This window comes from Methylobacterium sp. UNC378MF (genome assembly GCF_900103195.1).
GTDB lineage: Bacteria > Pseudomonadota > Alphaproteobacteria > Rhizobiales > Beijerinckiaceae > Methylobacterium.
Map to the genome: position 1 here is coordinate 1 of NZ_FMWU01000040.1, position 46,934 is coordinate 46,934.

General features: G+C 71.6%; 48 protein-coding genes and 2 pseudogenes. 19 read left to right on the forward strand and 31 right to left on the reverse strand.

Features of this window, described 5'->3' with window-relative positions; genetic code table 11:
• Positions 1–328: transposase (locus BLT59_RS27730; protein WP_175544025.1), on the forward strand; the 328-nt coding region annotated here is incomplete at its 5' end.
• A 467-nt stretch (positions 329–795) separates the two neighbouring features.
• On the opposite strand, the gene BLT59_RS27735 is transcribed toward BLT59_RS27730, so the two are convergent.
• The gene (locus tag BLT59_RS27735) at positions 796–2,907 is read right to left on the reverse strand and encodes a putative bifunctional diguanylate cyclase/phosphodiesterase (RefSeq protein ID WP_091788690.1); all 2,112 of its coding nucleotides are present in this window, start codon (positions 2,905–2,907) and stop codon (positions 796–798) included.
• Positions 2,908–3,242: 335 nt separating this feature from the next.
• Between BLT59_RS27735 and BLT59_RS31640 the strand changes: the two are divergent.
• A pseudogene (locus tag BLT59_RS31640) lies at positions 3,243–3,341 on the forward strand (glyoxalase); the annotation flags it as partial.
• 20 nt (positions 3,342–3,361) lie between these two features.
• Here the strand turns inward: BLT59_RS31640 and BLT59_RS27745 are convergent.
• A complete protein-coding gene (locus BLT59_RS27745) occupies positions 3,362–3,658 on the reverse strand; it encodes a hypothetical protein (RefSeq protein WP_244514181.1) in 297 nt (98 codons plus the stop codon).
• A gap of 94 nt (positions 3,659–3,752) precedes the next feature.
• Between BLT59_RS27745 and BLT59_RS27750 the strand changes: the two genes are divergently transcribed.
• Complete coding sequence (locus tag BLT59_RS27750) at positions 3,753–4,118, forward strand: hypothetical protein (protein WP_091788694.1); 366 nt, start codon at positions 3,753–3,755, stop codon at positions 4,116–4,118.
• Positions 4,119–4,144: 26 nt separating this feature from the next.
• On the opposite strand, the gene BLT59_RS27755 is transcribed toward BLT59_RS27750, so the two are convergent.
• The 14 genes from BLT59_RS27755 to BLT59_RS27820 form a co-directional block, all read right to left on the reverse strand.
• Entirely contained in the window at positions 4,145–4,837 is a 693-nt protein-coding gene (locus tag BLT59_RS27755; RefSeq protein ID WP_091788697.1) for a response regulator transcription factor, read from the reverse strand.
• The gene (locus BLT59_RS27760; RefSeq protein WP_091788700.1) at positions 4,834–5,358 is read right to left on the reverse strand and encodes an MxaH protein; all 525 of its coding nucleotides are present in this window, start codon (positions 5,356–5,358) and stop codon (positions 4,834–4,836) included. Before BLT59_RS27760 ends, BLT59_RS27755 begins: the two co-directional genes overlap by 4 nt.
• Complete coding sequence (locus BLT59_RS27765) at positions 5,355–6,308, reverse strand: YncE family protein (protein ID WP_091788704.1); 954 nt, start codon at positions 6,306–6,308, stop codon at positions 5,355–5,357. The genes BLT59_RS27760 and BLT59_RS27765 overlap by 4 nt, the downstream gene beginning before the upstream one ends.
• An 8-nt stretch (positions 6,309–6,316) precedes the next feature.
• Positions 6,317–6,883, reverse strand: coding sequence for an SRPBCC family protein (locus tag BLT59_RS27770; RefSeq protein ID WP_091788707.1), 567 nt, complete (start codon positions 6,881–6,883; stop codon positions 6,317–6,319).
• Positions 6,884–6,885: 2 nt separating this feature from the next.
• Positions 6,886–7,941 carry a vWA domain-containing protein gene (locus BLT59_RS27775; protein WP_091788710.1) on the reverse strand — a complete coding sequence of 352 codons (1,056 nt, stop codon included), beginning with the start codon at positions 7,939–7,941 and terminating at the stop codon, positions 6,886–6,888.
• Positions 7,938–8,570, reverse strand: coding sequence for an MxaK protein (locus tag BLT59_RS27780; RefSeq protein WP_091788713.1), 633 nt, complete (start codon positions 8,568–8,570; stop codon positions 7,938–7,940). Before BLT59_RS27780 ends, BLT59_RS27775 begins: the two co-directional genes overlap by 4 nt.
• Complete coding sequence (locus tag BLT59_RS27785) at positions 8,567–9,613, reverse strand: vWA domain-containing protein (protein ID WP_091788716.1); 1,047 nt, start codon at positions 9,611–9,613, stop codon at positions 8,567–8,569. The genes BLT59_RS27780 and BLT59_RS27785 overlap by 4 nt, the downstream gene beginning before the upstream one ends.
• A gap of 4 nt (positions 9,614–9,617) precedes the next feature.
• Positions 9,618–10,583 (reverse strand): nonribosomal peptide synthetase MxaA, encoded by a 966-nt coding sequence (locus BLT59_RS27790; protein ID WP_175544161.1) that lies wholly within the window; start codon positions 10,581–10,583, stop codon positions 9,618–9,620.
• Positions 10,584–10,585: 2 nt separating this feature from the next.
• Positions 10,586–11,440, reverse strand: coding sequence for a DUF58 domain-containing protein (locus tag BLT59_RS27795; protein WP_091788801.1), 855 nt, complete (start codon positions 11,438–11,440; stop codon positions 10,586–10,588).
• A complete protein-coding gene (locus BLT59_RS27800) occupies positions 11,437–12,468 on the reverse strand; it encodes an AAA family ATPase (RefSeq protein ID WP_091788719.1) in 1,032 nt (343 codons plus the stop codon). The genes BLT59_RS27795 and BLT59_RS27800 overlap by 4 nt, the downstream gene beginning before the upstream one ends.
• Before the next feature lie 119 nt (positions 12,469–12,587).
• On the reverse strand, positions 12,588–12,878 hold the full coding sequence (locus tag BLT59_RS27805) for a methanol dehydrogenase [cytochrome c] subunit (protein ID WP_091788722.1): 291 nt from the start codon (positions 12,876–12,878) through the stop codon (positions 12,588–12,590).
• Positions 12,879–12,964: 86 nt separating this feature from the next.
• Complete coding sequence (moxG, locus tag BLT59_RS27810; protein ID WP_091788724.1) at positions 12,965–13,552, reverse strand: cytochrome c(L), periplasmic; 588 nt, start codon at positions 13,550–13,552, stop codon at positions 12,965–12,967.
• Positions 13,553–13,655: 103 nt separating this feature from the next.
• The gene (gene moxJ, locus BLT59_RS27815; RefSeq protein ID WP_091788727.1) at positions 13,656–14,564 is read right to left on the reverse strand and encodes a methanol oxidation system protein MoxJ; all 909 of its coding nucleotides are present in this window, start codon (positions 14,562–14,564) and stop codon (positions 13,656–13,658) included.
• Between the two features lie 177 nt (positions 14,565–14,741).
• On the reverse strand, positions 14,742–16,625 hold the full coding sequence (locus BLT59_RS27820) for a methanol/ethanol family PQQ-dependent dehydrogenase (protein ID WP_076730124.1): 1,884 nt from the start codon (positions 16,623–16,625) through the stop codon (positions 14,742–14,744).
• A gap of 368 nt (positions 16,626–16,993) precedes the next feature.
• Between BLT59_RS27820 and BLT59_RS27825 the strand changes: the two genes are divergently transcribed.
• The 6 genes from BLT59_RS27825 (at position 16,994) to BLT59_RS27850 (ending at position 24,466) form a co-directional block, all read left to right on the forward strand.
• On the forward strand, positions 16,994–17,845 hold the full coding sequence (locus BLT59_RS27825; protein ID WP_091788730.1) for a trypsin-like serine peptidase: 852 nt from the start codon (positions 16,994–16,996) through the stop codon (positions 17,843–17,845).
• A gap of 120 nt (positions 17,846–17,965) precedes the next feature.
• Positions 17,966–19,363, forward strand: coding sequence for a cytochrome P450 (locus BLT59_RS27830; RefSeq protein WP_091788733.1), 1,398 nt, complete (start codon positions 17,966–17,968; stop codon positions 19,361–19,363).
• A complete protein-coding gene (locus BLT59_RS27835) occupies positions 19,353–21,761 on the forward strand; it encodes a putative bifunctional diguanylate cyclase/phosphodiesterase (RefSeq protein WP_244514182.1) in 2,409 nt (802 codons plus the stop codon). Before BLT59_RS27830 ends, BLT59_RS27835 begins: the two co-directional genes overlap by 11 nt.
• A gap of 116 nt (positions 21,762–21,877) precedes the next feature.
• Positions 21,878–22,819, forward strand: a complete 942-nt coding sequence (locus BLT59_RS27840; protein ID WP_091788736.1) for an NAD(P)-dependent oxidoreductase — start codon at positions 21,878–21,880, stop codon at positions 22,817–22,819.
• A gap of 97 nt (positions 22,820–22,916) precedes the next feature.
• A complete protein-coding gene (locus tag BLT59_RS27845; protein ID WP_091788739.1) occupies positions 22,917–24,125 on the forward strand; it encodes a SorA family sulfite dehydrogenase catalytic subunit in 1,209 nt (402 codons plus the stop codon).
• Between the two features lie 23 nt (positions 24,126–24,148).
• Positions 24,149–24,466, forward strand: a complete 318-nt coding sequence (locus BLT59_RS27850) for a SorB family sulfite dehydrogenase c-type cytochrome subunit (RefSeq protein ID WP_091788742.1) — start codon at positions 24,149–24,151, stop codon at positions 24,464–24,466.
• A gap of 37 nt (positions 24,467–24,503) precedes the next feature.
• Here the strand turns inward: BLT59_RS27850 and BLT59_RS27855 are convergent, their stop codons facing one another.
• The 5 genes from BLT59_RS27855 to BLT59_RS27875 all read right to left on the reverse strand — a co-directional run bounded on the left by BLT59_RS27855 (position 24,504) and on the right by BLT59_RS27875 (position 29,134).
• On the reverse strand, positions 24,504–24,743 hold the full coding sequence (locus tag BLT59_RS27855) for a hypothetical protein (protein WP_091788804.1): 240 nt from the start codon (positions 24,741–24,743) through the stop codon (positions 24,504–24,506).
• A gap of 378 nt (positions 24,744–25,121) precedes the next feature.
• On the reverse strand, positions 25,122–26,057 hold the full coding sequence (locus BLT59_RS27860) for a DMT family transporter (RefSeq protein WP_091788745.1): 936 nt from the start codon (positions 26,055–26,057) through the stop codon (positions 25,122–25,124).
• Positions 26,058–26,087: 30 nt separating this feature from the next.
• Positions 26,088–27,356: an arsenic transporter gene (locus BLT59_RS27865; protein ID WP_091788748.1), complete on the reverse strand. Its 1,269-nt coding sequence runs from the start codon at positions 27,354–27,356 to the stop codon at positions 26,088–26,090.
• 66 nt (positions 27,357–27,422) lie between these two features.
• Positions 27,423–28,646 carry a metallophosphoesterase family protein gene (locus tag BLT59_RS27870; protein ID WP_091788750.1) on the reverse strand — a complete coding sequence of 408 codons (1,224 nt, stop codon included), beginning with the start codon at positions 28,644–28,646 and terminating at the stop codon, positions 27,423–27,425.
• 296 nt (positions 28,647–28,942) lie between these two features.
• Positions 28,943–29,134, reverse strand: a complete 192-nt coding sequence (locus tag BLT59_RS27875) for a hypothetical protein (RefSeq protein WP_091788807.1) — start codon at positions 29,132–29,134, stop codon at positions 28,943–28,945.
• A gap of 561 nt (positions 29,135–29,695) precedes the next feature.
• Here BLT59_RS27875 and BLT59_RS27880 point away from each other — a divergent pair.
• The 6 genes from BLT59_RS27880 to BLT59_RS27905 all read left to right on the forward strand — a co-directional run bounded on the left by BLT59_RS27880 (position 29,696) and on the right by BLT59_RS27905 (position 36,353).
• Complete coding sequence (locus BLT59_RS27880; protein ID WP_091788753.1) at positions 29,696–30,496, forward strand: MetQ/NlpA family ABC transporter substrate-binding protein; 801 nt, start codon at positions 29,696–29,698, stop codon at positions 30,494–30,496.
• Positions 30,496–31,659 carry a methionine ABC transporter ATP-binding protein gene (locus tag BLT59_RS27885; RefSeq protein WP_091788756.1) on the forward strand — a complete coding sequence of 388 codons (1,164 nt, stop codon included), beginning with the start codon at positions 30,496–30,498 and terminating at the stop codon, positions 31,657–31,659. The genes BLT59_RS27880 and BLT59_RS27885 overlap by 1 nt, the downstream gene beginning before the upstream one ends.
• Before the next feature lie 78 nt (positions 31,660–31,737).
• Positions 31,738–32,391: a methionine ABC transporter permease gene (locus tag BLT59_RS27890; RefSeq protein WP_091788758.1), complete on the forward strand. Its 654-nt coding sequence runs from the start codon at positions 31,738–31,740 to the stop codon at positions 32,389–32,391.
• Positions 32,392–32,480: 89 nt separating this feature from the next.
• On the forward strand, positions 32,481–33,725 hold the full coding sequence (locus tag BLT59_RS27895) for an SfnB family sulfur acquisition oxidoreductase (protein WP_175544162.1): 1,245 nt from the start codon (positions 32,481–32,483) through the stop codon (positions 33,723–33,725).
• A gap of 10 nt (positions 33,726–33,735) precedes the next feature.
• On the forward strand, positions 33,736–34,974 hold the full coding sequence (locus BLT59_RS27900) for an SfnB family sulfur acquisition oxidoreductase (RefSeq protein WP_091788761.1): 1,239 nt from the start codon (positions 33,736–33,738) through the stop codon (positions 34,972–34,974).
• Entirely contained in the window at positions 34,974–36,353 is a 1,380-nt protein-coding gene (locus BLT59_RS27905; protein ID WP_091788764.1) for an LLM class flavin-dependent oxidoreductase, read from the forward strand. The genes BLT59_RS27900 and BLT59_RS27905 overlap by 1 nt, the downstream gene beginning before the upstream one ends.
• On the opposite strand, the gene BLT59_RS27910 is transcribed toward BLT59_RS27905, so the two are convergent.
• Positions 36,341–37,519 (reverse strand): transporter substrate-binding domain-containing protein, encoded by a 1,179-nt coding sequence (locus tag BLT59_RS27910; RefSeq protein WP_244514184.1) that lies wholly within the window; start codon positions 37,517–37,519, stop codon positions 36,341–36,343. The genes BLT59_RS27905 and BLT59_RS27910 overlap by 13 nt on opposite strands.
• Position 37,520: 1 nt before the next feature.
• Entirely contained in the window at positions 37,521–38,576 is a 1,056-nt protein-coding gene (locus BLT59_RS27915) for a helix-turn-helix domain-containing protein (protein WP_091788767.1), read from the reverse strand.
• Between the two features lie 538 nt (positions 38,577–39,114).
• Between BLT59_RS27915 and BLT59_RS27920 the strand changes: the two genes are divergently transcribed.
• Complete coding sequence (locus BLT59_RS27920; RefSeq protein WP_091788770.1) at positions 39,115–39,312, forward strand: hypothetical protein; 198 nt, start codon at positions 39,115–39,117, stop codon at positions 39,310–39,312.
• A gap of 206 nt (positions 39,313–39,518) precedes the next feature.
• Here BLT59_RS27920 and BLT59_RS27925 read toward each other — a convergent pair whose 3' ends face one another.
• Both BLT59_RS27925 and BLT59_RS27930 read right to left on the reverse strand, forming a co-directional pair.
• On the reverse strand, positions 39,519–39,884 hold the full coding sequence (locus tag BLT59_RS27925; RefSeq protein ID WP_091788773.1) for a response regulator: 366 nt from the start codon (positions 39,882–39,884) through the stop codon (positions 39,519–39,521).
• A complete protein-coding gene (locus tag BLT59_RS27930; RefSeq protein WP_091788775.1) occupies positions 39,881–41,371 on the reverse strand; it encodes a sensor histidine kinase in 1,491 nt (496 codons plus the stop codon). Before BLT59_RS27930 ends, BLT59_RS27925 begins: the two co-directional genes overlap by 4 nt.
• Before the next feature lie 380 nt (positions 41,372–41,751).
• On the opposite strand from BLT59_RS27930, the gene BLT59_RS27935 reads away from it, so the two are divergent.
• Positions 41,752–42,024: a hypothetical protein gene (locus BLT59_RS27935; RefSeq protein ID WP_091788778.1), complete on the forward strand. Its 273-nt coding sequence runs from the start codon at positions 41,752–41,754 to the stop codon at positions 42,022–42,024.
• Between the two features lie 84 nt (positions 42,025–42,108).
• Here the strand turns inward: BLT59_RS27935 and BLT59_RS27940 are convergent, their stop codons facing one another.
• Positions 42,109–42,657, reverse strand: coding sequence for a DUF3016 domain-containing protein (locus BLT59_RS27940; RefSeq protein ID WP_091788781.1), 549 nt, complete (start codon positions 42,655–42,657; stop codon positions 42,109–42,111).
• Positions 42,658–42,850: 193 nt separating this feature from the next.
• Here BLT59_RS27940 and BLT59_RS32215 point away from each other — a divergent pair, with 193 nt between their 5' ends.
• Positions 42,851–42,979 (forward strand): hypothetical protein, encoded by a 129-nt coding sequence (locus BLT59_RS32215; protein WP_280141091.1) that lies wholly within the window; start codon positions 42,851–42,853, stop codon positions 42,977–42,979.
• 9 nt (positions 42,980–42,988) lie between these two features.
• Here the strand turns inward: BLT59_RS32215 and BLT59_RS27945 are convergent, their stop codons facing one another.
• The 5 genes from BLT59_RS27945 to BLT59_RS27970 all read right to left on the reverse strand — a co-directional run bounded on the left by BLT59_RS27945 (position 42,989) and on the right by BLT59_RS27970 (position 46,090).
• Entirely contained in the window at positions 42,989–43,267 is a 279-nt protein-coding gene (locus BLT59_RS27945; RefSeq protein ID WP_091788813.1) for an adenylosuccinate synthase, read from the reverse strand.
• A 29-nt stretch (positions 43,268–43,296) separates the two neighbouring features.
• On the reverse strand, positions 43,297–43,563 hold the full coding sequence (locus BLT59_RS27950; protein ID WP_244514185.1) for a DUF6894 family protein: 267 nt from the start codon (positions 43,561–43,563) through the stop codon (positions 43,297–43,299).
• Positions 43,564–43,942: 379 nt separating this feature from the next.
• On the reverse strand, positions 43,943–44,401 hold the full coding sequence (locus BLT59_RS27955) for a Ros/MucR family transcriptional regulator (protein WP_091788784.1): 459 nt from the start codon (positions 44,399–44,401) through the stop codon (positions 43,943–43,945).
• 921 nt (positions 44,402–45,322) lie between these two features.
• On the reverse strand, positions 45,323–45,472 hold the full coding sequence (locus BLT59_RS31565) for a hypothetical protein (protein ID WP_175544163.1): 150 nt from the start codon (positions 45,470–45,472) through the stop codon (positions 45,323–45,325).
• 123 nt (positions 45,473–45,595) lie between these two features.
• On the reverse strand, positions 45,596–46,090 hold the full coding sequence (locus tag BLT59_RS27970) for a GAF domain-containing protein (RefSeq protein WP_091788792.1): 495 nt from the start codon (positions 46,088–46,090) through the stop codon (positions 45,596–45,598).
• Positions 46,091–46,513: 423 nt separating this feature from the next.
• Between BLT59_RS27970 and BLT59_RS27975 the strand changes: the two are divergent.
• Positions 46,514–46,934 (forward strand): annotated as a pseudogene (locus BLT59_RS27975) (porin family protein); the annotation flags it as partial.

The window sequence follows — 46,934 nt, forward strand, 5'->3', positions numbered from 1 at the left end:
CCCGCCCGGCAAGGCGATCCACGCGATCCTCGACAACGTCGCCACCCACAAACATCCGAAGGTGCGCGCCTGGCTCGCCCGGCACCCGCGCTGGACGTTCCACTTCACTCCGACCTCGGCCTCGTGGCTCAACGCGGTCGAGGGCTTCTTCTCAGCGCTGACCCGTCGTCGGCTGCGGCGAGGCTCCTTCACCGGCGTCGTCGACCTGCAGGCAGCCATCAAACGCTACATCGCCGAGCACAACCGGAGCGCCAAACCCTTCGTCTGGACCAAACCCGCCACCGACATCCTCGCCGCCGTCAGCCGATCCCCTGAACCATCCGTCTGAGTCAGTGCACTAGAGAGCGGCGTCGTCCGAAGGCTTCAAGCAGACCCTGTATCGCGCCGCCCGCCACACCGGCGGCGCAAGAGGTCGCGAGCCCGCGACCGCCGGCACGCAGCCGATGGCTCCGCCGATCCGGGCCTGAGAATCAGCCGATCGCCCAGAAGAGCGGCAGGGCGCCCGCCAGGAACAGCGCGGAGGAGATGAGCACGGCGACGCGCTCGCGATGACGGAGAATGAGGGCGTGGGGCTGGGCGAACATGGGATGGGACGCTGGGAGAGCCGGATCGGAGGGGCGCGTTCACGCTGGCGCCCGAACCGTGACGGATCGGGGGCAGGCCGCGTCATCCACAGGCGGTCGCCGTCGGGTGTCGCGGCCGCGCCACAGGGGCCCGATCCGGCGCCCCACCGACTGTGTCGGTTTCTGAATTCCTGGGTCTCGTCGTTGGGCCGCCGGAGCGTCGCTGCGGACCTCAGGCGACCGCCGCGTCCGGGCTGCCGGGTGCCACGAAGCCTTCCGGCGCGCCGATCTGCTCGGCGAAGCGCTCGATCGGCTGCGGCTTGCTGATCAGGTAGCCCTGGGCCTCGTCGCAGGCTTCCGTCGCCAGGAAGCGCATCTGCGCATCCGTCTCGACGCCCTCCGCCACGACGCTCATCCCCAGGCTGCGGCCGAGCCCCAGGACCGCCCGCACGATGACCGCCGCCTGCGGGCTGACCTCGACATGGCCCACGAACGACCGGTCGATCTTGATCTTGTCGAAGGGGAACGCCTGCAATGTCGCGAGCGACGAATAGCCTGTCCCGAAATCGTCCATCGCGATGGAGACGCCGAAGGCCTTCAGCCGGCGCAGGATGTTGAGCGCCCGCGCCATGTCGTTGATGATCAGCGTCTCGGTGATCTCGAGTTCGAGCCGCGTCGGCGCCAAGCCCGTCTCGGTGAGGATGGCCAGGATGCGCTCGGGCAGGTCCGCCTGCTGGAACTGGCGCGGCGACAGATTGACCGCCACCTTCAGCGGGCGCGTCCAGCGCGCCGCCTCGCGGCAGGCAGCCCGCAAGACCCACTCGCCCAGCGGCAGGATCAGCCCGCTCTCCTCCGCCAGCGGGATGAAGGCATTGGGCGGCACCAGGCCGCGGGTCGGATGCTCCCAGCGCACCAGCGCCTCGAACCCCAGGAGCCGGCCGGTGCGGGTGCTCACCTGCGGCTGATAGTGCAGAATGAGTTCATCGCCCTCGATCGCCTGGCGCAGGTCACGCTCCAGGTCGCGCCGGGCCGCCTCGGCCTGGTCCATCGCGGGCTCGAACACCCGGTGGGTGTTCCGGCCCTCCGACTTTGCCCGGTAGAGAGCGAGATCGGCGTGGCGGAACAGCGTCTCGCTGTCGAAACCGTGGCTGGGCGCCTGCGCGATGCCGACGCTCAGGCCCACCTTCAGCCGATGTTTGCCGAAGGGAATCGGCGCCTGGATCGCGGCGATCAGGCGCGCCGCCAGCGTCTCCGCGTGGCTGGGATCGCCAGCATCGGCCACCAGTACGGCGAACTCGTCGCCGCCGAGGCGCGCCACCGTGTCCTCCGCCCGCAGCACCGCGCGGATGCGATGGGCCACCGCCCGGAGGAGAAAATCGCCGGCCGCGTGGCCGAGGCTGTCGTTGACGGCCTTGAAGCGGTCGAGGCCGAGGCACAGCACCGCGCAGGCACCGCCGTGGAGATGCAGGTCGGCGAGCCGGATCTCGAGCCGCTCGTGGAACAGAGCGCGGTTGGGCAGGTCGGTGAGGCCGTCGTGGCGCGCCATATGGGCGACCTGCCCCTCGGCCGCCTTGCGCGCGCTGATGTCGATCTGGGTGCCGATGAAGCGCAGCGCGCGTCCGTCCGCGGCGCGGGCCACGACCTTGCCGCGCGTCATCATCCAGGCCCAGGAGCCATCCTTGCGCCGCATGCGATGCTCGCACGCGAAGGTCGGCGCCCGCCCGCTCAGATGCTCGATCAGCGCCCGCTCCGCCGCGCCCGCATCCTCCGGGTGGAGCAGGGCCCGCCACGTATGGGCGTGGCTCGCCAGCTCGCCGGGCTCGTAGCCCAGCACTCCCCACCAGCGGTCGGAGGACCACGCCTCCCCGGTCGTGAGATCGCAATCCCAGAGGCCGTCGCTGCCGGCGTCCTGCGCCAGGGCGAGGCGGGTCTCGCTGACCTGCAGCGTCTCCTCGGCCCGCTTGCGCGCCGTGATGTCCGTGAAGGTCCGCACCGCGCCACCGTCGGGCAGCGGCACGGTGCGGATCTCCAGAACGGTGCCGTTCGGGCGCTCGCGCTCGTAGGTGTGGGCGCGGCACTCCAGGCCAGTGTCGGCCACCCAGCGCTTCAGCGCGTCGCTCGCCGTTGCGAATTCACCTTGCGCGATCTGATATTGCCGGACGGCCTCGAAAGCCGGGCGGGACCGCATCAAGGCCGGGGGCAGGTCGAGCAACGCGAGGGCGCGGGCGTTACAGACCTGAACGACGCCAGCGGCGTCGATCATCATGAGCCCTTGATCCATCGTGTCGAGGACGGTGTCCAGAAGCTTCGCCTTCCCGCGCAGCGCGACCGTCCCACTGTTCATGCTCGGGGATCCCAATCGTACGCCTGCGCAAACAGTCGACTAAACGGTGCAAGCTCCTACCGAGGGGGACGTTAACATCGGGAGCTTTCCGGTTCCTTTCCGAAGGACATGATTTCAATCGCTGCGTGCAATCGGGAATGGCGGGCAGGGACGTCTCCGAGGGATCGGCCTTCCGGCGCGCCGCCTCAGGCCGCGCGGATCAGCCTGCAGAGCCTTCCGATGCGCGGCGCCCGGGGAAGCGCGGCAGGGCCGTGAAGCGGATCGTGATCGACATCTCGGCCGGGGCCGACGCTTCAGCGAATGGCCCCGGGCGCGTAACACCGGCCCGCTCGCTCATCGTGTACGGGCCGCCCCGGGAGCCCTGGAGCGTGAAGCGGTTCTACAACCGCGACCCGTTCGACCGGCTGGTCAACAGCCTCGCCCCTGTCGCGTGAAGCTGGCGCCGAACCGGCGCTCACTCACCCTCGTCACGGCTGAGGGAGATGCAGGTCCGGACCATCTCCTCGAGCCGAAGATCCTTCGTGTCGCCGATATTGGCGGTCTCTTCCAGACAGCGCATGAAATACGCTGCGTCCAGCTTGGGCGAGAGCGTGTGGAACGCCCGGCCCATCCGGCTCGAGAAATCGATCTTGTCAGTCGTGCTCGCCCGGGGCCATAGCGAGGCCCTGTCGTCCACGGTCAGCCGTGCGGCCTCCGCCGGCAGGATCGCGCATGTCAAAGCCATTAAGACGATTATAAGCTTGGCCTGCATTGAAAATCTCCGGTCCTGCGGCGTAAACTTGCTTGAATGTGCGCCGCCGTGACGGTCGACGGACGCGCTGCTCTTCGGACAGGATAGAAAAGCCATGCGCGTAGCCCGTCTTTCCGGTCTGGTCGCGGCCGGTCTTCTTCTGGGCATGGCGGCAGCCCAGGCCCAGTCGCCGGACCCGGCGGCCGGCGACCCAAGGCGCAACCAGGCGGCGAAGCTCGCGGGGCTCGCCGGCTTCGTGAACCTTGAATGTCCGGCGCTTCGGAGCGATCCCGTGCGCCTCAAGCAGACCGTCGAGGCCCTGGGCGTCGATGCCGCCAGCCTCGAGACCGGTGACCTGCATCTGACCGCGACCCGCTACATCGCGGCCTACCAGAAGGACGTGGCGGCGAATTGCCGGAAGGCCGAGGCGACGTTCGGGCCGCAAGGCTCCATCATTCCCGGCCTGATCGTGCCACGGTAGCGCCGGCCCGCTTTCGGCGGTCCGCCTCACACCGGCCGCCCGTCCCGCGACAGGGCGATGTGCAGGAGGTCGGCGAGGCTGCCGGCGCCGAGCTTCTGCTTCATGCCCGAGACGACCGCCGACACGCTCCGCTGGCTCATCGACAGGCTGTCGGCGATCGCCGCGTTGGACTTGCCCGCGCCCATCAGCGACAGGACCTGAACCTCCCGCGCGGTCAGGCGCGTGAGGGGCGATTCCAGCAGGCCGGCATTCAGCATCGCGATCTTGGTCGCGACCTCGTGCGGCAGGTAGCTGTGCCCGGCTGCGACGGCCGCCAGCGCCTCGTGGAAGCGCGTCACCGCCGTGTCCTTCAGGACGAAGCCGTGCGCCCCGCCCTCGATGGCGCGGGCGACGATCACCGGGTCGTCATGCATGCTGAAGGCGAGGATCCGGGTTGCCGGCTCCAGGGCCCGCACCCGCCGGATCAGCGACAGGCCGGACAGGCCCTGGTCGCGGAAACCGAGATCGGTCACCACCAGCCCGGGCCGGTGGCGGTGGAACGCCCGGTAACCGGACACCACGTCCGCGGCCTCGTGCACCGTCCGGACGCCGGCATCCTCCGCGAGGTGGCGGAAGCCGCGCCGCACGACCGGGTGGTCGTCGACGATCAGCACCGCGTCGAGGACGCGCGGAGCATCCCGCCCCGCGGGGCGGTCGGCCGAGGCCCAGGCGGCGGTCACGGCGCTCCCTCGAGGACCGGGTGCGGCACGGCGAGGCGCGCCAGCGCCGCCGCATGGTCGGCCCCCTGCATCCGGGCATTGTAGTAGTGCTGGCACATCTCGCCGTAGAGGCTCTTGCGGCGGCCGCGTTCGGCCGCGATGCCGCCGAGACCGTCGAGGATCGCCCCATAGCCCACGCCGATGCCGGCCTCGGCCAGCATCTGGCCGAGCTGGACGGTGCGGTTGGCGATCATGCGTGGATCCTCGATGAAGCCGTCGCGGGCCCCTGCCAGAGCCGTCGCCATCGCGCGCACCCGGGGATCGTCGGCCGGCAGGGCCTTCCCGGCCTCGCGGCCCGCGAGCCAGCGGGCCGGGTCGGTCCCGTCGGTCGGCGCGAGCCAGGCCGGCAGGGTGCCCTCGGCGGTGGTGGCGACCACCGCGCCGGCCTCGTCCGCGCGCTCGTCCGACCCGCGGTCGCACGCAACGAGGGCGAGCAGGACCACCAGGCCGGACGCGATCCGGATGCGGCCGGCGCGGCTCATCGCGCGGGTTCCCCGACGGCCAAGACCGTGCGCGGGCCTTCCGCCACCTTGATGCGTGCCGTCTCACGCCACGCGGCGAGATCGATCACCGAGACGTCGTCCGAGAACCAGTTCGCCACGTAGGCAAGCGGACCGGCCACCGCGATGCCCTCGGGATAGGGCCCCACCGCCACGGTGGCGACGATCTCGAGCCGGGCCGTGTCGATGACCGTCACGGCGGCGGCGTGCTGGTTGGTGACCAGGATGCGGCTGCCGTCCCCGGTGACCGCGACGCCGTAGGGCATCCGGCCGGCCGGAACCGTGGCACGGGCCCGCAACGTCGCCGTGTCGATCACCGTGAGATCGCCGCTGCGCACGTTGGCGACGTAGAGGCTGGCCTCGTCCGGAGCGAGCGCCAGGGCGAAGGGCGCCTCGCCGGTCGGGACGACGGCGACGCGGGCCATCGTCCCGGTGTCGATCACGCTGACCTGACGGCTCTCGCGATCGGCGACGTAGAGCCGCCCGCGCCGGTCGAGGACGAGGTGGGCCGGGTCTCGGCCCACCGCCGCCGCGCCCTCGACGGCGCCGGTCGCCGCGGCGATCTTCAGGACGCGGTCGCCCGACCAGTCGCCGACGTACAGGTGCGCGCCGTCCGGGCTCGCCGCGAGGCCGAAGGCCTGCTCGGGGACGGGCAGGCGGCGGGGCGGCTCGCCGGGCGCGACGACGGTGACGGCGCGCCCGTCCGGGTGGGTCAGATAGAGGCGGCCGGCCCGGTCGGTGGCCGCCGCCACCGGCGCCGGCCCGAGCGGGATCCGCCCGGCCACGGTCCCGGCCTCGATCCGCGCCAGCTCGGCCCCCTGCTGGCTGACGACCCAGACCGGGTCGCCTGCCGCGGACGCGGCGGCGGTCCCGGCGGTGATCCCGGCCGCGGTCGCGACCGCGAGCGCCGCGATCAGCCGGAGGTGGCGCATGCGGGGCCTCAATGGGTTGTCCGGCCCTCGACGGCCGCCTTCAGGCCCTTGAGCCCGTCCGCGAAGTAGCGGTTCATCGCCGCCCGCCCGGCCTCGTCGCTGAGGTTCTCCGGCGGCTCGTTGCCGGTGTCGCCCCGGTAGAAGCGGCCGATCCACGACACCTTGGAGCCGGTCCCGTCCGGGGTCACGGTGAGCGTCGCCGAGTAGGAGGAGACCGGGAGCGCCTTCAGGTCCGGGTCGGACATCCGGTACGAGTAGGTCCGGCCGTCGGCCAGCCACTCGTCCAGGCCCTCGACCAGGGTGCCGCCGGCCTTGAGGGTCACCCGGCGGGTGGTGCCCTCGACATTGCCGCCGCTGGCCTCGGCCTTGGCCACGTCGGGGTGCCAGCGCCCGATGCCGCCGAAATCGCCCACCACCGTCCAGACCGCCTCCGGGGGCGCCGCGATGACGATCGACTGGTCGATCTTCTGCGGCGTCGGCCCGTGGGCCAGCGCCGCGCCGGCGAGGCCGACGACGGCGAGGCCCGCGGCGAGGGCCGGGACGAGGGCCGGGACGAGGGCGAGGGGCATCCGCATGGTCAGGTCCTGATCGGTCCGGTTGGAACAGGGTGGGCCGCGCGCCCGCGGAGCGCGCGGCGGAGGGCGGCGAGGGGGCTCGCCAGGAGGGCCAGGAGCGTCAGCCCCAGGGCCGCCGCCAGCAGGGCGGGCCGCGGGTCGAGGCGGCCGGGCAGCGGGCGCGGCATCGCCGCGGCGCGCAGAGGGGCGGCGAGGCCGCCCGGGCCGTCGAGATGGACGTAGCCGAGGCCGGTCTCGGCGGCGAGGCGCTTCAGGTAGGGCTCGCGGACCGCGGAGAGGTGCTCGGTGCCGTGGGCGGCCTGGGCGCCGAAGGGGGCGTTGCGCGGGTTGTAGCCCTCGCGCGATTCCGCGTCGGCCGGGGGCGGCCCGGAGCGGTTCTCCTGCTGGACGTCGCTCTCGCCGAGGAAGCCCGTCTCGCGCCCGCGATCGTCGAAGCGCGGGATCGGCGACAGGCCGTAGCCGCCCGCGCCGACGATCAGCCCGCGCACCGCGCCGGGCCTGCCGTCGAAGATCGGGCCGCCGGAGGCGGGCAGGGGCGGCGTCTCCTGGCCGTCGGTGAGGAACAGGAGGTCGGCGTCGATCTCGCCCGCCATGGCGATCGACCGGAACAGGCCGGCCGCGACGCGGCTGTCCCCCTCCCAGGCCATGCGCGGGTCGAGGGCCGCGATCGCGCCGTCCAGCGGCGCGAAGTCGGCGCAGACCTCGACCGGCGTGAACAGCAGGAACGGCCGCCGGTCGGTGAACAGGCCGAGCGCCACCCGCGAGCCGCAGGGGAGGTCGGGCAGCATCGCCCGCAGCGCCGCCTTGACGGTCTCGAGCCGGCTCACGGAGCCGGCGGCGGCGGGATAGTCGCGCACCGCCATGCTGCCGGTGATGTCGACCACCGCCAGCACCGACACGCCGGTGCGGGTGACCGGGATCGGCGGGGCGACGAGGGCCGCCAGCGCCAGCGCGAGGGCGGCCGCCAGGGCGCGGAACCGCCCGTCGCGCAGGTTGCGGGCGACGAGGGGAGGCAGGACGGAGGGCAGGACGGGGGGAAGGACGCGCCGCGCTCTCACGGGCCGCCCCGCGGCTGGCCGGGGATGTCGGTCCAGATCTTCTTCGGCTCGGCGCGGAGCTCGTCCCCGGTCTTGCGGTCGAAGTCCGGGTAGTCGCGCACCAGGCGCGAGGCGACGTCGAGGTTGTACTTGGCGTCCCAGAATTCGGGCCGGGCCTGGAGGGCGCGGCGGTAATCCTGCCGCGCCAGCGTCACCTGGGGCGCGGCCTTGTCGAGGTCGCCCCGGCCGATCAGCACGAAGGCCTGCCGCATCCGCGCGTTGCCGATGACGTACCGCGCCCGGGCCGCCTCCCGCACCGCGCCGGCGCGGTCGAGGGCGGCGAGGAGGGGCTCGGTCTCGCCGAGACGGTCCCGGGCGGCGAGGAAGCCGATCCGCGCCGCCAGGAGGGCCGGCCGCGCATCCGGGTCGACCGGCCGGTCGCGGCCCGCCTCAAGGGCGGCGATCCGGTCGTCGTCGCGGGCGGCGCTCCAGCCCGAGACGGCGAACCACAGGGCGGCGGCCGCGAGGACCAGCGGCAGGGCGACCAGCAGGGCCGGCCGGACCCGGCGCCACGCTGCGGTGACGCCGAGGCGGGGGAGGGCGGCGCGGCGGCGGGAAGCCGGGCCGTCGAGGAGGGCGCCGGAGCTCATGCCGCCCTCCGCAGTGCCGCGCCCGCGGCTTCCGTCGCCGTCTCCGCCGGCGCACCCGCGAGATCCGCCTCCACGAGCTTGGCGAGGACGAGCACGGCGAGGCCGAGCGCGGCCAGTGCGGCGGCGAGTGCGGTCAGGTCCCGGCGCGGGCGCTCCTCGACGTAGGGGATCGGATCCCGCTCCAGGGCCTCGATCTGCCGGATGGCGGCAGCGACCGCCTCGGCGCCCTCGGCCTCGAAGGCGCGGTAGGGCACGCCGAGGCTCTTGAAGAACAGGTCGAGGTGGCGCTCCGGCGCGGCCTGGGGCGTGTCCTCGCCGGCCGGCCGGTCGGCGATGCCGGGCGATCCCTGGGTGCGCAGGAACAGCCAGTACAGGTTCGGCCGGATCCGCGCGACGGCGGCGCGCAGCTGGTTCTGGATGCGCGGGTCGATCACCGCGGCGCCGTCGGAGACCAGCAGGAGCACCCGCGAGGCGCCGACATCGACCCCGAACTGCGACAGGGCCATGCCGAGGCCGCGGCCGATATTGGTGTAGTCGAGGCCGGGCCGGTCGATGGCGGCGATCGCCGCGCGCACGGCGTCGTGGCGGTCGGTCATCGGCATGACCAGCATCGGCGCGGTGGAGAAGGCCGTCACGGCGAACAGGTCGTGCGCCCGCGCGCCGACGAAATCGGCCAGGAGGCGCCGGGAGGCCGCGGCCTTCGACTCCTCGGCGCCGGAGGGCTGCCGGCCCGCGAAGGTCTCGTTCATGCTCCCCGAGCGGTCGATCAGCAGCGAGACCTGCGCGCCGATGCCGAGGCGCTCGATCCGCGCACCCGTCCGGTAGGGGCCCGCCAGGGCCACGATCAGGCCGGCGACGGCCAGGATGCCGGCGAGCGTCAGCGCCCGGCCGAGCCAGGCCGAGAGGGGATCGGCCGGGGCGGCAGCGACCGCCGGCACGGACGTCCGGCGCAGGGCCGAGCGGACCAGCGGCAGCAGCGCCAGCGGCAGCAGCCACAGGAACCAGGGATCGGTCGCGCCGAGGCGGGCGAGGAGATCGGTCACGGCCTCACGCGCTCCGCTCCGCCGCCGCGAGGCGCGCCAGGAGCGCCTCGGCCTCGGACAGCGGCCAAGCCGCGCGCGCGGCCGGCAGGCGCCCGCCGAAGAAGGCGAGGCGCGAGGCCTCGAAGAAGCGCGCGAGCCCCGCCGCCTGGCCCCGGAAGGCCCCGTGCCGCGCGAGGAAGGCGCCGAGATCGTCGGCCAGAACCCGCCTTCCGTCGGTCTCGTCGAGGCCCCGGTGCAGGGCCAGCAGCGCCGCCCGGTAGGCCTGATCGGGCTCGGCCCCCGTCTGCCGCCGCAGCGCGCGCAAAGCCGCCGCGAAGGGGCGGCCCGGCCGCTGCCGGAACGGCCCCCAGGCGCGGTCGTGCGCCAGCGCCAGCGCCGCGAGGCCGGCCAGAGCCCCGAGGCCCGCCGCCGCCGCGACGTCCGGCCCGGGATCGATCCGGCCGCCGCTTCCGTCCGGGCGCAGGTACTCGGCCGGATCCTCGCGCCGCTGCGGCTGCACCTCGCGCAGGGGCGAGACGCCGAGGCTCCAGACCGGCACCTGGACGGCGGCGGTGGTGAGGCCGGTCGCCGCCTCGCTCGCCAGTGTCAGGGGGAAGCCCGGCACCTCCAGGGTGCGGGCGTCGAGGGCGGCGTAGAAGCTCTGGTAGGTCAGGCGCAGGCGCACCCGACGGGCGCCGGCGACCGGGGCCTCGTCGACCGCGACGGCGCGCAGGTCGAGCCAGTAGGTCACCGGACCTGGCTGGGGCAGCGTCGCGCGCTGCAGCCGGAAGTCGGGATCGGCCAGGATCTCCACCTGCGCCTCGACCAAGTCGCCCAGGAAGATCCCGAAGGGCCGGGGGCTGCGCACCTCGACGGAGCGCACCTGCGCGGCGGCCGTGCCGGGCGTCAGGGCTAGGGGCGCGGCCAGGACGCCGGCGAGGAGGCCGGCGAGGAGGCCGGCCAGCGGGAGGGCGGGAACGCGCGCACCCATGATCAGGTGGTCATCAGGTGGCGGCTGAGCGCCTGGGCGTCGAAGCGCCCGGCGAGCCGGAAGACCCGGCGCGCGAAGGGCGCGGCGGCGCGCTCCAGGGCGGCGATCCGGTCCTGCTCCCGGGCGATCCAGGCCCGGCGCAGGCGCGGCCGCAGCAGGACCACGCGGCGGCCGCCGCCCTCGAGATCGTCGAGTTCGACGAGGCCGAAGGCCGGCAGCGCCTCCGCCTCGGCGGGGTCGGCGAGCAGGATCGGCACCGTGTCGTGCGGCGCCAGGGCGGCGAAGACCCGGGCGATCAGCGTCTCGGGCCAGCGGAAGTCGGAGGCGAGGAAGACCAGCTTCGGCCGCCCGGCGAGCCGCCGCGCGGCCTCGAGCATGCCGGCGCAGCCGCGCCCCGCGCGCGCCGCGCCCGCGACCCGCTCGGCGGCGGCGACGGCCGCGCCCCGGTGGCGGGTGGCGGGCAGGGTGAGGTCGTCGCGCAGGGTCTCGTCGCAGCCGATCAGGCCGAACCCGTCGCTGATCCGGGTCGCCGAGACGGCCAGCGCCCGGCAGAGGTCGCCCGTGAGCCGCCCCCGGTCGGCCGCCCCGCGGAAGCCCATCGAGGCCGAGAGATCGACCAGGACCCAGGTCTCGACCGCGGTCCGCGCCTCGAAGCGGCGGACATGCACGCCCTCGAACGGGTCGCGCAGCGTCGCGCGCAGGTCGATGCGGCGCGCGTCCGGCAGCTGCAGGAACGGCACCTGATCGCGGAACGGGCCGGCGCCGCCGGCGTCGCGCCCCCGGTGGAGGCCGGTCCGGCTGCCGCGCGGCCGCCAGCGCGGCAGGTAGACGATGTCGGCCGTGCGCGGGTCGCTCATGGCGCCGGCACCGTCTCGAACGCGGCCCGGCACAGGGCCGGCACGATCGCGCCGCGCTGCAATTCGTGGACGGGCTCGAGGAAGACGCGGTGGGCCATCACCTCGGTGAAGACCGCCCGCACATCCTCCGGCACCAGCCAGTCGCGGCCCTCCAGCCACGCCCGCACCCGGGCGGCGCGCACCAGGAAGGCGACGCCGCGCGGCGAGGCGCCCCCCTGCACCAGGGTGGCGGTGTCGAGGCCCGGGAGCCGGATCCCGGCCTCCGCGGGGCGGACCAGCGCGTCCCAGAGGGCCACCACGTAGGCCTCGATCGACGGCTCCGCGCGGACGGCGTGCTGGATCGCGGCCGCGATGCCGCCGATCCGGGCGTGGTCGAGCACCCCCCCCGCAACCGCGCCGACGAGAGCGTCCGTGTCGTGGAAGCGCGGGTCGAAGACCAGGCTCCGGCGCACCGCAGCGTCCCGGGGCGCCTCCAGCCCGATCTCCATCAGGAAGCGGTCGCGGGCCGCGGCCGGGAGCTCGAAGGTCTCCTCGCGCTCGACGCGGTTGCGGTCGGCGAAGACCTGCAGGTTCGGGAACGTGTAGGTGCGGCCGAAGGCCTGGACGCTGCGCTCGGCCATCAGCCGGAGCAGCAGCGCGTGGACCTGCGGCCGCGCCCGGTTGATCTCGTTGAAGAAGAACACCGAGAGATCTTCGGCCCGGGCCAGGACCGGGCCGGGATCGACCCGCGGCCGGCCGTCGGGGCCGAGATAGGTGTTGTAGATCAGGTCGGTCGGCATCATGTCGACCGTGCCCTCGACGCGCTCGTAGGCGCCGCCCAGCGCCCGGGCCACCGCCCGCAGCAGGGTGGTCTTGCCGACGCCGACATCGCCCTCGAGCATCACGTGGCCGCGGGCGAAGACCGCGATCGTCACGAGGCGGATCGCCCGCTCCTGCCCGACCACCGCCTTGGCGACCTCCGCCTCGAAGCGGGCCGCCGCCGCCCGCCAGTCGGTGAGCATCGTGTCTCCGGGACGGAGGGTGTTCATGAGGCGGTGCCTGCGGTGTCGATGCGGCGTGCGCTGCCGAGCGTCGCTGCGGGCCGGCGCCGCGGCGCGGGCCGGCCCCAGGACGGCCGGATCGGTCGGCCGAGTTCAGTCGGCCGTGATCAATTCGAAGAAATCTTGGCGACGTCGTACTCGAATTTGCCCGTCTTCTTGGCGTTCTCGATCCGCTTCCTGTTGCGCTCCTCCATCTGCTTGATGGATTCGGCCTGCTTGCTGACCTCCTTCGGGTCGTGCTTGGGATCGTACTTGGTCCCGGCGACCTTCTCGGGGAAGCCGGGCTTCGGCTGCCAGCAATTGCCCGGCGCCTTGCAGGTCTGCCCGTCATAGGCCAGCGCCGGCACCGCGAAGGCCGCCCCCGCGATCAGCATCGCCGTCGTGATCACTGTGCGCATCGTTGATTCCTCCGTCTCTTCCTTGGCCGGCCGGTCGGGCCGCCGGTTCGCCCCGTCTCCAGCGGGGCGCGACTTGCCGAGAACGCCTAGTCCAGGGGCTTGCACTGGCCGGTCGCGTCCTTGGCAAAGGTCTCGCCCTCCTTGAAGGGCTTGTAAGTCTTCTTCTGCTCGTCGGTGAGCCACTCGGCATCCTTCACCGGACCCGTGTAGAGATGACGGATCCAGGCGATGACCTGCAGCATCTCGTCGGGATTGAGATCCTCGTTGTGCGGTCCCATCATGCCGTTGGCGCCGCCCCAGAGGGTCGAGAACAGGCCGACATCGGTCGTGTTCGCCGGGTAGGTCCAGTAATCATCGTTGAGGCCAGGCCCAACCTTGCCCTCGCCGAGATGGCCGTGGCAGCCGGAGCACGAGGTCAGGAACAGGCTCTCGCCGTTGCGCAGGCAGGACTTGTCGTCGATGTAGAGATTCTTGCCGGTCTGGAAGAAGGTCTTGACCGCCTGCGTGTCCCGCCCGCCCGGCTTGCCCTCGGCCGTGTCCATCGCCTCGCCGGTGATGGTGTTGCGGAAGACGATGCCGGTCTGCGGGCCGGACTGGGGCTGCGCGCGGGCCGCGACGGGCATCGCCACGGCAAGGGTGAGAAGGGCGACGCGGGCCGAACGTACGATGAGCATCTGTTGAGCGGATCCTGATGTCGTGATCGACGTCTGGGTCGATGTCTGGGTCGGCGGCCCGGTTACGCCGGGCCGGGCTGGGCGGAGGCGGGGCGGGCGGACCTCAGTTGGAGGCGACGACCGGCACCCCGTCCTGCTTGAGGATCGCCGCGATCGCCGGCCGCGCCTTCTCGATCCCGGCGTCCAGGGCCTTGCGCAGGGCCTCGTCGTCCTTGCGCACGCCCATCGACTGGTCGAAGACCTGCGGGACCTTGCGGCCGTCGCTGCCGGCCGTGTCGGCCGGCACCAGCGTCATGCGCAGGGGCGTCGGGGACTCCTTGACGTAGCGGGCGACGTCCGGGCCGAAGGCGACGCCGACATCGGCCTTGTCGTTGGCGACCTCGCTGACGATGCGGGCCGGGTCGATCTGGGTGTACTGGTTGCGCGGCGAGCGGAAGTTCACCAGCGAGTAGAGGTAGGCCATGTCCTCCTCGTAGCGGCCGATATCCTTGAGCATCGCCTCGCCGGGGGAGCCGAACGGCACCACCATGTGGTCGAGGGTCTTGAGCCGCGGGTCGGACCAGGACTTCACGTCGAGATCCTTGTCGGCACGCGTGATGAAGACGTAGCCGCTGCGGTAATAGGGCTTGGTGGTCAGCACCCGCGGGTCGTCGCTGTCGAGGCCGACGACCACGTCGCAGGTCCGCTTCTCCAGGCCGTCGCGGACGAGGTAGATCGCGGGCTTCGGGAGCCAGACGAAGACGGGCTTCTTCCCCATCGCCTCGGCGACGGCAGCGGCGACGCGGTTCTCGAGCCCGGAGCCGTCCCTCATCGAGAGCGGCGGCTGCTTCTCGGAGGCGCAGATGCGCAGGGTCGCGGGGTCGGCCGGCGGGGCGGCCGGCGTCTTGCCGGGATCCGACTGGATGGCCTGGGCCTCGGATTCCTGGGCCGCCACCGGCCCGGCGGCCAGGGTGGCGAGCGTCAGGACGGCGGCGAGACGGGCCGCCAGGATGCGGGCGCGCGGGCGCGGCATGGACGTTGATCCCTGTTGTCGAAGCGTTTCTTGATGGCGTGTCCGGAGGGACAGGCGGGGCGCCGGAGGGCCCCGCCTGTCGGAATCCGATCCCGAAACCCCGCCGGCCGAGGGCCGACGGGATGCAGGCGGCCGTCACTTGGCGGCCGTCACTTGGCCGCCCTTACTTGGCCGCCCTTACTTGGCGGCGTGCTGCGCGTACTCGCCGACGTTCGGGTCGTCGTACGGGCCCTTGCCGTCCAGCGAGAACACCATCACGCCACCACCCATCTGGGTGTAGTTGGCGAGCTTCTTGAAGGCGCCCACCGCGCCGAGGCCGGCGGTCGGGTCGGCGAGGTCGAACACCAGGCCCACGCCCGGCCAGCCGCCGACGCCGTAGTAGATGGCGACGTACTGCGTGCCCTTGTGGGTGTAGGTGATCGGGTAGCCGATGGCGCCCGACGGCAGCTTGAACTTCCAGAGGAGGTCGCCGTTGTCGGAGTCGCGCGCCTTGATGAAGCCGTCCAGCGTCCCGTAGAGGACGAGGTCGCCGGCGGTGGCGGTGGTGCCGCCCCAGACCGCGAAGCGCTCCATCTTCTCCCAGTTGAACTTGCCGGTGATGGCGTTGTAGCTCTTGATCTGGCCGAGGCCCTCGTAGTTCTGCCGGTCACCCTTCGGGCCCGGATACATGTTCAGCGTCGCACCGACGAAGAACTGCCCCGCCCGGTAGGGCAGCATGAAGGGCTCCCAATCCATGCAGATGTGGTTGATGCCCATGTAGAAGGCTTGCCGCTTCGGGTCGTAGGAATCGTGACCCTGGTTGTGGTAGCCCATCGCCGAGGGACAGATATCCTTGGCGAGGTGGTCCATCCGGGTGCCGTATTCCGGATCGCGCACCGGCGTGCCGGTCTTCAGGTCCACCGACTTGAACACGTTGACGGTGTCGTCGATCTTGTTGGCCGAGACCAGCGTGCCGTCCGTCCGGTCGAGGGTGTAGACGATGCCGTTGCGGTCCGGGTGGGTGAGGAGCTTCCTCATCTTCCCGTCCTTGTCCTTCTGGTCGGACAGCATCATCACGTTGACGCCGGCGTAGTCCCACTCGTCGTGCGGGGTCTTCTGGTAGCCGAACTTCGCCTCGCCGGTGTCGGCGTCGCGGCCGAAGATCGTCATCGTCCACTTGTTGTCGCCGGGACGCATGGTCTCGTTCCACGGCGCCGGGTTGCCGGTGCCGAAGTAGATCAGGTTGGTGCCCGGATCGTAGGCGTACCAGCCCCAGTTGGTGCCGCCGCCGATCTTCCAGGCGTCGCCCTCCCAGGTCGAGGTGCCGAGGCCCTTCTGGCCGTAATGGGCGTTGTGGATGTTGAAGTCCTTGGCGAGCAGCAGGTCCTCGTCCGGGCCGGTGGCGTAGGCGCGCCAGACCTGCGCGCCGGTCTTGACGTCGTAGGCGGTCAGGTAGCCGCGCACGCCGAGCTCGGCGCCCGAGGAGCCGATGATCACCTTGTCCTTCACCACGTAGGGGGCGATCGTGAGGGTCGAGCCGACCTTGATGTCGGAGTTCTCGACCTTCCACACCGTCTCGCCGGTCTGGGCGTTGAGGGCGGCGACGTTGCCGTCGAGCTGGGTCTTGAGGATCAGCGCCGGTGTCTTGCCGTCGCCGGGCCAGTAGGCGAGGCCGCGGTTGACGAGATCGCAGCAGGCCACCGAGCGCGCGGCCGGGTTCTGCTTGGGCTTGTCCTGCCAGAGGATCTTGCCCGGATCGTCGAGGCCGAGGGCGAAGGTGTTGTTGGGGAACGAGGTGTGGATGTACATCACGCCGTCGACGACGAGCGGCGCGCCCTCGTGGCCGTTGAGCAGGCCGGTCGAGAACGTCCAGGCCGGCTTGAGCTGCTTGACGTTGCTCTTGTTGATCTGAGTCAGGTCGCTGTAATTGTTCGAGTCGTAGTTCTTACCGGGCATCACCCAGTTCTCGTCGCTCTTCGATTTCTCGATGAGCTTGTCGTTGGCCTGCGCCACGCCCGCCATGGCGACCGGCGCGAGCGCCATGATCGCCAATGCCGAGACGGAATTCCGGAGCCTGATCATCCTGCGTCTCCTCGCCGGACTGCCACGCCCTTTGGCCTCGCAGTCATCGTGGTGTTCATCCATTGGCGACACGTCTTTCGACGACAAATCCGCACCTAGCATCACGATATCCGGATAATTTCCAGTATTCGCTAAGCTTATGAAAGACTTATTATCGTTGTTCGCCACTTGATTATTCGCACGGCTTGTAATGCGTGTCTTTGCAAAACGAAACATTTCTTTTCGGGATGATCCGGCAATACACCACAGGCGATTTGGTAAGATCAGACGGGTCTTGACCGAAGGCGGATGCCCATCCCAGACAAGCAGGAACAATAGGCGGGCGCGGGGGCGCGGAGCCGCCCGCCGCCCCGCCACGGGAGGATGCGATGGGTCTTGTCACGGGCGGCGCGGCCCGCTCTCTGGCGCTCGCCGCCTGCCTCGTGACGGCGGCTCCGGCGGCCGAGACCGGCGGAGGTCGGCGCCTCGCCGCGCTCTACCTGGAGGACGGGCGGCGCGAGCTGACCGGGGCGGATCTGGAGCGCTTTCCCGGCGCCGGCGTGCTTTGGTGCCGCCGCCCGGACGGAATCCCCCAGAAGGCGGCCGCCGCCTGGCTGATCGGGAATCCTTCCCTCGTGCTGATGAACGCGCACAATTTCCGCAATCGCCAGCTTGAGGTCACCCGGACCGTCGCCGATTGCTACTTTCAGATCGCCGGCCGGAACTACGCCTTCGTGCCGGACGTCCTGGAACTCGGCGTCGAGCCGGAGGCCCGTCGCCTCCACATCACCGACGATTGGGCGCTCCTGCGCCTGGCCGAGCCGGCCGAGGCGCGGCCGCAGCCGATCCCGGACCCGTCCAACCTTCCGACCGGCGATCTGACGCTCCCCGTGACGATGGTCTCACCGGCCGGCCACGAGAACTACCGGGGACAGAGCAGCCGGGAATCCTGCGCCGTCCGGCGGATCGATCCGCCCAGCGAGGGTGCCATCCGCCGCGCCCGCCACGATTGCAACGACGGCTATGGCGGATCGGGCTCGGGCCTGTTCGACGAGGCCGGACGTCTCATCGCGATGCAGAGCGCGTCCCTGTCGATGAACCAGCGCCACGCCTTCGACATCGAGTTCCATTACGGCTCGGCCCTGCTGATCGAGGGCCGGCTCCGCGAGGCCCTCAAGGCCCAGATCCGCAAGCCCGACAGTGCGGTCCCGCCCCAGGGCGTCTCTGGGGAATCCCGGTAAGCCCCCGCTAAGCAAGGCTGCGGTTTCCGCCCCGGTCCCGAGGGAATGCCTCGACGGCGGCACGGCCGCGCGCCAAAACTTAACGTTGATCCTCGAATCTGTTCCCGTGAGGGAGCCGGTATGCCCGCTGTCGGAACATTCAGGGTCTGCGAGCCGGGTCGGCTGCCCTTCGCGGAGGCGGTGGCGGAGGCCGTCACGCTGCCATCCGTGCTCGTCACGATGCTAAGCAGCCTGATCGAGGCCTGGCCCCGGCAGATCTATACACAACCCCTGGTGACGACGCGCTTTCTCGGCCAGCGGACCACCTATGTCTGCGACCCGGGCCATATCCGCAGCCTGATGGTCGACCAGGCCGAGGCTCTGGAGCGGGAGCCATTCATGCTGCGCGCCCTCGCGCCCGCCCTCGGGTCCGGAATCCTCACTGCGGACGGATCCCATTGGCGGAGGCAGCGCAAGGCCGCGACTCCGATGTTCCGTCCGGACCGGGTCCAGAGCTTCGTGCCGGCCATGGCCCGGGCCGCCGCAGCCACGCGGGCGCGCTGGCTCGCTGACGATCCGGCCGGGGCGGAGCGGGATATCCTGCGCGCGATGATGCGCACGACCTTCGACGTCATCGTCGCCACGATGGTGTCGGGCGATCCGCACTTGGAGGTCGAGCCCTTCGGGCGCGCGATGGACGCCTATCTCGGCCAGACCAGCTGGAAGATCGCCCTGGAGATGCTGCGGGCTCCGACCTGGGTCCCGCATCCCGGGGCCCGGGCCGGCGCGGCCGCGGTCCGCTACCTGCGCGGCGAGGTCGCCCGCACGATCGCGCGCCGCCGGGCGCGCGGCGAGCCCGGCAGCGATCTCCTCGGCCTCCTGCTGCAGGCGCGGGATCCGGAGACCGGGCAGCCGCTGCCCGAGGCGAGCCTCATCGACAACCTGCTGACCTTCGTGTCCGCCGGCCACGAGACGACGGCGCTGGCGCTGGCCTGGACCTTCCGGGTCCTGGCCGAGCACCCGGAGGTGGAGCGGCGCGTGGTCGCCGAGATGGCGTGCCTCCGCGCCGATCCGGCTGCCGATCCCGAGGCCGTCGACCAGCTGCCCTACACCCGCCAGGTGCTCCTCGAGGTGATGCGCCTCTATCCGCCGGCGCCGCTGATCGTGCGGCGGACGCGGGCTCCGGTCCGGCTCGGGGACGCGATCGTGCCGGCCGGGCAATCGGTCCATGTGCCGGTCTATGCCCTGCACCGGCACGCGCTGCTCTGGGACAGGCCGGAGGTATTCGATCCGGATCGCTTCGCGCCGGAGCGGGCCGCCGCGCGCGACCGCTACGCCTACCTGCCGTTCGGGGCGGGCCCGCGGGTGTGCATCGGCATGAGCCTCGCCCTGACCGAGTGTCTCGTCATCCTGGCGACGCTGCTGCCCGCCTTCCGCCTCAGGCCGGTGACGGCGGCGATGCCGTCGGCGCAGTTCCGCGTGACGCTGCGGCCCAAGGGGGGGCTGACGATGAGGGTCGCGCCCCGCCATGTCGCTTGAGATGCCCGCAGGCGCGCGCTGGCTGGACCGCCGGCTGGGATCGCTGCTCGACCGTCTCTTCGGCCCCGGTGCCGACGACACGCTGCCGAACCGCTACCGGCTGCAGGTGCGCGCCGGGCTCCTCGACGAGACGCTGAAGCTCGCCACCTACTCGGCGGTGACGCACCTGATCATCGCGCTCGCCGTCGCGTATTTCTTCTGGGGTTCGGCGTCGCATACCTACCTCGGTGGCCTGCTCGCCGTGGTCACGGTGCTGATCACGGCGGCGACCTACGCGACCTGGCTGTACTGGCGCACCCATGGCGACACCGCCTCGGCGCACACCGTCCGGTGGGGCTGCCGGATCTCCGCCGGGCTGGCTTTCGCCCTGGGCCTCGCCTGGGCGACCATGCCGGTCGTGCTGTTCGCCCCCTCCGACAGCAACGCGCGGCTGCTCGTCGTCGCCATCATGGCCGGCCTGATCTCGGATGCCTACGTGGTCGGTCCGCTCCTGTCGGTCTCGTACCTGTTCGCGATCCCGGTCATCGTCGGCAGCTTCGTCGGGCTGGTCCGGTCCGGGGAGCCGATCGCGCTCAGCATCGGCCTCCTGCTCGCCGTCTACGCGGTCTTCGTGGTGACGAGCGTGAGCCGCATGAGCCGCCTGTCGCGCCAGCGCATCCTGGACCGCGTGCGGGTCGAGGATCAGAGCGAGACGATCGGCCTGCTGCTCAACGCCTTCGAGGCGAATGCCAGCGACTGGCTCTGGGAGACGGACGAGACCGGGCGGTTCCAGCACGTCTCCACCCGGATGGCCGATGTGCTGGCCCGCCCGGTGGAGACGCTCCAGCACGCCGCGTTCCCGGCGCTGCTCGCCGGCCGGGCGGAGGCGCCCCCCGAGGCCGATCAGAGCGCCGACCTCCTGGACCGCCTCCAGCGGGGCGCCGCCTTCCACCAGCACCTGATCGCCGTCGACACGGGTGCCGGTCGGCGCTGGCTCCGGCTGAGCGGCAAGCCCTTCCTCGATCAGCGTGGACGCTTCGCGGGCTTCCGGGGCGTCGGCTCGGACGTGACCGAGGCCCGCCGGGCGGAGGCGCACATTGCCTATCTGGCGACCCGGGACCCGATGACGGGCCTGTCGAACCGGGTCATGTTCCACGAGGTCGCGTCCGAGGCCTGCGCGGCCGCGCAGGCCTCGGACGCGACGGTCAGCCTGCTCTACCTCGACCTCGACGGCTTCAAGACGATCAACGACAGCATCGGGCACGCCGCGGGCGATGCCCTGCTGGGGCAGGTCGCCGATCGCCTGCGCGCCCTGCTCCCCACCGACGCGCAGGCGTTCCGCCTCGGGGGCGACGAGTTCGCGATCCTGCAGCGCGGCCGGGACGGCGCGGCCGCGCAGGCCCTGGCCGAGGCCACGATCGGGGCCCTGCGCGAGCCCTACCTGATCGACGGCGTCCGGGCGGAGATCGGCGTCAGCATCGGCATCGCCTGCGCCCCCGCGGATGCCACCGATCCCGAGGACCTGCTCCGAAAGGCCGATCTCGCACTCTACAATGCCAAGGAGACCGGCAAGGGGCGCTGGCGGGGCTTCGACCGCAATCTGGAAGTGCGCGTCCAGCGCCGGCACGAACTCGACGAGGCGATGCGCCAGGCCCTCGCCGGCGGCGAGATGGCGCTGCACTACCAGCCGCTCGTGAGCCTGCAGGACGGCCAGGTGGTGGGCTGCGAGGCGCTGCTGCGCTGGACCCGGCCGGGCCTCGGTCCCGTCTCGCCCGCCGAGCTGATCCCGATCGCCGAGGGAACGGGCTTCATCCTCACGATCGGGCGCTGGGCCCTGCGGCGGGCCTGCGCGGAGGCGATGACCTGGCCCGCCCGGATGCGCGTCGCCGTCAACATCTCGTCGGTGCATTTCCGCCGGCCCGACTTCTTCGCCGACGTCGCGGCGGTGCTGGGCGAGACCGGCCTCGCGGCGGACCGCCTCGAGATCGAGATCACCGAGTCGATCTTCCTGGCCAACACGCCGCACGTGCTGGACAATCTCCGCGCCCTGCGGGCGCTCGGGGTGCGGATCGCCCTCGACGATTTCGGGACGGGCTACTCCTCGCTGAGCTACCTGACGCAGTTCCCGGTCGACAAGATCAAGATCGACCGCGCCTTCGTGCGCGACCTGACCAGCCGCCCCGAATGCCTGACGGTGATCGAGGCGATCATGGTCATCGCCCGCGACCTGCACATCGACGTCACGGTCGAGGGCGTCGAGACCGAGCAGCAGGCCGAGCTTCTCCGGCTGCGCCGCTGCAACAGCGCGCAGGGCTTCCTGTACAGCCCGGCCCGCCCCCCCGAGGAACTCCCCGGGCTGATCGAGCACCTCTCGCGGACGGCCGTTCCGGCGGAGCCCGCCGTGCGCGCGGTTGCCTGAGGGATCCGCGGACATCGGCGCGGCCGCCCTGCGATCGGGCGCGGATCCGTGTTGCCAGGGTGCCGGGAACGGCTCTAGCGGGGACCGACCATACGGAACCGGGGAACAGGCGCACCATGCCCAAGGTCGTCATCAGCGAATTCATGGACCCGGCGGCGATCGCCGCCGACCTGTCGGGCTTCGACACCCTGTACGATCCCGGCCTCGTCGACCGGCCCGAGGCCCTGGCCGCCGCCGTGGCGGAGGCCGACGCCCTGATCGTGCGCAACCGGACGCAAGTCCGCGGCGACCTGCTCGCGGCCGCCCCGCGCCTGCGGATCGTCGGACGCCTCGGGGTCGGCCTCGACAACATCGACGTGCCGGCCTGCCGGGCGCGGGGCATCGCGGTGCAGCCGGCGACGGGCGCCAATGACGGCGCGGTCGCCGAGTATGTCGTCGCCACCGCGATGCTGCTGCTGCGCGGGGCCTACGGGGCGAGCGGGGCAGTCGCGGCTGGGACCTGGCCGCGCAATGCCCTGATGGGACGCGAGATCGCCGGCAAGCGCCTCGGACTGGTGGGCTTCGGATCGATCGCCCGGGAAACCGCCCGCCGCGCCGCTGCCCTGGGCATGGCGATCGCCGCCCATGACCCGTTCCTCGCGGCCGAGGATCCGGCCTGGACGCCCGCCTACGGCCCGGTGCAGCGTCAGGATCTCGCCACGCTGATCGCCGGGAGCGACGTCCTCTCCCTGCACGTCCCGCTCACCCCGGAGACCCGCGGCCTGATCGACGCGGATGCCCTCGCGCGGATGCCCGCGGGCGCCGTGCTGATCAACGCGGCGCGGGGCGGCGTCGTCGATGAGGCCGCGGTGGCGGCAGCCCTGCGGTCCGGGCATCTCGGCGGCGCGGCCCTCGACGTGTTCGACCGCGAGCCCCTCGACGCGGCGGCCGGCGCCCCGTTCGCGGGCGTGCCGAACCTGATCCTCACGCCCCACATCGCCGGGGTGACGCAGGAATCGAACGTCCGGGTCTCGGCCGTCATCGCCGCTGCGGTGCGCCGGTATCTCACACAGGGCTGAACGCATGGGTTCTGGGCCTTTCGCACGCCACGGGCTATCCAACCGAGTCGGCACTGCGAGACCGAGGATTTCGGTGTGGGCCGGGAGGGAGCAGAGGATGACCGATCCGGCACGGCGGGCCTTCCTGAAGAGCGCCGCACTCGGCGCCCTGGCGGCGGGAAGCGGGCTGCGCCCTGCCCGGGCCGGAGAGGATGCGCATCTGCCCTTCGGCAACGGCGAGCGCCCGCTCGTCGCCTATCCGGGCAAGCGGCCGCTGCTGCAGACCACCGCCCGGCCGCCGCAGCTGGAGACGCCGTTCGCGGTCTTCGATGAGGGCGCGATCACGCCGAACGACGCCTTCTTCGTCCGCTACCACCTCGCCGACATCCCCCTGGAGATCGACCCCGAGGCATTCCGGCTGACCGTGGGCGGCCATGTCGAGCGGCCCGTCGCGCTGTCGCTGGCGGAGCTGAAGGCGCTGCCGGGCCGGACCGAGATCGTCGCGGTCAACCAGTGCTCGGGCAATTCCCGCGGCTTCTTCGAGCCGCGCATGGCCGGCGGCCAGCTCGCCAACGGCGCCATGGGTTGCGCCCGGTGGACCGGCGTGCCGCTCAAGAGCGTGCTCGACAAGGCCGGCGTAAGGGCAGGGGCCGTGCAGGTCGCCTTCAACGGGCTCGACCGGCCGGTCCTGCCCGAGACGCCGGACTTCGCCAAGGCGCTCACCCTCGAGCAGGCCGGCGACGATCAGGTGCTGCTGGCCTGGGGTATGAACGGCGCGGATCTGCCCTGGCTCAACGGCTACCCGCTCCGCCTCGTGGTGCCCGGCTATTACGGGACCTACTGGGTCAAGCATCTCGACACGGTCACGGTGCTGGACAAGCCCTTCGAGGGCTTCTTCATGAAGACCGCCTACCGCATCCCCGACAACCCTTGCGCCTGCACGGAGCCCGGCCAGGCGGCCGCCGCCACGGTGCCGATCGGGCGCCTCAACGTGCGGTCGTTCCTGACGAACCTGACCGACGGCGCGCAGGTGAAGGCCGGGCCGGTCGCCCTGCGCGGCATCGCGTTCGACGGCGGCTCGGGCATCAAGGAGGTCGCGGTCTCCACCGACGACGGCGCCACGTGGATCCAGGCCGCGCTCGGCCAGGATCTCGGCCCCTACGCGTTCCGGCCCTGGTCGCTCGCGACCGCGCTCACGCCCGGCGCTCACACGATCCGGGTGCGGGCCACCGCCAATGACGGCAGCACTCAGCCGATGGCGTCCCGCTGGAACCCGTCCGGCTACATGCGCAACGGCGTCGAGACCACCCGGGTTCAGGCGGCATGAGGGCGAACGGGAGGACGGACGGGATGCGGGGGCTTCTGCTCGGCGCGATGATGGCGGGCCTGACGGTCGGCGCGGCCTGGGCCGCACCGCGGACCTACGCGGTCCCGGACCCGACCGCGCAGCTTCGGCCGCCGAAGGACGACGGCCTGACCGCGGGCTACGAGGCCGCGCAGGGCAATTGCCAGACCTGCCACTCGGTGGACTACATCGCCACGCAGCCGCCCGGCCGCGGGAAGGCCTTCTGGGACGCCGAGGTGGCCAAGATGATCAAGGCCTATCACGCCCCGATCGAGCAGGCCGATGCCGGCGCGATCGCCGCCTACCTGGCCGGTACGTACTGAGCGGGTCGAGCGACGGCCGGAACGCGCGTTCCGCGCGTCAGCGCAGAGCGAGCGCCTGCGCGGCGTGGGCGGCGACGGACTGCACGGCCGGAAGATCGTAGGCGTAGACGCGGCCGGCGAGAATCGCCAGGGCGAGCGTCCAGAACACCGCACCGCCGACGCGCCGCGCCGTGCGGTCGCCGGCCGTGGTGGCCGGGCAGGCGCGGGCGACGCCGTCGGCGACGGGCTCGCCGAACGGATCGAAAGCCGGCGACTGGTTTTCAGAGGCGCTGCGCATGATGCCGAATGTCGCGCTCGGCACGCCCCTTCGCAATGGACACGTCTTTCGTATTTCACGGCACGCGGAGATGCTTGTTCTCCATCTGGTCTCGGCGACAGGCAGGTTCTTCTCAGAAGGCCGATCCGGCCACGGGGAGCGCAAGATCTTCTTCCCGGCCGAGGCTCGATCCGGCCGGTCCCGGGTCGTCGGACGTGCGGGAAGCCCGCGCGGTCCCGGACGGCGACGGCGGCCGGCGCGGCCTCAGGCCGATCCTGTCCCGGGCGGCGCACACGCGCCCTCTCAGGTCCGGCCCGCGCCCGGGAGACCGGTGGTTGCCGGCAGTGGTATCGCCCGGCGCGGCAACCGGGTGGGACGGGTGCGCATCACCCTGCACGCTCAGAACAGGGAGATCAGCACGATGCCGGCGACCATCACGGCGGCGCCGATCAGGCGCGGCGGGCCGGCCTTGACCTGCTTCATGCCGAACCAGCCGAAATGGTCCAGCGCCACCGAGGTCAGGAGGTTGGCGGTGATGAGCAGGCCGTTGAAGGCGCCGGCCCCGACCTTGTCGACGAAGAGCAGCCCGGCGAACACCGCCACCGCCCCGGTGATCCCGGCGAGCGGCATCCACCAGCGGATTCCCGCGATGTCGTCCCGGGTCGGCAGCGGCGACGGCCGCAGCAGGAACATCAGGGCGAACACGAACACGACGGGCACGAACGACACGGTCGCGGCGAGCCAGGGATTCTCCAGGGCGCCGCGCAGCTGGGCGTTCCAGACGACGCCGATCGCCATGAGAGCGCCGGCCACGAGGATGAACGGGTAGAGCAGCTTGCCCGACATCCCGTGCCCCTTGCCGTGCCCCTCGCCGCCCTCGCTCTTGCCGCCCGAGCGCGCGATGAAGATCACGCCCACCGCCATCAGCAGGCCGCCGAGCCAGGGCATCGGCTTGAAGCCCGCGGCCTGCAGGCCGAACAGGCCGAGCGCGTCCATCGCCAGGGAGGTGAGGATGTTGGCGGTGAGCGTCAGGCCGTTGAACGGCCCGGCGCCGACCTTGTCGATGAAGGCGAGCCCGCCGAACACCGCCACCGCGCCGGCCAGGCCCCCCAGCGGCGCGTACCAGGGCATCTTGCTCAAGCTGTCGAGGCTCGGCAGCGGCGTCGGCATGGTGAGGAACAGGGTCGTGAACACGAAGACGATCGGCAGGAACGACACCGTCGCGGCGAGCCACGGATTGACCATACGGCCGCGCAGCTGCGCGTTCATGGCGTTGCCGATCGCCTGCAGCGCGCCCGCCACCAGGATGAAGGGATAAAGGAGGGCTGCCGTCACGCGCGGACCTTCGGGTTGGCGGGGGGAGGATCAGACGAGGAGCAGGCCGGCGAGCGCCAGCGCGAGGGCCGGCGGCATCACCAGCAGGCCGAGCTTGAGGAAGGTCCAGGCGCCGACATCCTGGCCCTCGCGGCGGATGGCGGTGAGCCAGAGGATCGTCGCGAGCGAGCCCGTCACCGACAGGTTCGGACCGAGGTCGACGCCGATCAGGATCGCGCCCGCCACCTTCTCGGGCACGTGGGCGGTCTGCACGGCGGCGCCCGCGATCAGCCCGGCCGGCAGGTTGTTGACGAGGTTGCACAGCACCGCGACCAGGCCGCCCGCGCCCCAGGCGGTGGCCTCCGGGGCGGCGTGGGCGTAGCCCTTGAGGAGGTCCGCCAGCATCGCAAGGACGCCGGTCTTCTCCAGGGCCTCGACCAGGACGAACAGGCCCGCCACCAGCGGCAGCACGCTCCACGACACGTCCTTGGCCACCTCCACGAGGCCGCCGCGCTTGAGCAGCAGCACGACGATCGTGGTGGCGAGGCCCGCCACGAAGGTCGGCAGGCCGAGGTCGAGGCCGAGCGCCGAGGCGGCGATCAGGACGCCGCCGGTCGCCACGATGCCGATCCCCGCCACGAGGCCGGTGCGGGACAGCGACACGGCCGCGACGTCGGTGGCGACCTCCTGCCCGCGCAGGGTCTTCGCCTGGGTCAGCCGCAGCACCGCGTAGGTCGCCGCGATGGCCAGAACGGAGGGCAGGGCGAACAGGCCGAGCCAGCGCACCAGCGGCGGCATGTGCTCGGCGAAGACCACGAGGTTGGCCGGGTTCGAGATCGGCAGCACGAAGCTCGCCGCGTTGGCGATGAAGGCGCAGATGAACAGGTAGGGGAGGGGGTTCTTGACCTTGGCGGCCTTGGTGGCCGCGTAGACGGCGGGCGTCAGCACCACCGCGCAGGCGTCGTTCGACAGGAACACCGTGACGACGGTGCCGACGAGGTACACGAGGGTGAACAGCCGCGTCGCCGAGCCCTTGGCGGCCCGGACCGCGATCGAGGCCAGCCAGTCGAACAGGCCCTCCTTCCGGGCAACCTCCGACATCAGCATCATGCCGACGAGGAACAGGTAGACGTCGGTCCCCTTCAGCACGCCGTCCCAGGCGGTGGCGGGGGCGAGCAGGCCGAGGGCCACGAGGGCGCCGGCGCCGAGCACGGCCCAGATCGCCTCCGGCCACGCGAACGGCCGCAGGATGACGCCGAGGGTCGCGAGGGCGGCGATCGCCCAGGTGGCGATGTTGGGGGTCAGCGTCAGCGCGCCCATCGGTTGCGGTGGTCCTCTGGTGGGTGGATCGTGCGGTGCGGTGTGCGGCGATTCGGGTGGGGCCGGCTACCAGTCCCGGCCGTTGCGGTTCGGCCCGAGCTGGTCGCCCCGGAGCCCCTTCTCGGGCCAAGCGGGCAGGCGGAACGCGTCGCTGCCGGGGCGCTCGTGCGCGGGCGGCGGTACGAAGCTCCGGCCCACGGGCTCGATCACCTCGGTATCGGCCTGGCCGGCGCCGTCCGTCACCGTGACGGCGAGGCGGCGCGCGCCGTCCCGCCAGGGGATGCGGGCGTGGACCGTGCGGGGCCCGTCCGGCACCATCGGGTGGGCCGGGCCGCCATCGACGCGCAGGTGACAGCGCCATTCGGCCTGCGGCCGGTCCGACAGGACCAGGGCGCGCACCGAGATCGTGCCGTCGGCGGCGTCGAGGGGCGCCGTGGCGAGGCGCCGGTCGGCCGGGCTCGTGATCATCACGAAGGGCAGCGCCCGGTCGAGGGGCTTGAACCGCCAGCTCGTGACCGGCCCGTCGATCGCCGCGACCGCGTAGCCGACCGAGCCATCCTCGTTCTGGCCGACCGAGCGGGCCGCGGCGTAGAGGGTGCGCCCATCCGGGGCGAGTTCGTTGTAGTGGGTGTGGCCCATCTCGACGAGGCGCACGCCGTGATGGCGGATCAGGCCGGCGAGCGCTGCCCGCTCGTCGGGCACGCAGAGGTCGTCCGGGTAGGTGTGGGCGAAGACCGCGCAGGGCAGCCCCTCCCGCTCGGCCCGGGCCAGCTCCTCGCCGAGCCACGCGAGCTGGTGGGGGCCGAGGCGGAAGTCGAGGCCGAAGCCCTTCTGGCCGTAGCCGGGGCTGACCATGTCGAGGAACAGGCAGCGCACGCCCGCCCAGGTCTCGGCGAAGTAGTAGTGCGTCACGGAGACCGGGTCGCGCGGGCGCGGCAGGTCGTGGCACCGCGCCGCGTGGCCGCCGCCGCGCGGGCTGCCCGCGACCGCGGCGAACAGGGCGTCGAAATCCGCCATCGTGCCGTGCTGCCGGTCGTGGTCGCCGGCGATCAGGCGCACCGGCAGGGCCGGGTGCCGGTCCAGGGCCTCGCGCAGGACCGCGTACTGCTCCGCCCGCCCGTCCTCGGCGAGGTCGCCGGGCAGGTAGGCGAAGTCGAGGAGGCCGCGGCCGTGCAGGCCCGCCACTTCCGCGAGCATCGCCCGCAGGTCGGCGGCGTGGCGGTCCTCGGCGCGCTCCAGGTGGAGGTCGCCGATATGCGCGAAGGCGAACACGCCGTGGCTCGCCGTCATGGCGCGCCCGCGCGCCGTGTGTGGTTTCCCTGAGCCATCGTGCCCCCCGGACAGGCCCGTCCGCCCCGGCCGGGAAATCGGCCGCGGTGGTCGCGACCGGCCCGACGTTTCGGAGACGGCGGGGTTCCGGCCGCGGGGGAGGGCGCGCGCCGGCGGAACCCTACATTTTCGTGAGCGCCGGCCCGATCCGCGACCGGTCGATCGGAAGTGTCGTGAAAGCAGACACTCGATGTCGTCTCAGCCGACAGTTTCCGGCACTTCGGCCGGTGAGGACGCGGCGCGCGGACCGGCGCGGATCAGTGCGTGCGCCGGAACAGATCCGGCAGGTAGCGTTCCAGGGTCTCGTGCCCCTCGAACTTCACGTCCACGGTGGCGGCGGCGCCCCATGGGCGGTGGAGACCCACGACCCGGCCGCGGGCATGGCGCCAGATCCCGAGGATCTCGGCGAGGTCGAGCCGGTCGAAGACGACCTCGTCGCCCGGCGCGATGGCCGGGTCGGCCCTGCCGGACCAGGCCTCGGGGGCCCGGTGGCGGGGTATATCCCCGGCCCGGGAAGGCTCATCTCCCGGATCGAGGCCGGCGGAGAAGGTTTCGTTCGCGGGGTGCTCGCGGAAGAGCATGATCTTCACTAAGCCGTTGCGATAACTGGATAATCGCAGGTTCAATCCGGTCCGACAAGGCTTGTTCCGGCAGCCCGCGCCGGTCCGACCTGTATTCGGTCACCCGCTCGGCCGGCCTGTGGCCGCCCGGGCGCCGCGTCCCTGCGACCGGACCTCCCGCGGGACGGGACCGGACCGGCGCCCCGCAAAGCGCGCAGCATTCGCATCTCCGGCTCGGGGCATCGGGAGATCGATCGTGTCGTCGAACGACGATCTTTGGAATTTCGGGGCGGACCGGGCTGATCTAAATCTGACGCGAGACAATTCTCCGCGTGAGACGGCGCCTGTCGACCTGATGGATAGTGTCCGCATGCTTTCGGATGCGGACACTATCCATCGCGGCCGGGCCGCCGGACGTGCCCCCGCCCATCCCCGCCAGAGTCCCGCCCGATGAAGTTCCTGCGTCTCCTCGCCCTCGCGGCGCTCAGCCTCGGCGCCCTGCCGGCCGGGGCGGAGACCCTCAGGATCGGCGTCGTGCCCGGCGCCTACGGCGATGCCGTGACGGTGGCGGCCCGGGAGGCTAAGGCCGAGGGCCTCGACGTGAAGGTCATCGAGTTCAGCGACTGGACGACGCCCAACGTCGCCCTCGATGCCGGCGACATCGACGTGAACTTCTTCCAGCACCGCCCCTTCATGGAGAACGCCGCCAAGCAGAAGGGCTACGCGTTCGACATCGTCGGGCTCGGGATCCTGTCCAATATCGGCCTGTACTCCCTGAAGCATAAGAGCTTCGACCAGATCCCGGTGGGCGGCACCGTGGCGATCGCCAACGACCCGGTGAACCAGGGCCGCGGCCTGCTGCTCCTCCAGAAGGCCGGGCTGATCAAGCTGAAGGACGGTGTCGGCTTCCTCGGCACCCTCGACGACATCGTCGAGAACCCGAAGACACTGAGATTCACCGAGGTCGAGGGGCCGCAGCTCGTGCGCATCACCGGCGACGTCGACCTCGCCCTGGGCTACCCGCACTTCATCGTGGCGGCCGGCAGTTTCGACCCGACCAGCGGGTTGATCTATTCCGGTATCGAGGACAGGCGCTTCGCCGTGAGCTTCGTTACCAAGGCCGCCCGCAAGGAGGACCCCGTGATCCGGAAATTCGTGACGCTCTTCCAGAACTCGGAGGCGGTGAAACAGCAGATTCGCAAATCCTTCGCCAACAGCGACAAGCTCTACCTGCTGGCGTGGCAGAACTGATGGTCGGCCTGATCTTCGACAGCCTGCGCGATCCGGGCACGCCGGTCGCGGCCCGACGACAGGCCCCGGGTGCCGCGACCGCCGCCCGGCCCCCGGCCCCTGCGCCCGGCCGGGAGGCCGGGACCGTGCGGTTCGAGTCCGTCTCGAAGACCTACCGCTCCGCCGCCGGACCGGTGCAGGCGCTCGACCGGGTGGACCTCGCGATCCCCGCCGGCGCGATCTTCGGCATCATCGGCCGCTCGGGGGCGGGCAAGTCGAGCCTCCTGCGCACGGTCAACCGGCTGGAGGCGCCGACCTCGGGCCGGGTCCTGGTCGACGGCGCCCCGATCGACGCCCTCGACACCGACGGGCTCGTGGCCCTGCGCCGGCGCATCGGCATGATCTTCCAGCACTTCAACCTGCTGGCGGCCAAGACCGTCCGGCAGAACGTGGCGCTGCCGCTGACGGTCGCGGGGGTCCCCCGGCGCGACATCGGCCCGCGGGTCGCGGAGGCCCTGCGCCTCGTCGGCCTGGAGGACAAGGCCGACACCTACCCGTCGCGGCTCTCCGGCGGCCAGAAGCAGCGGGTCGGCATCGCCCGGGCGCTCGTGAGCGATCCGGAGATCCTGCTCTGCGACGAGGCGACCTCCGCCCTCGACCCGGAGACGACGCTGGCGATCCTCGACCTGCTGCGCGACATCAACCGGCGGCTCGGGATCACCATCATCCTGATCACCCACGAGATGAGCGTGATCCGCGAGATCTGCAGCGACGTGGTGGTGCTGGAGGGCGGCCGGGTCGTCGAGACCGGGCCGGTCTGGCGCGTGTTCGGGGCGCCCGAGCACCCGACCACCCGGGCGCTGCTCGAACCCCTGACCCGCGGCCTGCCGTCGGATCTTGCGGCCCGGCTGCAGCCGCAGCCCGCGCCGGGCGGCTGGGCCATCCTGCGGATCACCTGCTCGGGCCAGGCCGCGCCCGACCTCTCGGGCCTGGCGGAGGCCGGGGCGCCGGTGCGCCTGCTCCAGGCCGGCATCGAGCGGATCCAGGGCCGCGCCGTCGGCCGGATGCTGGTGGCCGTCCCGGCTGAGGATCCGGCCGAGGATCCGAGCACGGAGGCGCGGCTGCGGGCCCTCGGCGACGTGGAGCGGGTCGGCTACGTCCCCGCCGACGCGGCGGTGGGGTGAGGCGATGCGGGACCGCGCTCTGCCCGATACCCCGCCCGATACCCCGACCGCCCGAGCCCCAGAACCCGGAGCCCCGCCATGTCACCGCAGATGATCGAACGCCTCTGGCAGGCCTTCCTCGACACCGCGCTCATGGTCGGGGTCTCGGCCGGGATCGCCGTGCTCGCGGGCATTCCCCTGGCGCTGTTCCTCGTCACCTCCGGGCCCGGCGGCATCTTCCCGGCCCCGACGGCCAACCGGGTGGTCGGGACCGTGGTCAACGGCTTCCGGGCCGTGCCCTTCATCGTGCTGCTGGTGGCGCTGATCCCGTTCACCCGGCTGGTGGCCGGCACCACGATCGGCGTCTGGGCGGCGATCGTGCCGCTGTCGGTGAGCGCGACCCCCTTCTTCGCCCGGATCGCCGAGGTCTCGCTGCGGGAGGTGGATGCGGGCCTGATCGAGGCCGCCCAGTCCATCGGCTGCCGGCGCCGGCACATCCTCGCCCACGTGCTCCTGCCCGAGGCGCTGCCGGGCATCGTGGCCGGCTTCACCATCACGGTGGTGGCGATGATCGGCGCCTCCGCGATGGCCGGCGCGGTGGGCGCGGGCGGGCTCGGGGACGTCGCCATCCGGTACGGCTACCAGCGCTTCGACACCACCGTGATGGTGGTGGTGATCGCGATCCTGATCGCCCTCGTGTGCGTGGTCCAGTTCGCGGGCGACACCGCGGTGCGGCGGCTCCGGGCCCGCTGACGGCCCCGCGCCCCGGCACGAGGCGGCCCGAACCCGGGGCCGCCTCGCTGAGGCTGAACCCATAAGCCTGCACCCATGAGCCTGCACCCATGAGCCTGGACATGGACGAATCCGTCGCCGGCGGGGCGGCCGAGCCGCTGCCCCCGCCGCCGTCGCCGCCGCACCGGATCCGCTCGGACGCCGAGGCGATCGCGGCCGCGCGGGCCGTGGCCCGGATCTTCGCGGCGGGCGCCGCCGAGCGCGACCGGGACCGGCGCCTGCCCTGGGCGGAGATCGCGGCCTTCACGGAGAGCGGGCTCGGCGGCATCACGGTGCCGCGCGCCCACGGCGGCGCCGGGGTCTCGCACGCGACGCTCGCGGAGGTCTTCGCGATCCTGGCCGCCGCCGACGGCTCGGCGGCGCAGATCCCCCAGAACCAGTTCGGCGTCCTGGCGCTGGTCGCAGTCGCCGCCAGCCCCGCCCAGCAGGCGCGGATCTACCGCGACGTGCTCGCCGGCCACCGGATCGGCAATGCCGGCCCCGCCCGCAACGGCAAGGCCATCACCAGCGTGGACACGCGGCTGTCCGCCGGGCCGGAGGGCACGCGGCTCAGCGGCACGCGCTTCTACTCAACGGGCGCGCTCTTCGCCCACTGGATCCCGACGCGCGCGGTCGGCCCCGACGGCGGGCCGCTCTTGGTCTTCGTGCGCCGGGACGCCCCCGGCGTGCGGGTGGTGGACGATTGGCAGGGCTTCGGCCAGCGCACCACGGCGAGCGGCAGCGTGATCTTCGAGAACGCCCCGGTCGCGGACGATCTGACGATCGACCTTGCGCCCCTGGCCGGGCGCCCGGGCCTGTTCGGGCCGGTCTCGCAGCTGGTCCACGCGGCGATCGATGCCGGGCTCGCCCGGGGCGCCGTCGCCGCCGCCCTCGACTTCCTGCGCACCCGGACCCGGCCCTATCCCTTCACCGCCGAGACCGTCGCGGAGGATCCCCACATCCTCGGCGAGGTCGGGCGGCTCACCGTCGACCTGCACGCCGCCGAGGAGGTCCTGGCCCGGGCCGGCGGGACGCTGGACCGGATCGCCGCGGCCCCGGTCACCGCCCAGAGCGCGGCCGAGGCCTCGGTGGCGGTGGCGCAGGCCAAGATCCTCACCACCGAGATCGCCCTGGAGGCCTCCGAGCGGCTGCTCGAACTCGCCGGCGCCTCGGCGACCCGGGACGGGTACAATCTCGGCCGGTTCTGGCGCGACGCCCGGGTCCACACCCTGCACGACCCCGTGCGGTGGAAGTACCACCTCCTCGGCAATTACACCCTGAACGGCGTGCTGCCGGCCCGGCACCAGTGGAACTGAGGACCGGGCCATGCCCCTCCAGCCCCACGAGACCGCCTTCACCGAGGCGCCCGCGCCGCCGCGCCCGGTGCCGGTCCTTCCCGACGGCGCCGCCGCGCTGGCCGTCGCCGACCGGCTGGCGGACGCTTTCGCCGAGGCCGCCGTCGAGCGCGACCTCGCGCGGCGCCTGCCGGTCGCCGAGATCGCGCGCTTCACCGAATCCGGCCTCTGGGCGATCACGGTGCCGACGGAATATGGCGGCCCCGGCCTCGACAGCGCCACGGTCGCCCAGGTGATCGCCCGGATCGCCGCGGCGGACGGCTCGCTGGGCCAGATCCCGCAGAACCATTTCTACGCCCTGGAGGTGCTCCGCAACGGCGGCACCGAGGCCCAGAAGCGCGCCCTCTACGGCCGCGTCCTGGCGGGCGAGCGCTTCGGCAACGCGCTGGCCGAGATCGGCGCGCGGGACCACACCCGCCGCACCCGGCTCGTGCGCGACCCGGCCGGCTGGACTGTCGAGGGGCGCAAATACTACTGCACCGGCTCGCTCTACGCCCACCGCATCCCCACCCTGGCCAACGCCGAGGAGGACGGCCGGGAGGTCGCCTACCTCGTCTTCATCCCCCGGGACGCGCCGGGCGTCACCCTGGTCGACGACTGGGACGGGTTCGGCCAGCGGGTCACCGGCTCGGGCTCGGTCCTGTTCGAGCGCGTCGCCGTGGAGCCCGACTGGGTGGTGCCGTTCCAGGCCTCGCTGGAGCGGCCGACCGCCATCGGCCCCTTCGCGCAGATCCTGCATGCCGGGATCGATCTCGGCATCGGGGCGGGCGCCTTCGCGGCGACTTTGCCCTTCGTGCGCGACCGCGCCCGGCCGTGGATCGATGCCGGGGTCGCCCGGGCCAGCGAGGATCCGCTGACCCTCCACGCGCTGGGCGACGTCCAGGTGCGCCTCGCGGCGGCCGACGCCCTGCTGGCGCGGGCCGGCCGCTTCGTGGACGCCGCGCAGGCCGCCCCCGACGCCGAGACCGTCGCGGCCGCCTCCGTGGCGGTGGCGGAGGCGCGGGCGGCGAGCCACCGGGCGGGCCTGCTGGCGGCCAACAAACTCGTCGAACTCGGCGGCACCTCCGCCACCGACCGGGCCGAGGCGCTGGACCGCTACTGGCGCAACGTCCGCACCCACACCCTGCACGATCCGGTGCGCTGGAAATACCACTGGATCGGCGCCTACCACCTCGACGGCCGGCATCCGCCCCGGCACGGAGCGCTCTGATGGCCGCCGCGACGAAGCAGATCCTGCTGAACGCCTTCAACATGACCTGCGTGGGCCACATCAACCATGGGCTCTGGACCCACCCGCGCGACCGCTCGTCCGAGTACAACACGCTGAGCTACTGGACCGATCAGGCGAAGCTCCTGGAGCGCGGCCTGTTCGACGGCCTGTTCATCGCCGACATCATCGGCGTCTACGACATCTATGGCGGCGGCATCGAGGTGACCGCCCGGGAGGCCGTGCAGCTCCCGGTCAACGATCCGACCGTGATGATCTCCGCGATGGCGGCGGTGACCGAGCATCTGGGCTTCGGGGTGACCATCAACGTCCACCAGGAGGCACCCTACACCTTCGCCCGGCGCCTCTCGACCCTCGACCACCTCACCGGTGGCCGGATCGGCTGGAACATCGTCACCGGTTATCTCGACAGCGCCCACCGCGCCCAGAGCGGCGGCACGTTGCCGGCTCATGACCGGCGCTACGATTACGCCGACGAGTACCTGGAGGTTCTCTACCGGCTCTGGGAGGGAAGCTGGGACGATGCCGCCGTGTGCCGCGACCGGGCGGCCCGGGTGTTCAGCGATCCCGCCCATATCCGCAAGGTCGTGCACCGGGGCGAGTTCTTCTCCGTCGAGGGCTACCACCTGTCGGAGCCGTCGCGTCAGCGCACGCCGGTCCTCTACCAGGCGGGCGCTTCGGGCCGCGGCCGCGCCTTCGCGGGCCGCCACGCCGAGTGCGTGTTCATCTCGGCCCGCGACCCGGTCTCCGCCCGTGAGTCGGTCCGCGCCATCCGGGCCGAGGCGGTCGCGGCGGGGCGGAATCCCGACGACGTGAAGGTGTTCGTCGGCCTCGCGGTGATCCCCGGACGGACCCGGGCGGAAGCCGAGGCGAAGCGGGACGAATACCTGTCCTACGCGAGCCCGGAAGCCGGGCTCGCGCATTTCTCCGCCTCCACGGGGATCGACTTCGCCCGCTACGGCCTGGACGAGCCGATCCCCTATGCACCGGGCAACGCCATCCAGTCGGCCACCGCGGCGGCGGCCAAGCGCGGCCTGACCAAGCGCGACCTGCTGACCGAGCTGCAGCTCGGCGGCCGCTACGCGGTGCTCACCGGCGACGCGGTCGCCATCGCCGACGCGCTCCAGACCTGGATCGAGGAGGGGGAGGTCGACGGCTTCAACCTCAGCCGGATCGTCGTGCCGGACAGTTTTTCCGACTTCATCGACCTCGTGATCCCCGAACTGCAGGATCGCGGCCTCTACAAGACCGCCTATGCCGAGGGCTCACTCCGGGCGAAGCTGTTCGGCCAGGGGGACCGGCTGCCCGCGCGCCATCCGGCCGATTCCTACCGCCACCGCGACCCGCCTCAGCGGGTTTGAGCTTCGCCGCTCTCGGAACCGAACCAGCGGCCGTAGATCTCGTCGTAGCGGCCATCCTCCCGCAGACCGAGGAGGGCTTGGTTCACGCGCTTGCGCCGGGGATCGTTGGCCGCGAACAGGATGCCGTAGGATTGCCGGTTGAAGGCCGGCCCGATCAGGCGCAGCGGTGGGTGGTCGGGCTGCGTCGCGTAGTAGCTCAGGGCGGGGGCATCGTAGACCACCGCGGCGACGGTGCCGGCCTCCAGGGCCGCACAGGCTTCCTCCAGGGTCGCAAACCCTACCGGCGTGGCGAAATGGTCCGCCAGATAGGCGACCGACGTAGTGTGGACGACCGTGCCCACCCGCTTGCCCGGCAGGTCCTGCGGGCCGTTGATCGCGCCGCGCAGGCGCTCCACTGTCGCCGTGCTGGTCAGACCGGCCGTGAACCACGCCACCAGGGCGATGCAGATGAACAGCCAGACCACCGTGACGGCCCGGGCCAGCGGGCTGCGCGGCATCTCGTCCGCCTGCGCGGCGAGGCTGCTCAACGCCCACCAGAGGACATGGGCGAAGCCGTGCGCGGGCCGCGCCCGTGCGGCCATGCCGCCCGGATGGCGCCGCTCGAGCCACCAGATCAGCGCCGCCACCGCGAGGATGAGGGCGGCAAGTCCCAGGAGGACCTGCAGGAAGGCGGCGTCGCGCAGGAGCGCCTGAAGGGCCCGCGCCGTGGCCGAACCGGTCGCGTCCGGCGCCGCCCGGACGGCGATGCGCAGGCCGGTCTCCAGCATCGTGACGGAGAAGTCGAATTGCTTCTCGCGCTCCGCGGTGATCGACACCGCCGCGATGGCGAGGTCCGCGCGCCCGTCCGAGACCGCCGCGAACAGTGCCGGCAGGTCGTCGACGCGGACGAACGCGGTTCGGACACCGAGATCCCGCGCGATGGCATTCCAGAGATCGATGCTGAATCCCCGCAACCGACCCTCCGCGTCCATGACCAGAGGCGGCACCGGATGCGTCGCGACCCGCCAGGTCTCGGGGTCGTTCGTGCGGAGCGGAAGGGGCGCCCGCTCGGCTGCCGCCTCCGACCTCGCCTGAACCGTCTCCCGCGTCTCGGCGCGGACCGGGCCCACAGCGAGGCACAGACAGACAGTCAGGATGGCCGCGGAGACGATGGATGAGCGCGGCACGTCAGAGACTCTCGATCCAGTTGCGCAAGATGGCGCCGGGCGCTTGATCGGGCTCGGTGCCCAGGTGTTGGGACGCATCGCTCGGGATAAAGCCGAACCGGCGCTTGAATGCCCGCCGAAAGGTCCGCTCGTCCGAGAAGCCGACCGCGAAGGCGACCTGCGAGATGCGCAGGGGCTTGGGGGCATCATCGCGCACGAGCATCCGCATCGCCGCCATCAGACGGCGATCGCGGATATACGCCACGATGCCGTTGGGGGCGAACAGGCGGTACAGGGTCGAGCGCGACAGGCCGAGGCGCGCCGCGATCAGGGCCGGCGTCAGCTTGGGATTGCCGAGTTCCGCCTCGACGAGGCGGCGGACGCGGATCCGGACGTCCTGGTGCTGCGAGGGGCGCCCCTCTTCCTGTCCGCGCAGCCAGCTGGCGCAGAGCTGGGTGATCGCCGCCGAAGCCGCCAAGGCCTCGCGGCGGTCAAGGAGGTCGCCGCAGGCGACGACGTTGGCAACGAAATTGTGGACCAGCCGCCCGAACGGGTCGCCGTCATGGTCGAGGGGGCGCCCGTGCAGGGCGTCCGGGTGGCAGCCCTGCTTCTCCAGCAGGGCGCGGGGGATCACGACGTTCGTAGCATCGACGGCGCCCGCCACGATGCGCACGGGCTGGGCGAGATCGAAGACGATGCACTGCACCTCGTTCACGCGGCCGGTGCCGTGATCGGTCTCCACAAGGCTCTGCCCCCGCCGGTAGAACTGCAGCAGGATGTGGTCGAGGCCTTGCTGTCCGATCATCGCCTGCGTCCGCACGAGGGTGTGGGCCGGTGCCACCACGTCGCCGACCAGCAGGTCACCGAGATGATAGCTGCGCATCGCGATCGGAACGGTGAGGTCGGTGTCCGGGCGGAAGCTGACGTCGAAGATGGGCGCGAGATGGTCCTGCCACGCCCGACCGAGCCCCTCGGGATCATCCGGCGGCTCAAATCGCAGACAGGCGACCTCTCCGCCCGGAGCATCGCCGCCGGCCGGTGCAGCGTCCGGGTCCCGGTCTCTATCCGCGGAAGACATACGTAGAGCCTGCCACCTGCTGTTCCCGCGACCGACGAAGAACGAGGGTCTAGCCCAAGGTCACGTGTGGCATCGCGGTCGGTTTGTCCCGCACGTTAGCCGTGTCCATCCGGACAATCCCCTCATCGCCCGACGACAGGCGCGGCTGTACACTGTCCTTTGTCACGGCGGCATGTGATTCGACGTAGGTGCCGTCGGATCGCATGCCGCCGCGTGCGCAGCATCGGATCACCACGGCCCGCGCTCCCGGAATGGTTCCCTCCGTCCCCGCAGAGGGATGATCGTACCAGAACGGTGCGTGCGGCACCCATTGTGGCAGCCAGGTGATAGTCTGTTAAAGCTGACGGCACCGGCGCTGCGGTGCGCTCGGGGCTGTGCGGAGCGGGGTTTTTCGAGCCGGCTGTGGCGGAACAGGGCGGTCCTGGGTGTGCGTCTAACCGGCCCCCGGGTGCCCCCGCACAGCTCGTTTCCACTGGCCTGGAGGCCGCGTGGTGAGGGAGGCCGCCCAGGCGCGATCGGCACCCCGCTGGAGACAAGGATGGGTGGCAGCGAAAGCCGCGACAAGCCGCCTATCCAGGTGGAGCCGGCGTCACGTCGCCCCGGCCGTTGGCGACGGCTGTTCGACATTCTCGAAGGCCTTGAGTTGCTGGTTCAAGCCGGCCGGCTGCTCTGGTTATTCCTGAGAGGATTGTGGCTGGCCGCCGGGGCAATCGTGCGCTTCTTCGGTGACCGATGAGCCGCGCCGGCATCCGCGGCTGGCCGCGTCTTTCGGACCGCCTCCTGTCCGTCGCGCCATCAATCCGGGAGGCGCTGTCTCCGAGACGCATCGCGCCGCCGGCGCGGTGCCTATGCGCCGGGCGGATGTTTCACGGGAAACATCCGCTTCAGCGGCCTGCACGCTGAGGCGCCGGGCATCCGGCGCCGACGCACCTCTTCGCGACCTCAGCCGAACAATCGGCGCGCGACGATCTGCGGGTCGATCGGCTTCTGGCACAGGGCCACGGCCCCGTGGAGCGAGGGCACCGCGACCGGATCGTAGCCGGTCACGAACAGGAACGGGACGCCCCGCGCATGCAGGGCGTCGGCGACCGGATAAACGAGTTCGTCCTGCAGGTTGATGTCGAGGACCGCCGCGTCGATGTCGGCCGTGCGGGCGATCAGCGCCAGCGCCTCGCTGACGCTGGGCACCGGACCCAGGACCTGGGCACCGCCTTCCTCGAACTCGGACTTGAGGTCGACGGCGATGAAGTAGTCATCCTCAACCAGCAGAACCCGCCGGCCGGACAGAGCGCGTAGGGTCGGATTCATGCGGGGCTGCCTGCGCCTTCTCCCTCCGGGAGGGGGATGTTGATCGAGCAATGTAGCGCCGTGTCGCCGAGTTCGTAGCGGGTGGTCGCCTTCAGGGCGTAGGGCAGGGCGTGCTCGATCAGTTCCCGACCATAGCCGCCCCGCGGCGCCGCGTCCGGCAGATCCGCTCTAGGGACCAGTCCTTCCTCCATCCACTCGACCAGCAGCCGGCCGCCGCCGTCATCCGCCAGATAGGTCCGCCATGTCACCGTCAGGCGTCCCTGCGCGGTGGTGAGGGCGCCGTATTTCAGCGCGTTGGTGGCGAGTTCGTGCAGGGCCAGCGCGAAGGTCTGGACCGTGGCCTTGCGCAGCCGCACCACCGGCCCGTGGAGACGGATGCGCTCCCGCATGACCGGCGCGTTGAGGGCGGCGAGTTCCGTCTCGATCAGGGCCCGGAGCGTGATCGGTTCCTGGTCCGAGCGCGAGAGCAGACCCTGGACCCGGGAAAGTGCGGACAGGCGGTCGTTGAACCGCTCGCGAAACGTCTCACCGGGCCCGGTCTGGGCCATCGTCTGCTTGGCGATGGAACGTACGACGCCGAGCAGGTTCCGGGTCCGATGCTGCAGCTCGGCGACCATGACCTGCTGCCGCTCCTGAAGCTGACGCAGATCGTCGATGTCGGTCGAGGTGCCGAGCCACTCGACGATCCGGCCCTGCGCGTCGCGGACCGGTGCAGCCCGGGTCTGGAACCAGCAGAAGCGCTGCTCGGCCGCGTTGCAGAGCCGGTGCTCGAAGGAGAGGTGGCCACTCACCGGCGCCTCGTGCCAAGCCGTGGCGGCGGCCGCGTAATCATCCGGATGGACCGCGGCCAGCCAGCCCCAGCCCAGGCTCGTCGCGTTAGTCTGGCCGGTATAGGCGTGCCATTGCGGGCTCGACCAGATGCAGGCCCCATCGATTCCGGCGCGCCAGATGAGTTGCGGAATACCCTGGGCGAGGGTGCGGAACAGCTCCTCACTCGCGCGCAGGCGGCGCTCGGCCAGGACGCGCTCGGTGCTCTCGACCACGATGGCGATGACCCCGGCGGGCCGTCCATCCTCGCCGAAGACCGGGGAGTAATCGAGATTCATCCAGACGGCCTCGGGCCGTCCGTAGCGGTGCAGGGTGAGTTCCTGATCCTTGTAGGACAACGTCCCGCCGGCCAGAACGACGCGCATCACGTTGTCGTTGAAGTCAGCGACCTCGGGCCAACCCTCGCGCACCTTGGAGCCGAGGAGCTGAGGATGGCGCCCGCCTGCAAAACCCGAATAGGCATCGTTGTAGATCATGATGCCGTCCTCACCCCACAGCAGCACGATCGGCACAGGCGATTGCAGCAGCGTGCTGACCGCGAAGATCAGGCTCTGCGGCCAATTCGCCAGTGGCCCCAGGGGCGTCTCCGCCCAATCGTAGGTCCGGACGAGGTCGGCCAGTTCGCTGCAGCCGGCCGAGAAGATGCAGGCCTCGCCCATGCGGTGACCGACTCGTGAGGCTGCGGCTCGGGCAAGGGCAGCGCGGATGGCGGGGGACCTCCCGCGATCGGCCCAGGGGCGGCCCGCCGCTCAGGCGCGCCACGACGAGGCTACTACACCGCTCCGGCCCTTGATAGGGCGCCCCGTCTCACCGATACGGCCGGCGCTGCGCGGTCGCCATCCTCCGTCGGGTGCGGATGGGCGGATGCGTCAGCGTGCAGCGGTCTTCGGGCCGTAAACCCGGGGCATGGCGGGTTCAGGTCCGCAGGACCGATCCCGGCAGGGCTGCGAGCGCCGCCGTGAACTTCCGTCGGCCTGCCAGACTTCTACAGCGGAGGGCCGGGGCAGCCTTGCTGCGGCCCAGGGAGAAACGATCCATCATGCGCGCATCGACCATTGCCGCCGCCCTGCTGACCGGGATCGCGACGGCCCTGTTGGCAGGTCCCGCCACCGCGGCGCCCACCGGTCCGTCCCCGTCCGTCGCCGCGTCTGACGGCCTGCTGACCACTGTGCGGGCCAAGCGCCACCGCGCCCGGCGCAGCGCCCGGATGCCGAGCGGCAGCCGGTTCAACAACGTCACACGCGGCGCCATCGGCGGTGACAGCGGCGGCAACGCCGTCACGGGGAGCACGGCGGCCCCGAGCGGCCGTTAGGATTGCGCCGGACCGACCCAGTGCCGGCCCGGCCTTCCCCGAGTCCACCCGAGGAGTTTCGGACCGAAAATTGGGTCACGCACTTTAGCCGCGACCCTTGGGCTCCGGAAAGCGCCGGGCAAACCAGTCGCGCAGGATCTGCCGCTCGTAATACAGGCCGCCGGTGGAGAAGCGGGGATTGGATGTCAGCAGGAAGTTGATATCCGTCACCGTGTCCTCGCCCTGCGCGACGAGACGTCCGGTCCGGCTCAGGCTGTAGGCGAGACGGATCCGCGGCGGCGTCGCGTCCGTCACGACCCGCACGCCCGTCGGGGCTGCGAAGCCGGGGCGGTCGAAGCCGGCGAGATCGACGTCGAGCACTGTAATGTCGAGGCGCTCATCCGGGCGGAGCCGTGCCGTGCCGAGATCCTGGAAGATCCGCGTCAGCTCGGCGAGGGTGAGCCGGAGCGGCTGCCCGGAGCCGAACCGGTTCTCGGCATCGGTGAACCGGTCCGGCGCAGCATAGCGGACGTGGACCCGTGCCTGGATTTGGGCCGGGACTTGGGCCGGGACTTGGGCGGAGGCCGACCCGGCCATCGATAGCGCGGCCATGACCGCGAGGGCGGCCAAGCCGCCGGCGAGACGCGTGCGCATATCCAACTCCTTGCCGCCCGACCCCGGCATGCCTGTCGGGTGGAACCGCCCGGTCGAAGGCCCGTATCCCGCACCGCCGCGCATGGCCGGCTGCGACCGAATGGCTCCCGGCCGTTCATAGTCTCGCCGTGTTCCGGGCGCCTCGTATCGCACCCGGCCCGAGGGACGAGCCGGTCATGGGAGTCCGATGCGCATGATGAACTCTGTTCTGGCGCTTCTTACCGTCGTGGCGGTTCTGCTGGTCACGGCGCTGATCAAGCTGCCGCTCCTGCCGTTCCGCCTTGTGGGCCGTCTCCTGCGGAGCCGCCCGGCGGCGGCCTGACCGCGCCGCTCAGGCCACCGCGTCGATGATGAATTCCATCCCGCGACCCGGCCCCTGATCGGAATAATCGACGAGCGCCAAGCCACGCTCGGCCAGGGTTGCCTCGACGGTGTCCCGCTCCTTCCGCACCATCTGGCCGACCGCCAGAGGGGTCAGCCGGGGACTTGCGCGCCGCACTTGGTCGACTCCGATACTCGCGGGCAGGCCCGCGCCCTCCGCGATGCGAGCGAGGGCGAGCCCCAGATCCCGCGCCTTGGTCTCCGCGGCGGATTTCGGCTTGAAGGCCATCTGCTTCTCCTTGTGCACGACCGCCCGCCTCAGGCGGCCTCCCGGTCGACGCTCACATCGGGAAAGGCCCGGATCCAGACCCGGCGCCCCTTGGCGTCGTAGACCTCGACCTGCCAGTCCGACCAATCGAACCGCTCCACGACCCGCTCCATCAGAGCGAGCGCGACGCCGTCGGCATGGGCCCGCATCTGACCCGCATTCGGAAACCGTCTGCCGCGCAGATCGGTCACCAGTTCGTGGCCGTCCGTGCAGTGGAAGCGGTAAAGGCGCGTCGGTGTTGAGGGTCTCTCGATCAATCCACAGCGCTCCACGGCGATCCGCTTCGTTCATGATATGTTCTAGATGAACTCGGATCGCAATGCATCCGGATCTCGAGACGCCCCCTGCGGAGATTCGCCTCAGGGCCGCCGAAGCGACCGCTGTCGCCCGGCCGCGAACGGCGACACGCGCGCACGTCCGCATCGCGGCCGTCACGGAGATACGGACTGACGTCGGCACGGTGGCGCAGCGCCTCACCCCGCAAGGCAGCCTGGCATCTCCGGACTATGTGCCCGGGACTGGACGGAAGCGGGCCCCGTCCGGGGCGCCGCGCCGGATCGAGGCCCCTCGCGCAGGTGGATGACGCCCGGAGAGCCGGAACCATCGCCGCCTGGACGGCGATGGTTCCGGCGGGGATCAGCGATCCGCGCCGCCGCGGCGGGCCATGGCGCCGGGCTGACCCAGACCGATCGCCTTGGCGAGGGCGGAGCGCTGCTCGGCATAGCCTGGGGCGACCATCGGATAATCAGCCGGCAGGCCGTAACTGTCGCGATAGCTGCGCGGATCGAGGCCATGGCTGGCCAGGTGACGCTTCAGGGTCTTGTAGATCTTGCCGTCGATGAAGCTGACGATCCCCTCATGGCGGACCGACTTGCGGATCTGGGTCGCGCTCGGCTTCTCGACGTCGGCCTGTGGGGCCGCTCCGGTCTCCGCCGCCAGGCTCCCGGCGACGAGCCCGCTGATCGCGCCGTGCACCCGCGTGATCAGCGCCGGCAGCTCCGAGGCGGGCACCGGATTGTTCGACACGTAGGCGGCAACAAGCTCGGCGGTCATCACGGCCAAGGTGTCGGATACCTCATCGAAGGTTTCGGTCATGGTCGGACTTTCAGAGAGCGATTTACCTGCAGATCGTTTGGGCTTAATAAGGGTTTAAACAAAGTAAATATGAAACGAAGACTCAACGAATATCTCCAAATTTTCTCGCGCCAGGCGGCAGCCGACAGGGGATAAATCTGCCTCCATCCGTGCAGCCGGACGACGATTGACCACTCACCGTCGAAGATCGCTGGGGATCCTTGAGGATTTCTGCCGCCATCGCGCGCGTGGCGGAGCGCAATCGGACGCGCCACGGGTACGACAGCACCGGGTCCGTCCCGGTGATCGCCATCGGGCGCCTGCGAGGCTCGTGCGTTGCGCAGCGAAAGGGACGGCCGCGCGGCGGGCTGCGACGACCGGGAACGGAGCCTGAGCGGCTCAGCCGGCCCCGTACCCGCCCTTCCGGTTATCCGGCTGCGGCGCAGGCGGCCGGCTGTCGTAGCCGCCGCTCTCGGGCGCTTCGTCGGATCCTGGATTCACCGGACCGGGTGCGTGCGGACCGCTGCCGCCGGACGTGGGATCAGACTGCTTCGCCGGGCTGGCCGGCCGGTCCGGTGGGAGCGTTCCGAGCGCTTCGCGTGCAGCGTCGACATCCTGTCCCATGCATCCCCCCAACAGCCGTGCAGATCTTCGTGCAGGGCCAAGGCGGAAGGCGGCCGCATGTTCCCCGGATGGTCGCGTGGCCGGGCGCGGCCTCCGGTCACCCGGATCCGGTCAGCACCGGCCGACCGGTCGTCGGCGGTGCGGCCGAGGCTCATCGACGGCCTGTCGGCCGCGGCTCAGGAGATCGAACGGCGCCCCCTTGCTGGCGAGGACATGGCGGCGGGCCTCGCTTACTTCCCTGATGTCGCGGATGAAGCCGCGTGCACGGATCGGCCGGCCGATCGGGCCTGAGGTACCGATCGACACGTCACCGCGGCCTCATTTCCGCTGCCCGGTCGGATTGGGCGTCGCCGACGTGTCCGGCGCGACCGCCGGATTGATGGGCGTGACCTTCGACCACGTGGCCGCGATTGCCACGATGGCGAGCAGCAGGGCGACGAAGATGCCGATGAGGGTGAGGCGCTTCATGGGGGCGGTCTGGGACTTCCGAGCGGAGGGAGCTGAGGGCTGGGAACGGCCGGGGCGACCGTTCGATCCCGCCCAAGGCAGGATCCCCGACGGGGCGCGCCGATCCACGTGGCTCCGGCCGCTCTACGGCCCGTCCGGACGGAGGCGGGTCAAGGCCGCCGCTGCGTGTCGCGCCAGCCCTTCGAGCCGGCGCACAGTCCCGTCATCCGGGATGACCGAGGCACACCAATAGGCACCGAGTGCGGCGACCGGCTCAGGCGAACCGACCGGCACCATCACGAGGCTGCGCATCGAGGTCAGGCGGTAGAGGGCAATCGGCACCCGGGGATCACATTCAATGTCCGGCACGACGATGGTCTCGTCGTCGAGCATCGCCCGCCCCGAAATGCAGGTCGTCAGTGGAAACCGGCGGCCGCGCCACAGCGGCTCGATGGCATCCTCGGCGGCGTAGAATGAGGCGTCGCCCTCCCGCAGCACCACGGCGATCCCGTCGGAACCGGCGATCTCCCGTGCGGTCTCCCGAAGGATCATGACGATGTCCGCGAGGGAACGGGCGATCGCCAAACGGCAGGATGCCCGAACCAGACCCGCGGCGGGATCCAGGGAGAGTTCAGCCATACGAGGCGCGTCGCGCGAGCACTCCGAATTCAGGCGATGCCACATTGCCAGCGGCGTCGCCTCGGGGTCCGGCATCCCCTGGAACCTGCCACTGTCCCAAGCCTGACCACAGCGGACATAGCCAGCAACAACCTGGATCAAGCGTTTCGCTGCAGGGGATCGGGCCGGGATCGCGCGCCCACGTGCAGAAGAGCTGGAGAAGGGCGCACGTATTGGTGATCGCAGCGCAACGACCCGCAGACGTCTCGGAATAGTTCCCGACCGCGCAATCACAACGCTGCGATGATGTGCTCCAGCGCACCTTCCAGATCATCGGCTCGGGACCACCGCCGACGCTGTTGCAACAATGCACTATCGCACCCGCACATCCTGACGTCCTGTCCGCCCCGCACACATCCCGTCTAACGGGAGACAGAGGACCAGATGATCAAGAAGCTTCTTCTCGCGAGCGCCGCCACGGCCCTCCTGACCGGCGCCGCCTCGGCCGCCGACCTTCCGCGCCGCGCTGCTCCGCCGCCGGTCTTCACCCCCGTCCCGGTCTTCACCTGGACCGGCGCCTATTTCGGTATCAACGCCGGCTACGCCTTCGACGCCAGCGACCGCAACACCGGCAACACCTTCGCGGTGCCCGGCCCCTACGGCGCCCCCGGCACCGTCGCCTCCTTCCGCAACCGCAGCCAGGACGGCTTCTCCGGCGGTGGCCAGATCGGCTACAACTACCAGTTCACCCCGGGCTCGGGTGTCGTGATCGGCTTCGAGGCCGACGCCCAGTACCTCGACTTCGGCCGCAACCGGAACAACGCCTTCGTCTCCGGCGCCGTCGCCCCCGGCTACTACCTCACCG

Bases quoted from the DNA above. Each gene is read 5' to 3' on its own strand.
- BLT59_RS27735 (WP_091788690.1), bottom strand. From the start codon at position 2,907: ATGAACAGTGGGACGGTCGCGCTGCGCGGGAAGGCGAAGCTTCTGGAC.
- BLT59_RS27915 (WP_091788767.1), bottom strand. From the start codon at position 38,576: ATGTCTTCCGCGGATAGAGACCGGGACCCGGACGCTGCACCGGCCGGC.
- BLT59_RS27880 (WP_091788753.1), top strand. From the start codon at position 29,696: ATGAAGTTCCTGCGTCTCCTCGCCCTCGCGGCGCTCAGCCTCGGCGCC.
- BLT59_RS27895 (WP_175544162.1), top strand. From the start codon at position 32,481: ATGAGCCTGGACATGGACGAATCCGTCGCCGGCGGGGCGGCCGAGCCG.
- BLT59_RS27870 (WP_091788750.1), bottom strand. From the start codon at position 28,646: ATGACGGCGAGCCACGGCGTGTTCGCCTTCGCGCATATCGGCGACCTC.
- BLT59_RS27760 (WP_091788700.1), bottom strand. From the start codon at position 5,358: ATGAGCCGCGCCGGCCGCATCCGGATCGCGTCCGGCCTGGTGGTCCTG.
- BLT59_RS27835 (WP_244514182.1), top strand. From the start codon at position 19,353: ATGTCGCTTGAGATGCCCGCAGGCGCGCGCTGGCTGGACCGCCGGCTG.
- BLT59_RS27920 (WP_091788770.1), top strand. From the start codon at position 39,115: ATGGGTGGCAGCGAAAGCCGCGACAAGCCGCCTATCCAGGTGGAGCCG.
- BLT59_RS27800 (WP_091788719.1), bottom strand. From the start codon at position 12,468: ATGAACACCCTCCGTCCCGGAGACACGATGCTCACCGACTGGCGGGCG.
- BLT59_RS27845 (WP_091788739.1), top strand. From the start codon at position 22,917: ATGACCGATCCGGCACGGCGGGCCTTCCTGAAGAGCGCCGCACTCGGC.
- BLT59_RS27825 (WP_091788730.1), top strand. From the start codon at position 16,994: ATGGGTCTTGTCACGGGCGGCGCGGCCCGCTCTCTGGCGCTCGCCGCC.
- BLT59_RS27780 (WP_091788713.1), bottom strand. From the start codon at position 8,570: ATGAGCTCCGGCGCCCTCCTCGACGGCCCGGCTTCCCGCCGCCGCGCC.
- BLT59_RS27865 (WP_091788748.1), bottom strand. From the start codon at position 27,356: ATGGGCGCGCTGACGCTGACCCCCAACATCGCCACCTGGGCGATCGCC.
- BLT59_RS27745 (WP_244514181.1), bottom strand. From the start codon at position 3,658: ATGCAGGCCAAGCTTATAATCGTCTTAATGGCTTTGACATGCGCGATC.
- BLT59_RS27820 (WP_076730124.1), bottom strand. From the start codon at position 16,625: ATGATCAGGCTCCGGAATTCCGTCTCGGCATTGGCGATCATGGCGCTC.
- BLT59_RS27855 (WP_091788804.1), bottom strand. From the start codon at position 24,743: ATGCGCAGCGCCTCTGAAAACCAGTCGCCGGCTTTCGATCCGTTCGGC.
- BLT59_RS27905 (WP_091788764.1), top strand. From the start codon at position 34,974: ATGGCCGCCGCGACGAAGCAGATCCTGCTGAACGCCTTCAACATGACC.
- BLT59_RS27790 (WP_175544161.1), bottom strand. From the start codon at position 10,583: ATGGGTGCGCGCGTTCCCGCCCTCCCGCTGGCCGGCCTCCTCGCCGGC.
- BLT59_RS27830 (WP_091788733.1), top strand. From the start codon at position 17,966: ATGCCCGCTGTCGGAACATTCAGGGTCTGCGAGCCGGGTCGGCTGCCC.
- moxJ (WP_091788727.1), bottom strand. From the start codon at position 14,564: ATGCCGCGCCCGCGCGCCCGCATCCTGGCGGCCCGTCTCGCCGCCGTC.
- BLT59_RS27795 (WP_091788801.1), bottom strand. From the start codon at position 11,440: ATGAGCGACCCGCGCACGGCCGACATCGTCTACCTGCCGCGCTGGCGG.
- BLT59_RS27970 (WP_091788792.1), bottom strand. From the start codon at position 46,090: ATGGCTGAACTCTCCCTGGATCCCGCCGCGGGTCTGGTTCGGGCATCC.
- BLT59_RS27940 (WP_091788781.1), bottom strand. From the start codon at position 42,657: ATGCGCACGCGTCTCGCCGGCGGCTTGGCCGCCCTCGCGGTCATGGCC.
- BLT59_RS27900 (WP_091788761.1), top strand. From the start codon at position 33,736: ATGCCCCTCCAGCCCCACGAGACCGCCTTCACCGAGGCGCCCGCGCCG.
- BLT59_RS27930 (WP_091788775.1), bottom strand. From the start codon at position 41,371: ATGGGCGAGGCCTGCATCTTCTCGGCCGGCTGCAGCGAACTGGCCGAC.
- BLT59_RS27885 (WP_091788756.1), top strand. From the start codon at position 30,496: ATGGTCGGCCTGATCTTCGACAGCCTGCGCGATCCGGGCACGCCGGTC.
- BLT59_RS27850 (WP_091788742.1), top strand. From the start codon at position 24,149: ATGCGGGGGCTTCTGCTCGGCGCGATGATGGCGGGCCTGACGGTCGGC.
- BLT59_RS27750 (WP_091788694.1), top strand. From the start codon at position 3,753: ATGCGCGTAGCCCGTCTTTCCGGTCTGGTCGCGGCCGGTCTTCTTCTG.
- BLT59_RS27765 (WP_091788704.1), bottom strand. From the start codon at position 6,308: ATGCGCCACCTCCGGCTGATCGCGGCGCTCGCGGTCGCGACCGCGGCC.
- BLT59_RS31565 (WP_175544163.1), bottom strand. From the start codon at position 45,472: ATGAAGCGCCTCACCCTCATCGGCATCTTCGTCGCCCTGCTGCTCGCC.
- moxG (WP_091788724.1), bottom strand. From the start codon at position 13,552: ATGCTCATCGTACGTTCGGCCCGCGTCGCCCTTCTCACCCTTGCCGTG.
- BLT59_RS27945 (WP_091788813.1), bottom strand. From the start codon at position 43,267: ATGGCCTTCAAGCCGAAATCCGCCGCGGAGACCAAGGCGCGGGATCTG.
- BLT59_RS27925 (WP_091788773.1), bottom strand. From the start codon at position 39,884: ATGAATCCGACCCTACGCGCTCTGTCCGGCCGGCGGGTTCTGCTGGTT.
- BLT59_RS27840 (WP_091788736.1), top strand. From the start codon at position 21,878: ATGCCCAAGGTCGTCATCAGCGAATTCATGGACCCGGCGGCGATCGCC.
- BLT59_RS27890 (WP_091788758.1), top strand. From the start codon at position 31,738: ATGTCACCGCAGATGATCGAACGCCTCTGGCAGGCCTTCCTCGACACC.
- BLT59_RS27805 (WP_091788722.1), bottom strand. From the start codon at position 12,878: ATGCGCACAGTGATCACGACGGCGATGCTGATCGCGGGGGCGGCCTTC.
- BLT59_RS27770 (WP_091788707.1), bottom strand. From the start codon at position 6,883: ATGCGGATGCCCCTCGCCCTCGTCCCGGCCCTCGTCCCGGCCCTCGCC.
- BLT59_RS27955 (WP_091788784.1), bottom strand. From the start codon at position 44,401: ATGACCGAAACCTTCGATGAGGTATCCGACACCTTGGCCGTGATGACC.
- BLT59_RS32215 (WP_280141091.1), top strand. From the start codon at position 42,851: ATGATGAACTCTGTTCTGGCGCTTCTTACCGTCGTGGCGGTTCTGCTG.
- BLT59_RS27935 (WP_091788778.1), top strand. From the start codon at position 41,752: ATGCGCGCATCGACCATTGCCGCCGCCCTGCTGACCGGGATCGCGACG.